Origin of the sequence: Flavobacterium sp. 1 (assembly GCF_002797935.1) — a bacterium.
Taxonomy (GTDB): Bacteria; Bacteroidota; Bacteroidia; order Flavobacteriales; family Flavobacteriaceae; genus Flavobacterium.
Window position 1 is genome coordinate 1730141 of record NZ_PGER01000001.1, and the last position, 57671, is coordinate 1787811.

Consider the following 57671-nt stretch of genomic DNA (forward strand, 5'->3'; position numbering starts at 1 on the left):
TGTTAACATCTGCTTCGTGAGGATGACTAGAAAGAGGATCTTTAAAGAACAAAACCATCTGTGTTTTACCTTCGGCAACTCTACCCGCAATTTGTGCATCACCTCCTAACGGACCTGAAAGCATTCTTGTGGTTTTAAAACCAGCTTCTTCGGCTCTGCCTCCGGTAGTTCCGGTTGCTATAAACTTTATCTTTTCCTGTTGCAGTACTTCACGGTTTTTAATCAAAAATTTTACAATATCTTCTTTTTTCCCGTCATGCGCAATAATTGCTATCTCCATATCTTAACTATTTGCTACGTGATAAGCTATTAAGCCATCAATTGGTCTTCTTAATACATTACCTAACTGCAGTTCATATTTTTCGAAAATTTCGGCTAATTCCTCTTTTAAATAAAAAGCAATAGAACCTACAAAATGTACTGGTACTTCTTTACAGTTTTCATACTGCTTAATATAATTTTTAATAAAAGATTTCATTGCTTTGAATATTATCTTACGGCAAAATTCATGCTGTTTATTCTGAATTAAGAATTTCGCAAAAGTGGCAAGATAAGCATTGGGGTTTGGTTCTTTGTATAATTTATTTTTGATATAATCAGGTTCCAAATTATACTCTTTTTCAAAGACTTCAGCCAATTCTTTTGGCATTTTATTAAAATAGTATTTTCTGATTAGCTCTTTTCCAAAAACATTTCCACTGCAATCGTCCATTACAATATAACCTAATGACTGTACTTTTTGCTCTAAAACAGTACCATTAAAGTAACTGCAGTTTGAACCTGTGCCAAGAATACCAACAATTGCGCTTTCACCTTTTGGAGTAGTAGCAAAAACAGCAGCATACGTATCTTCTTCAACAACCACTACAGCATTCGAAAAATATTCTCTGAAAATTTCAGAAAGCATTATTTTCATTCTGTCAGTTCCGCAGCCTGCACCATAGAAAAATAAGTGGGTAGCGGTTTTTTTATTCTGTAATATATCAAAACGGTCATTTAGGCGGTCTATAATCTCATCACCGTTAAGAATTTCTGGATTTAAACCTAATGTTTGTGTGGTAAACATAACTTTCCCATCGTCATCTATCGCAATCCAATCTGCTTTAGTAGAACCACTGTCAACTATTAATTTCATATTATTTGGTTTGTTTTATTGGTTTATGATTTTTTGCTTTCCATAACTGTAACTATATCTTTTAAAAATACATAAGAAAACAAAATAACAAAATCCCATTAATTTTGAATTAATGGGATTTCGCAAAATTATAATTTTTATTTTAATGAACTAATATGAACAGCCAAATCAATTAATTTGCTTGAATATCCATATTCATTATCATACCAAGATACCAATTTAAAGAAAGTTGAATTTAAGCCAATTCCTGCAGTAGCATCAATGATTGAAGTTCTTTTGTCAGAAATAAAATCTTGAGATACAACAGCATCTTCAGTATATCCCATAATTCCTTTCATTGTAGTTTCAGAAGCTTTTTTCAAAACAGCCATAATTTCTTCATAAGAAGTTTCTTTAGCAACTTTAACTGTTAAATCTACTGTAGAAACGTCAGCAGTAGGAACACGGAAAGCCATACCTGTTAATTTTCCATTCAATTCTGGAATAACTTTTCCAACCGCTTTTGCAGCTCCAGTTGATGAAGGAATAATATTTATTGATGCAGCACGACCACCTCTCCAGTCTTTTCTAGAAGGTCCGTCAGCAGTCATTTGAGTTGAAGTTGTAGCGTGAACAGTTGTCATCAAAGCTTCAACAATTCCAAAATTATCGTGAATAACTTTAGCCAAAGGAGCTAAACAGTTTGTAGTACAAGATGCGTTAGAAACAACTACATCAGATGCTTTTGCAGTTTCGTGGTTAACTCCCATTACAAACATTGGAGCATCTGCAGATGGAGCAGAGATAATTACTTTTTTAGCACCGCCTTTAATGTGCTCATTTGCAGTTTCGATAGTTGTAAAGATACCTGTACACTCAGCTACTACATCAACATCAACTTCATTCCATTTCAAGTCAGCTGGATTTCTTTCGGCTGTGATACGAATATTTCTTCCGTTTACATAAAGTTTTCCTTCTTTAACTTCTACAGTTCCATCAAAACGACCGTGAACTGAATCATATTTTAACAAGTATGCTAAATGATCAACATCTAATAAATCGTTGATCGCTACAACTTCTATATTATCTCTGTTGAAAGATTCTCTGAAAACAATTCTTCCAATTCTACCAAATCCGTTTATTCCTAATTTTACTTTTGACATTGTATTAAATTTAAATTATTTATTTTATTTTACTTTCTTAATTTTTAATTTTAAATCGACATAATATCTGATACGCGGAGTAATTCCTGATCAATTTCAGTATGTCCTTTAATTGCTTGTTCTAAAGGTGTAAGCGCTATTTTATCAGCCAATAAACCAACCATATAGTTTGATTTCCCTTCTAATAAACATTCTACTGCTTTTACTCCCAAACGGCTGGCCAAAACTCTGTCAAAACATGACGGTGCTCCACCACGCTGCATGTGGCCTAATACAGATACACGCACATCATATTCTGGAAAATTAGACTCAACATAATCCTTTAGTTCAAAAACCGTTTTACCAATTTTATCACCTTCTGCAATTACAACTATACTTGATGATTTGCCTGCTGCCTTGCTTTTTCTCAAAGAATCTAACAAACGATCTAATCCTAAATCCTCTTCTGGAATAAGAATTTCTTCAGCACCAGCACCAATACCGGCATTCAATGCTATATGACCTGCATCACGTCCCATAACTTCAATAAGAAACAATCTGTTATGTGAACTTGCAGTATCACGAATTTTATCAATTACTTCAACAACTGTATTTAAAGCAGTATCATAACCCAAAGTATGGCTTGTGCCAAATATATCATTGTCAATAGTTCCAGGAATTCCCATTACTGGAAAATCATATTCTGAATTAAATAACAAAGCTCCTGTAAAAGAACCGTCACCTCCGATTACTACTAAAGCATCAATACCGGCTTTCACAAGGTTTTTATGAGCTTTTTCACGTCCTTCTGGGGTTTTAAAATCCATTGACCGAGCAGATTTTAAAATAGTCCCTCCTTTATTTACAATGTTATTTACACTTCGGGGTCCCATTTCTTTAAAATCCCCTTCAATCATTCCTTGATAGCCTCTATAAATACCAACACATCCTATGTTATGAAAAGCACATGTTCGCACAACAGAACGAATAGCGGCATTCATTCCTGGAGAGTCTCCTCCAGAGGTAAGTACACCTATCTTTTTTATTGTTTTTGACATTTTTTTAAGTATTAAAGTGTAAATTTAGCAAATATCAAAGATATTTTAGGGGTGCTTTCTAAGATTTTAATAAAATAACTGAAATTCAAACGTTTTCGTTGATAAGTTTTCTTTATTAGAAAAAAGCTTCTAAATATTTCTTTTTTAAACCAAACTATTGGCTGTAGGATTAACTTTCTTATAAATTCATTTTACTAAAAAAACGACAGATTTGCTGTTTTCGAATACCTTTTTAATATGTAAAAATGAAATAAATAATAAAACTAAAAATGACCTAAAAACAATCAATAAGTTTCTAAAAAAAGAAACTTATAAAACTAATCTTCCTCGGGAAGGACAGCGTCCTGATTAACTTTTGGCTTGTCTGTATTTGGGGTTGCGGGTTTTGTAAATTTTATAAAATCAGGATTTAAATTAGAATCAGAATCAGCTTCTTTTACGCTCTCTTTTTTCTGCTTTTTATTTAATTTATTGTTATTAAACATTTTGTCTACTAATTCTTTAAAAGTGTCAAAATCGACTTCATAGGAAATACCGACACCTTGAGTATATCCAATATCCTGTCCTATATAATTGATATCATTTTCTTTATTAAAGAAATGCAGATTAAAAGATCCATCCTCATTCATTCTATATTTAATATCAATATCTCCAACAACCGATGATTCATGAACTCCTCCAAATGGAACACCAATTTTTCCATTTATAGTAATTCTTTCATTGACTTTTGAAGAAACAATTGCTTCAAATCTGCCATCGGTTTGTGAACTTGGTCTATTATCAGGAGAAACAACATTAAAATTCATTTCAAACTTCTCGTCTGTTGAATGCACAATACTACCCAACATACCCGAAGCTGTTTCATACAAACTCGAAGATACAGCTTGACTAGATCCATCCTTACTTAGAAAGCTCCCTGTGGACAATAAATACAAAGCTTGTGTCTGTCTAACATCTTTATCAGACAACTCGGATTCTAATTCTGATTTCATAACACTTTTAATCGTTGGAAAATCAATCATGAAATCTGGTTCTGGATGTGACAAGTCGCCATGAATTCCGATAACTACTTCTACATCAATTTTTTTATTAACACTTGAATTTTCAAGTAACAAAGCTGGATTTGCAGATGTTTTATAGACAGCCTCAAGATTCAATTGCGCCCTCATAGGATTACCTTCCCAAACGATTGACCCTCCTTTTTTGACATTGAATTTTTTATCTATCAATCCGCCGTATTTAAAATTATAAGTTCCGTCATAAGGCAAGAAATCTCCCCACATTCTAAAATCACCCAAAGTATTTATTTTAAACAATAGGTTTCCATTCCCCCTGCCTTTCATACCGTGTCCAGAATTTCTATCCAAAATTACTTCGACCTCTGCGTTTGGAGTGATTTCTAAATCAAATTCTAATTCAAGTCCATTATAATTTCTGGTCTTTTCAACTATACCTTTTTGCAAATTGAATTTTTCCTTAGGAGTAATGAAATGGATAAAGCTATTTTCACTTACACTTTCGGCATTATTTATTGGTATTTTAAGTACTGTTCCTTTTTCAGATTTAGCATCTACCTTGATAACCAATCCGTTTGCAGGGCCTTTAATTGTAGCATTTCCATTAATAAAAGCGGTACCAAAATAAGCTGCATCTTCGCTATCTTGAGTATCTAAAACAAGAAGCCTTTTAGAATTTATGGCCAAATCCAACTTCCAATCAGAAAAATTCTTATGTTCCACTACTCCGTTCAAAGTTCCTATTGTCTTGAATTTTGTATCCGTCAGCGTATTATTTCTAAAAAGAAATTTTTCATCAGTCAAATCAATAATAGTTCTGTCTTTTAAAGCATAATCAACATTTAAATAAGGTACGCTTAAGCCACCATTATTCACATAAAGGCGTCCGTTGATATCTGGTTTTTTTACCGATCCCCCAATGGTTGCATTACCAGACACCAGCCCTCTAATATTAGAAATAACATCACCTCCTAAAGAATTTAAGGTAGCCAAGTTGAATCGGTCAAATTTAAAATTCAGGTCAAATAATGTCTCTTTATTTACAATTTCAAAATTCCCATCTGCACTAAAAGATTCGAAATCTTTATTCTCAATAGTTGAATACAAAGTAAATTTCTTAAAATCCTCATCTCCTTTTATATCAAATTTTAAAACACCAAGATCATAATTATTGACTTTCAAATTATCAATGACTAATGAGGCTGTTGGCTTATAAACGAGTTTATTTTGATAATAATTAATTTTACCATTCAAATTTCCATTAATAGCAAAACTTTCCTGAGCCGATGTTAACGCATTAATATCAAAATTCTTAAACTCAAGATTAACATCCTTATATGAATTGCCTTTGAATTCGCCGTTAAGCTTTATTTCTTGATCTTTATTAGAAAGTATAAAATCATCAAGCTTAAACTCGCTTAATTTTTTATCAAAAACTAAGCGGTTATTAGATGAATTTTGTTCATTCAAAAACCACAAACTGTTTTTTAATTTAATCTCCGATTTACTAAAACCAATTATATTTTTATTATCCTTATCAATAGTATGATATAAATCTAAATTAAAATAATCATCCCCTTTTGAACCTCCTTTAAATTCAGTTCGGAAAAACAAAGTATCTTTTGAAGTAACATTGATTAAACTAAAATCCCTGATTTTATACATTTTAGTTTTAATGCTGTCCAATTCAATATAGGCGTTATACAACGGATTCTTATTATCAATTGAAACCCGAATATTATCAAAAGAATTATCCGAAGCTGTTATAGTTGGTGAATTAAAATTAAACTTAAATTCATTGTTATCGGAATTAATAATCCCTTTTACTATCGTATTTTCACTTATTTTTATTTCAGGAAAAAACATCTCAACAATTTTACTATAAACTTCAAAATTAAACTTTAAAAACTGTCCTTTTCTAACTTTTACTGGTCTATAATTTGTATAAAGACTTCCCAAAGAATTTGAAATTAAACCTTTTAATTCTGCAAATTTAAATTTACCCACAATAGTTCCATTAGTAATATCTGGTGCTGTAATTTTTATGGTTCGGATTCTTTTTTCGTCAAAACTTGAATTTAAATTAAAATCATTAAACTGGTATGTTTTTTTAGGATTAACATAAGTAGCATTATTTATATAAATATTACCATGAAGATCCTCAATAGAATTTCCCTGCACATCAACGATAGCATCTCCCTTAAACTGAGATATTGTATCACTGACAAAATTCAATTTGTGCAATTCAGCATTATCAATTTTTATCTGAAAATCATATTGGCTTTCTTTTTTACTTAAATTAACCAAACCGTCAAAGTTCATTTTCAAATTAGGGTCATTTACAATAATTGATCCTTTATACAATGGCAGTTTAAAATTGCCATTTATTTTTATGTTTTTATAATTATACCCATTATAGGCAATTTTAGACACATCTCCTTTTAATGAAGTATCCAAATACTTTTCCGAAAATCCTTTTCCATCAACATCTAAATTCAGACTTACTAAAGACAAATTTTTATTATCTAAAAGATTACCAATATTAAAATCATTCAAAACAACATATCCCTTATAGGCTGCTTTGTCGCTTTGATCCATATCTATAATCGTAAATTTAGCAGTCACCCCACCCAAATCAGTTTTTGAAGTAAGATTTGCATGAATAGAAGTTGTAGTAACTTGTGTATTACCAACGAATGAAACATTTCCCAATTTCTTTATAATAACAGGCAGTTTTTTTCCTAAAACATTCGGCAGGATGCCAACTAAATCAGTATAATTCGAATTTAAATGATCAAACTTCCCGTTCATGTAGAATTTTTGATCCTTGTTCCCTAAAAGATTTTTAAAGTTAATAAAACCAATTACCCTTGTACCTTTATTATCATTTAGGCTTAAGTCCAAAAGCTTTAAATTATTCAGCGGTCCGGTAATACGACTTCTAAGCTTAAAAATCCTGTTCCTTCCTAATTCGTTATAAAAACATCGAATATCATTCGAAGCTATTTTTGCCGATTTTAGTTTAAAATCAAACTCTACTTTATTTTCAAAATCTGAAAAATCTTCAATTTCATAATTCAGCGCGGCATAACCTTTAATAGTAGATTCTTCGGTTTTTAATTCCATTTTATCCAGTATCATGTGCTGCTGTGTGAAACTGTAATTCCCTTTTAAGTTTTTTATATACACTCCTCTATGATCCAAAAAAGACATTTTTTGAATATTCGCATATACTTCGGGACCATAGACTTTGAAATTGGTAACTGAGATTTTCAATCGGGTAAAATCAACAGATTTTGGTGTCTGATGATTCTCATTTATCAAAACAAATCTGCCGTTTGACAAATCAACACTCGTAGCAGTCAATAAAAAAGGTTTCTTGGAAGGTGTCTTGCTTGTACCAAAAGCATCTATAAAATAATCCAGATTTGTCTTTTTTTCCTTTTTATAGGTTTTTAAATTAAAAAGAACGCCATCCAGAGCTATATCACTGAAAATCAAATCACCATCCAGCATTTTTTTGAACCCTAGAATTGTTGTATTAATTCTTTTGGTGTAAATTAAAGTATCTTTATGATGATCAATAATTAAAACTTTTTTAATCTTAACACCGCCAAAAAGAGTTAGCTGTACTTCATCAACATTCATTTGGATACCAAAGTCTTCATTGATGCTTTTCATGAAATACTGTGCCAGATTTGTCTGGACAAAAGGCGTAGTAATTGCTATAAAAAGTACTAACAAAAGTAATATTAGTCCAACGAAAGTACGGAATACTATTTTTTTAATCTTTTTGATACGTGTTCGTTTTTGTTTTTTTGGTACAAATAAATAATTTGCCTTTAGAAATGGCAATATCTTAACTAAAAATCTTTAATTTTGGCCAGCTGTAAAAATACTCTTTTTATGGCAATACATCAAATATACTTCAAAAATCATCTGTTTATATGCAAATTCCTGAGGTTTTTATACTTGCCATAGAAAGTTCATGCGATGATACTGCTGCTGCTGTATTGTGTAACGACAAAGTACTGTCTAATGTTGTTGCCAACCAGTTAATTCATACTCAATACGGAGGTGTCGTTCCTGAATTAGCTTCTCGTGCGCATCAGCAAAATATTGTACCTGTCATCGAAGCAGCATTAAAAAAAGCAAATATCAAAAAAGAACAATTGTCAGCAATAGCTTTTACACAAGGCCCTGGACTTATGGGGTCGCTTTTAGTAGGGAGCTCATTTGCAAAATCAATGGCTTTGGCATTAAGAATACCTCTTATAGCGGTAAATCACATGCATGCTCACATTTTGGCTCATTTTATAGATGAAGACGATTTTGATAAACCTGAGTTTCCTTTTTTGGCATTAACCATTAGTGGCGGACACACACAAATTGTCAGGGTTGATGATTTTTTTGATTTAACAATCATCGGAGAAACCACAGATGATGCAGTTGGAGAAGCGTTTGACAAAAGTGCCAAAATATTAGGACTTCCCTATCCCGGCGGACCTTTGGTCGATAAATATGCTCAATTAGGAAATCCAAAAGCTTTTCCTTTTACTAAACCCAAAGTTCCCGGATTAGATTTCAGTTTCTCTGGATTGAAAACTGCAATTTTATATTTTATTCAAAAGAAAAAAATTGAAAATCCTGCCTTTATAGAAGAAAATCTAAATGACATCTGCGCATCTATTCAGTATACTATTATTGAAATTTTAATGGATAAATTAAAAATGGCCGTAAAGGAAACAGGTATTAAGCAGATTGCAATCGGAGGCGGTGTTTCGGCCAATTCCGGGATTCGAAATACTTTAAAAGCAACAGAAAATAAATACGGATGGAAAACATTTATTCCAAAGTTTGAATACACAACCGATAATGCTGCAATGATTGGAATTGTAGGTTACCAAAAGTTTTTATCTAAAAAATTTGAAACGGCAGATGTTGTTTCTAAAGCAAGAATACAATTTTAATTATGCAATTATTTTATAATCCAACAATAAACGAAACTACCGAAACTTTTTCCTTTGATAAAGAAGAAAGCAAACATATAATTAAAGTATTACGTAAAAAAGACAGCGATATTCTTCATGTTACTAATGGATTAGGACTATTATTTAAAACAGAAATCACTTTAGCATCAGATAATAAATGCACTGTACAAATAGTATCTGTTGAAAAAACTGAAACTCCAAAATACAAATTGCATCTTGCTGTTGCACCCACAAAAATGAATGACCGATATGAATGGTTTCTTGAAAAAGCAACCGAAATTGGCATACATGAAATCACACCTATTATTTGTGACCGCTCTGAAAGAAAAGTGATTAATATAGAAAGATTTGAAAAAATCATTCTTTCTGCCATGAAACAATGCAATCAGCTGTACCTTCCAAAATTAAATCCTGCTGTCACTTTTAAGGAATTCTTAAAAGCTGAAAAAACTGGAACAGTATTAATTGCTCATTGCGAAGAAACCAATAAAAAATCATTAAAATCTGTTGTTGCACCCAACACTGATTATACAATACTAATTGGGCCAGAAGGTGATTTTTCAAACAAAGAAATTGAATTGGCGCTTGGAAACAGCTATATTCCTGTATCTTTGGGAGAAACAAGATTAAGAACAGAAACTGCTGCTATCGTAGCTTGTCATAGTGTAGTCTTTACTAATGAAGATTAGATTTATATGAAAAAAGTATTGTTTGTATTATTATTCATTTCCTTTCCTTGTTTCTCACAAGAAATCGCTTTGTTAAAATACAATGGCGGTGGAGACTGGTATGCAAATCCAACCTCTTTGCCTAATCTGATAAAATTTTGCAATACTAATATACATACACAAATAAAATCGAAGCCCAGAACTGTTGAACCAAGCAGTCCTGATTTGCTTTCGTATCCGTTTGTACACATGACAGGGCATGGAAATGTTGTTTTTAGCGATGCCGATGTAACCAATCTTAGAAAATATTTATTGGCTGGCGGATTTCTTCATATTGATGATAACTACGGAATGGATCAATACATACACAAAGAAATCAAAAAAATATTCCCTAATGAAAGCTTAATCGAAATTCCGGCAAATCATCCTATATTCCAAAAACCATTTGTTTTTGCAAATGGTCTGCCTAAAATTCATGAACATGATGGGAAAAGACCTCAAGCTTTTGGGATTTTCATAGAAAATAAACTTGTATTGCTTTATACATACGAATGTGATCTAGGTGATGGCTGGGAAGATGCTGAAGTACATAACGACCCTTTGGAGGTTCGCGAAAAAGCTTTAAAAATGGGAGCTAATATCATTAATTACATATTCACAAATTAATTTCCTCTAAAACTTTGCAAAATATTATTTCAACACATAGAAGAAGTACATTTTCTTTCCACAAGCAATTTTTAAAAGCGCAAATATCTGTTTTTTTTTAACATCCAAAAATCTATTTTTTTATGTTGAAAAAATTACTCCCGAGTTAGATTATCAATTCATTAAAAATAAAGTCATAGCATTTTTGTTTTTTAGAACAAAATTTAACAAGTATAAAATTACTTTTATTATTCGTTTTAATTTAATCAAAAGCCATAAAGTATATTTTTATTAAAAAAAAACCTACGTAATTACACCTAAATAACCATTTTTAAACCCAGTAAAAGCAATACTTTCTTAAAAAAAACCTAAATATATGCTGCTGAAATTTGTTATTCGTGCATTATTGTTATAAAATTGTAAAATAATTAACCAAATAAACATATTTATAACAAAAACCCAACACTTATGAAAAAATTAATTTTATCAGCAACGGCTGTACTTTTATTGTTTTCTTGTCAAAACGATCAAAATGAAACTGCAAATGAAACAAATGCTGTTACACAGCGAAAATGTGCCTCACAAGATGTTTTGGAAGCTCAATTAAAAGCAGACCCAACATTAGCCATTAGAATGAATCAAATTGAAGCTTTTACTCAGAATGCAATATTAACAAAACGTTTAGTAAACGGGAAAATTGAAATTCCAGTTGTTGTCAATGTTTTATACAGAACTGCTGCTGAAAATATTTCTGCTACACAAATTCAATCTCAAATTGATGTTTTGAATAAAGATTATAATGCTTTAAATTCTGACTACAACTCTGTACCAGCTTTATTTGCAGGAGTTAAAGCCAGTGTAGGGATTACATTTGTACTGGACCAAGTAGTGAGAAAATCAACTACAAAAACTTCATGGGGAACAAATGATGCAATGAAAAAAACAAGCACAGGCGGTCTTGCGCCAATCTCTCCAACTACAAAACTAAATATGTGGGTTTGTACTATTGGAAGTGATATTCTTGGATATGCACAATTTCCTGGAGGGGCTTCGGCTACTGATGGAGTTGCTATTGATTCTAGATTTTTTGGATTATCTGGATCGGCAAATGCGCCATTCAATCTAGGAAGAACTGCTACTCACGAGGTGGGACACTGGATGAATTTAAGACACATATGGGGGGACGCTACTTGCGGTAGTGATTTGGTATCAGACACGCCTACACACAACGATAAAAATTTTGGTTCACCAACTTATCCACACTACAGCACTTGTTCTGGTACTCCTGTAGAAATGACAATGAATTATATGGATTACACTGATGACAATGCAATGTATATGTTCTCAGCAGGTCAAAAAAGTAGAATATCTGCCATTTTCTTGTCTGGTGGTTCAAGAGCATCTTTCAGGCTTTAAATTAATTTGCTATTATTTATAAGAACTCGCTACTTGTTAGCGAGTTTTTTTATCTTTATAACCTGAGTAGTTCAAAAATTACGGATTTCATCAAAAAAACAACTATTTTGCTTCAAATGAAATCACACTCAGACATATAACTAAATAGAACTATATGATTACATCCAAAATTATTGCAAATGGTATCGTAAGAGCTGTTGCCGTTTTAATTTTAGCTGCATTAGTACTTTATTTTCTATATCAAATTCAGAATATATTAATTTATCTTTTGGTTTCATTGATACTGACTCTAATTGGCTCTCCAATTTTAAACTTTTTGAAAGAAAAGCTAAAATTCAAGCATACACTAGCTACAATAACGGTTTTATCTATTTACTTTTTAATGATATTTGGTTTTATAATGATGTTTATTCCTTTGATAATTTCGCAGGGGCAAAATTTATCTCTTTTAAACACAACTGAAATAGAAAGAAACAGCTTAGAACTTATTCAAAAAATAAACACTTTTCTTGAAGAGCATCATATCGATTCTGCAAAGGTATTTAATCCTAACAGCTTTAAATCTTTCATTAATTTTAATACTGTGCCTAATTTTTTAAATTCGGTTTTAGGAACAATCAGCGATTTTGGAATGGGATTTGGTTCAGTTTTATTCATTACGTTTTTCTTTCTCAAAGACAGATCAATTATTTTGGAAGGAGCAAAATTATTAATTCCCGATTCGCACGAAGAAAAAATATTAAACTCTGTCGAAAAAATAAACCTATTGCTTTCCCGCTATTTCATTGGATTATTGATACAGCTATTTATTGTTTTTATATTATATGCCATAGTTCTTTTTATTTTTGGAATACCAAATGCTTTGGTAATTGCTTTTTTGTGCGCTGTTTTAAATATCATCCCTTATTTAGGTCCGCTAATTGCTTCAGTATTTGCTGCGGTTTTGACAATGCTAAGTAATTTAGGTTCCGATTTTCAATCCGAAATTTTGCCTACAACAATTTATGTATTAATAGGCTTTTGGGTAGTGCAGTTAATTGACAATAATTTTTCGCAGCCTATTATTTTTTCTAAAAGCGTAAGTTCCCATCCGCTCGAAATATTTCTGGTTATATTGATTGCGGGTTTCTCATTTGGGATTTTAGGAATGATCATAGCAGTCCCGCTATACACCATTTTGAAAGTAATCTGCAAAGAATTTTTCCCTGACAATGAGTTTATACAAAACATAACAAAAAACATATAAATTGAACTTAGACCTTTTAAATCCTAAAATACAGGAATTTATAAATTTAAATATTGGAGTTTCTGTTTCAAAATTGGCACTCCAAAAAAATCCGTTCCCAACAGTCGAATGGATTTCAATTTTAAATCAAATCGCAGCAAAATCAAAAGCAAAAGACAAACTGCCAACTTGGTTTTCAACTCCAAATATTATTTATCCAAGTAAAATTTCGGTAGAGCAGACTTCTTCCGAAATGACAGCATTACACAAATCATCGATTGTTTCGGGCGAAAATTTAATTGATTTGACTGGAGGTTTTGGCATTGATGATTACTATTTTTCTAAAAGAATAAAAAACATAGTGCATTGCGAAATCAATACAGAACTGTCTAAAATTGTACGGCATAACTTCAATCAATTAAACAATAGCAATATCACTTGCTACGCTGGCGACAGTAATGAAACATTGTCAAAATTAGACACAAAATGGGATTGGATATACATTGACCCTTCAAGAAGAAATGACACTAAAGGCAAAGTGTTTATGCTGAAAGACTGCCTGCCGAATGTTCCCGAAAATCTGGATTTTTATTTTGAAAAAACTAATTCAATTTTAATAAAGACAGCACCAATACTTGACATTTCTGCAGGAATCAATGAATTAAACCATATTAAAACAATACATATAATTGCAGTTGACAACGAAGTAAAAGAGCTTCTTTGGGAATTAAAAAGAGATTATAATGGGGTTATTGCCATTAAAACAGTAAATCTGGCTAAAGAAAAAACCGAGAGTTTTGAATTTAACTTAGATGAAAATCAGTTACAGCCAAGCTTTAGCCTGCCAAAAAAATATTTATACGAGCCCAATAGTGCCATCATGAAATCCGGAGGTTTTGACGAAGTTGGACTGTTTTACAAATTAGATAAACTGCAAAAACACTCACATCTTTATACTTCCGATGAATTAATACCATTTCCCGGCAGAATTTTTGAAATAGAAAAATGCATTCCGTATAACAAAAATGAAATGAAAAACTATCTGGAGAACCAGAAAGCAAATATCACTACCCGAAATTTTACAGATTCGGTAGAAGCTATCCGAAAAAAATGGAAAATAAAAGAAGGCGGGAATTTATATTGTTTTTTTACAACTGACGAAAATAACAGTAAAATTGTTTTAATTTGCAACAAAATAAAATAAAAATGAAATACATACTGGTTCTGGCATTCTGCTTTTTAAGTCTTTCTATTTTCGCTCAAAGACCTTGTGAATACGCAACAAATATTACCGATTCTATTGGCACATACAAATCCACAAAAGAATATTTACTGCATGAAAAAGTCTTTGGAGGAAATTCTAATTACATTTTTGGATCATTTGCATTAACTGACGGATTACCTACATTCACACTGCAATTTATTCAAAAAAGTAAAGATTTTGTAGAAGCAAATTGTTTTGATAAAAATTCAAAAATCTACCTGCAATTGCAAAATGGCAAAATCGTAACACTTATACATATTGACCAACTAAGCTGTGGATCATTAATTCGTGACGACAAAGGTTTTGACAACAGGGTAAAATCAGGAACATTTCTGTTTACAAAAGACAACTACGAAGAACTGAAAAAATCTCCTGTAATTTTAATGCGGATAAAATACCTGACGGATACAGAAGATTATATATTCAAAAAAGAATTCACAGCTGAACTTGATGGAAAAACATATCAGCCCGAAACTTATTTCATGAATAACATCCGATGTATAGAATAAAAAACAAATGGTAAAATCATCAAATAAGCTTATTAGCTAACCATTCTTGATTTTACCATTTGTTTTGAAATTTTATTTAATCACAAAATCATCAATGGTGCAATTATACCAAAACTAAGCTGACCGGTTGTCCCATTCACTGCTCCAAAATTCTTTTGGGCGTAGTCTGAATAATTGTTCCTTTTGGCAATATAACCCGCATAAAACTTCATATTAAAGTCGGCAAAAGGCGAATACTCAACAGTAGGAATAATACCGTAGGAAGTCAATAAATGACAGCTTTTATTTGGATCTGGGTTACCATTCCAATAAGCGTTATCACTCATCAGCGTAAGCAAAAGATTCAATTTTGGGCGAATTTGATATTCCGCTCTAATCCAATTTTCTACATAAGAGACATTCTCTGCCGCATACGCATACTTGGTTTTGATGATATTTGAAACCACACATTTTTGATCCAAATCCTCTTTGCTGTACTGAAAATCATAATACACCGCCAGCTTATTGTTTTTATACTTGTTTCCCAGTGAAATCAAATTTCGGCTGGCATTTTCGGCATCCATAAAATAACCGTAGCTGTAGGTCGTTTCCATTTTTCCGCCAAAAAAACTGCCTTTCCAATTGCCAACGGCTGCCAAAGGCGTTTCTGCAGCGGTAATCCCCGGAGGGGCAGCAGTGCCAAATTGATCCTGAAACGTTTTGGTTCGAGAATTCAGCACCTGAAAATTAAACTTGTTCTTATGATCTGTTAATGCATACGAAAGTGAAGCTCCTGCCATAAAATTTTCGCCATAATTGTTTATGGTATTATACGATAAGATTTCAATAGGATTCGTCAAAAGTTCATAACCTCCCCAATCCCCTATCATTTTCCCAAAAGACAATTTCGTTTGCGGAGCCACATCAATTGTCAAATAAGCCATATCAACCGTACGGCTGGCATTGTCGATCGTGTTGGGATCGGCAATTTTGGTATATCGGTTTCGGAATCTAAAAAAAACTTTATCGTGAATTTTTCCTTTCACCTCAAATCGGAATTGATTTACCGAAAAAAGGGAATTCACATGTTCATTATCCACAAAGTAATTATCAAATGCCAAACGGGTATTAAAGATAACATCAACGTCTTTTAACAAAGAAGCTTTCGAAGTTGGAATCAAAGGAGTTGCCGTAACATTTTCTTTCGAGATTTCATTTTGCCCAAAAGAAAAAACAGGCATCAAAACAAGCATCCAGTAAATAAAATAATTTTTCATTATTAGCTATTGTATATTTTTAAAAGTTACTTTACCCGACTCAATATCATACAAAGCACCAATAATCGTAATTTTATTGTGGTCAAAACGCTCTTTCAAAATTGGTCCAGCTGTTTTCAAGAAAGCAACCCCATGAGCAATATTGGCGTCTATGGCTTTATCAACAGACAATTTATCGACACCCGACAGATTTTTTTCTTCGTTTTCACTTTCGATGTAATTCATTATATTTTTAATGTGGTCCTCGTGATCATAATGTCCTTTTGAATCAATAAATGCTTTTATGGCTCCACAGCTTTTGTGTCCCATTACAACAATTAATTTGCATTCCAGATGTTCAACAGCATATTCCAAACTCCCCAATTCGTAATCACCAATAACATTTCCGGCGGTTCTTATAGAAAAAATATCACCTAGGCCTTGGTCAAAAACAAGTTCGGCCGGCACTCTGGAATCCGAACAGCTCACAACAACGGCAAACGGATGCTGTCCTTTTTTGAGTTCCCGCAATCTTTCTAAAGTTTCATCGGGATGCATGGGTTTTCCCGAAGCAAATCGGCTGTTTCCTTCTTCGAGTTTTTGAAGCGGGGATAAATTGATGTTTTCAGTGTGGTTACAAGCAGAAAATGCGCTTATAAATAACAGATAAAGCAGTCCTTTTTTAATCATGATAGTTTCCTAAATTGCGACAAATCTAAGCTGTCAAAAAGTTTAGGCGAACTTGTCCTTGTCTATGAAGTAACAAATTTAAGGTCATGAAATCTCGCAAATATTGACATTTATCATATTTGGAGGATTAATTTTATCTAAAAATAGATGTTAAAAATTATCAAACGATATAGTTGATAAATAGTCTTGTAATTATTTTAATTTGGAAAAAGCAACTATCAAAGTGTTTATTAAAATTAATGATAGTTCGAAAATTAATCAATACATTTCCGGAGTTAATGTAACTATGAATAAATTTTCCTGATGCTGTCCATATAATGATAAATCACGGTAGAATCATTGTACGTGAAAGCCTCAAGACTTAGATTTGTTTTGGAAGCGGCCAATATTTCTTTTTCTACAGACATTTTCAAAGCAGCAACATCAATATTTCCTTTTAGTACACGTACCAAAGTAAAATCATAAGGATATATTTTAATTTCTGAAATCAATTTTTAGATTCTAGCAATTCGGAAATGGCTTTTTGAGCTTCATCTGTCAATTTTTCATTTCTTAATTTACTTTCCAAATTTTCTATCGATAATTCTGAACTGCTTTTTAAAAAACTCAACCCTACTGTCTTTTTGGTTTTCTATTTTTTCATTATTTTCAGCAAACCATTTCGTTTTTAAATTCAATAATTCATTTCTTCTTTTGTAGCATATTACAATAAATATCAAAAATGAAGGAATACTTATTACACCAAAATTTAATCCAAAAGCCAAGCTAAATTTGGCAATATTAAACACCGAAAATAGCAACAGGAAGAATAAAACAGACAAACTAATTTCATACTGTTTTTTATAAGTTACAGTCGAAACAGAAAGCCCAATGATAGCCAAAATAAAAAAGAAATCGAATTTATAATTAAAATATAAAGAAGTAATTATACTTAACCAAAGTATTGCAATAACTATAAGTTCAGTTTTAAGTGTTTTTATTTTTTATCTTTTTCAATTTATAACCTATAATTTAAACTAAAGAGATGTTTTTTATTTAGATATAATCATAACTAACATTATTGCTGGCATTACCATTAACAGGATATATATAAATTTTGTCTGGAAGAAATATTGTAATTTAACAATAATTGTGTTAAACTTAGTATTTGGATAATAATCTGGGTAATCAAGTCTAAATTTTTTATTATCAATACGTTCATGATTTTCATATTTTCTTAATACATTTTGATATTTAATCTGAAGTTGTGTACTAAATTCCATTCTTTCCTTTTCCGTTGCATTCACTTCATAAGATTTATAAGTTTGTATTTCATTATAAATATCTGCTAAATCTAATGCGCAATCGTGAAAACTTTTTGCTTTAACCAAATAATTCTGTGAGTTTTCAAATATTGAAAATATTAATAAAAAAATTGAAAGCGTTGTTATTGTAAATGCAATTAAGTTCGGATTATATACTTTTAAATTATATAGATTGTAAACCGACAAAAACCCAAATACTATTAAATATGCAGATAAAAAACTTAAACCTAAATTAGAATATTTGGAAATTGTTCTATTTCGAGAGTCAGCATTAAATCTTGCTCCCTTCGTTGACCAAACTTTATGTTTTAATTCATCTAAAAATGGTTTATCAAGATGCTCTTTCCCCTTATCTTTTATAAACTTTCCATTTTCTGTTTCAAGCATTTTTTTCATTTTTTTTTTAGCAGTTAGATAATTTGTTTCTTCTTATACACTTTCCCAAATATACCTAATATCCCTTACAAATTTCAAAAAGGACCTTTTATTTCTTAGACGTTTTTAGTCTAAAGAATCTCTTATTTTTCCTTAAACTGTGATGTATGACACGCCCAGATAATTTTGAAAAGCCAAATTTCAATCCACTTTCTTCCTTGCGAAAAAAGAAAAATTACAGCCTGCAAAACCGCTTTTTAAATTGTAATTTTCTTTTTTATTACAAAAATGGCTTGATTTGTTAAAAATTTGACTTTTACAAAAAATTTAGCATTTGGTTTAAAAAAAAGATGTAATTTTGCGCCAATGAAAAAAATAGAAACATATATAACATTTATCTCTCGGATAATTACACCTAGGACTTCTCCCGAAGTACGGATGCTATAACTATAGCTTCCATAGTGTAACCACATTATATTTATTCATTTCTTATTTTATCGTTTTGAAATTATTTCCATTTTTATTTGGATTAATACATCCTAAAAAAGTTACCAAACAAATTTTATCTATCTGTAATTCAATTATTTGGATTGTTATTTCTTGCTTTTGTTCTATATTTGACATCGCAAAAAATGAGCATTCCAAACTCTGTTACAGCACATTTTTTAACCTAAAACATAACTCTTGAAATGAACATTTCTATTGTAGTAACTCAGGAAGAACATTATAAGTATGCGCAGGAAATATGCGATACGATAGAATCGTCTGCCCTGTTGAGAGGTACTGGAATTGCCAAAAGAACGCCAGAATACATCCAAAAAAAGATGGAAAAAGGCGATGCTGTAATTGCGCTTAACAACGGAATCTTTGCCGGTTTTTGCTATATCGAAAGTTGGCAGCACGGGCAGTTTGTTGCTCACTCTGGTTTAATTGTACATCCAGATTACAGAAATTTGGGACTTGCCAAACAAATAAAATCGTTTGTGTTTGACTATTCGTTAAAAAAATACCCAGATGCGAAAGTATTCGGAATCACCACAGGTCTTGCTGTAATGAAAATCAATTCGGATTTAGGCTACAAACCGGTTCCGTTTTCAGAACTTACAAACGATCCTAGTTTTTGGAAAGGATGCCAGACCTGCACCAACTTTGAAATCCTGAAAAGCAAAGATTATAAAATGTGTTTGTGTACGGGGATGCTTTATGATCCGGCCGAAAAACCAAAAGATCCACCCAAACACCCTTTCAATGTAAGGATTTGGAATCGCCTGAAAGAAATTAAACAAGCGCTTTTCTTAAAAAAGTAATCCCCTTCCCAACCCTCCCCGAAAGGGAGGGAGTTAAGAGGAAGAAAAAATAAATAATAAAATAAATAACATTTGCCACACAGTCTCCCCCTCCTTCGGAGGGGGCTGGGGGGAGGAAAAACCATAATAACATGAAAAAAGTAGTTTTAGCATATAGCGGAGGATTGGACACATCATACTGTCTTAAATATTTGAAAAATGAAAAAGGGTATGAAGTTCATACCGTATTGATCAACACAGGTGGTTTTGACGATGCCGAACTAAAAGCTATTGAAGACAGAGCTTACGAATTAGGAAGCGCAAAACACGCAAGCCTTACCATCCTAGATAAATATTATGATAAAGCGATTAAATATTTGATTTATGGAAATGTGTTAAAAAACAATACCTACCCATTATCAGTAAGTGCTGAACGTGTTTTTCAAGCTATTGAAGCCATAAAATATGCTAAATCTGTTGGTGCAACTGCTATCGCTCACGGAAGTACCGGTGCCGGAAACGACCAAATTCGTTTTGATTTAATTTTCCAAACCATTGCTCCCGAAATTGAAATCATTACTCCTATCAGAGACTTAAAACTTTCAAGACAAGAAGAAGTTGATTATTTAGCAAAAAACGGCGTTCACTATTCTTGGGAAAAAGCACAATATTCTATCAATAAAGGACTTTGGGGAACAAGCGTTGGAGGAAAAGAAACTTTGACTTCTAGCCAGCCACTGCCTAGCGAAGCGTATCCATCGCAATTGCAAAAAACTGGTGAAGAGAAAGTGACTTTGGAATTCAAAAAAGGAGAATTGGTTGCCGTAAATAGTGTAGCTGACAAACCTTCGAATAACATTGTAGTTTTAGAAAAATTAGCCAATGCTTACGCAATTGGTAGAGATATTCACGTTGGTGATACGATTATCGGAATTAAAGGAAGAGTTGGTTTTGAAGCTGCTGCTCCATTAATCATTATCAAAGCACACCATTTGCTGGAGAAACACACTCTTGGAAAATGGCAGCAATACTGGAAAGAACAGCTTGGAAACTGGTACGGAATGCTATTCCACGAAGGGCAGTTTTTGGATCCGGTAATGCGCAACATCGAAACTTTCCTTGAAGACACTCAAAAAACGGTAAACGGAACTGTAACCGTTTCTTTGAAACCATACCACTTTTCATTGGACGGAATTGAGTCCAAAAATGATTTGATGAATACTGGTTTTGGTCAATATGGAGAAATGAACAATGCTTGGACGTCTGACGATGCGAAAGGATTTATCAAAATTTTGGGTAATGCCCAAAACATATTTTCATCTGTAAACAACGAAACTTACGAATAATCTATTACCAACAAGTTTCTTCAAAAATTTTAAACTATTAAGAGATTAAGTAGCATTCAGCTTAATTTCTTAATGGTCCAAAACAAAAAAAATGTTTTAATAGATTCTTTTGTAAGACAAAAAATCTTAAAATTAAAAATTATGATTAATGTTGGAATAATAGGCGGTTCAGGTTATACTGCGGGAGAACTCATCAGAATATTGATGTTTCATCCTAATGCAAAATTAGATTTTGTGTATAGTACAACAAACGCCGGCAAACCTCTTTCGGTGGCTCATCACGATTTGTTGGGCGATATCGAAATGAATTTTACCGATACCGTAAATCCTAATGTAAATGTAATTTTCTTGTGTTTAGGACATGGAAAATCAAAAACCTTTTTGACCGAAAATCAATTTGCAAGCCATACCAAAATCATCGATTTAGGAAATGATTTCAGATTGCACAAAGACGAAGTTTTTGACGGAAAAAAATTCATTTACGGCTTACCTGAATTGAATAAAACTGCGATTAAAAATGCTCAATTCATTGCTAATCCTGGTTGTTTTGCTACTGCGATTCAATTGGCTTTATTGCCATTGGCGGAAGCCAAATTATTGAACAGCGATGTGCATATCAACGCCACAACCGGAAGTACCGGAGCTGGAGTTGGACTTTCAGAGACTTCACATTTCAGCTGGAGAAACAACAATATGTCACATTATAAAGCTTTTGAACATCAACATTTGGGAGAAATTTCAGAAAGTCTGCACCAATTGCAGGATGATTTTACAAATGAATTGCTTTTCATTCCGAACAGAGGGGATTTTCCAAGAGGTATTTTTGCAACATTATACACCACTTGCAACGAAAGCTTGGAGGATCTTGTAGCAAAATACGAAGCATTCTATAAAAACCAGCCTTTCGTAACCGTTACCACAACAGCTATCAATATGAAACAGGTGGTTCAGACAAATAAATGCATTATTAGTTTAATGAAAAAAGGAAACCGGATTTTGATTACTTCGGTAATCGATAATTTAGTCAAAGGTGCCTCGGGACAAGCCATCCAAAACATGAATTTAATGTTTGGATTGGAAGAAACTACAGGATTGCATTTGAAACCAAGCGGATTTTAACAATAAAGTTGATGGTTGATGGTTATTGGTTAAGTTGGTGTTTCCATCAACTTAACCAATAACCATCAACAATCAACCAAAAACTAAAAACAATGAACTTATTTGACGTTTACCCATTATACCCTATTACTCCTGTAAAAGCATTAGACTGCACAATTACAGATGATAAAGGAATTGAATATTTAGATTTATACTCTGGTCACGGAGTAATTTCAATAGGACATACGCATCCTGATTATGTTGCGAAAGTAAAAGCACAATTGGATAATTTGAATTTTTATTCGAATGCGATTCAGAATCCATTACAAGTAGAATTAGCGGAAAAACTAGGCAAAATGTCTGGTTTGACAGATTTCAACCTATTCCTTTGCAGTTCTGGTGCTGAAGCCAATGAAAATGCTTTGAAAGTAGCTTCTTTTCATACGAATAAATCAAGAGTAATTGCTTTTGATAATTCATTCCACGGAAGAACTTCTGCAGCTGTTGCCGTTACGGACAACAAAAAAATTGTTGCTCCAATCAATGCGCAACAAGTGGTTACATTTTTGCCTTTGAACCAAATTGATTTGGTAGAAGCAGAATTGAAAAAAGGGGATGTTTGCTCTGTAATTATTGAAGGAATTCAAGGAGTTGGTGGTTTAGATCAAGGAACAACAGAATTTTTCCAAGGATTGGAGAAACTTTGCAAACAATACGAAGCGGTTTTGATTTTGGACGAAGTGCAGTCAGGTTATGGAAGAAGCGGTAAGTTTTTCGCTTTTCAACACCACGGAATAAATGCCGACATTATAACTACGGCAAAAGGAATGGGGAACGGTTTCCCAATTGGCGGAGTTCTAATTTCTCCTAAATTCAAAGCTAGCCATGGTTTATTAGGAACTACTTTTGGCGGAAGTCATTTGGCTTGTGCGGCAGGAATCGCGGTTTTGGATGTAATCGAAAATCAAAAACTAATTGAGAATACAAATAAGGTATCAGAATACTTTTTTGAGGCAATCAAAGTTATTCCTGAAATCACGAAAGTGAAAGGAAAAGGATTGATGCTTGGCGTTGAATTTGATTTTGATGTTAGTGCTTTAAGAAAAAAACTGATTATTGAAAAATACATTTTTACAGGCGGAGCCAACAATAAAAACTTATTGAGAATTCTTCCTCCGTTAACGATTACTACTGCTGCAATTGATGCTTTTATCATTGCTCTAAAAGAATCGCTGGCTGAATTGAAATAGTATGGCTGCGTGAGGGGATAGCAGTGGAGCTCTTTTTTATTTTCAATTGCCACGGGTTTAAACCCGTGGCAATTGAAAATAAAAAAAGCGGGAACGAATAGCCCGACCTCGTTGTGATTTAATGTTCATGAAATAAAACAAACGTTATACAACGAGGACACGCCCAAAAACTAACTAACCAAAAATTATGAATACAATACTTCCAATCGAAAAAAGAAATGCTGTTTTGACCACAATGGCTGTTTTATTAGAGCAAGAAAGAGAGGCGTTAAAAAGTATCAATCAACAGGATTTAGCCAATTATTCAGGTGAAGATTTGGCAATGGAAAAACGTTTGCTTGTAGATAATACTAAAGTTGACGCAATGATTCTTTCGTTGCAGCAATTAGCCAGTCAGGAGGATCCTGTAGGTCAGGTTCGTTTTACTTTCACCCATGAAAATGGAATGAAAATCAGCAACAAAACTGCCGCTTTTGGAACTATTTTAATCATATACGAATCTCGTCCAGACGTAACTGTGGAAGCGGGAGGAATCGCTTTTAAATCGGGGAATAAAATCCTTTTGAAAGGCGGAAAAGAATCATTGCTTTCGAATCAAAAAATTGTGAGCCTTTGGCATCAAGCTTTAGAAAGTAATGATGTATCAACTGATTGGGTTGAATATTTGAATTATGATAGAGTTCAAACTCAGGAATTCCTTGAAAAACCAACACAAAAAGTCGATTTGATTGTACCGCGCGGTGGCGAAAAATTAATTGAGTTCACCAAAAAACATGCTACCTGCCCTGTTATAGTAAGCGGCCGCGGAAACAACTTTGTATACGTAAATGCCGATGCCGATTTAGAAAAAGCAATGGCGATTATCATTAACGGAAAAACATCCAATATTTCGGTTTGCAATGCTTTAGACAAAGTATTAATTGACACTAATCTGCCAAATTGGGAAGTATTTGCAAAACAATTGGTTACCGAATTAAAGAAATTTAAAGTTACGATTTTAGGAGATGATGCTTTCGCAAAAGCGACTGGAGTTAAAGCTATTGAAAATGATTTGATTTGGTACGAAGAATTTTTAGATTATAAAATCGTGATTGGAACCATCAATTCCAATCAGGAAGCGATTGCCAAAATCAATAAATATTGCGGCGGTCACTCCGCTTCTATTATTACTAAGAGCGAAGCTTTGGCACAAGAATTTATGGAAAATGTGGATGCTTCATCGGTATATCATAATGCTTCAACTCGTTTTACCGATGGAGGGCAATTTGGTCTTGGCGGAGAATTAGCCATCAGTACTGATAAATTACACCAACGCGGGCCAATTGGATTACAGCATTTGGTGACCAATAAATGGTATGTATATGGCGATGGACAGATTCGTTAAAAGATTTTTGATTAACGATTTTTGATTTTAGAGTACCGTAAAATGTTTTGCCAATATTAGTTAATAATGACAATAGAAGCCTTAAATAATAGTGATGTTAGTTTACTAGATGAGTTACAGCCTTCTGGTTGGGGCACTATTTTGCCTGCCCATGAATTTTATACAACAAATACTGATTTTTGTTCATCTATTCGAATTAATGATGACACTAAAATAGTTGGAATTGGAACTACTGTAATCCATAGCGATGTCGCTTGGCTAGCACACATCATTGTTCATTCAGAAAATAGAAATCAGGGAATTGGGCAGTTAATCACTCAATCTTTGGTAAAAGATTCACAAGCAAAAAAATGTGATACTATTTACCTGATTGCAACTGATCTTGGAGCTCCAGTTTACACAAAAGCGGGTTTTGAAACAGAAACAGAATATCTCTTTTTTAAAGATATAAAAGCAAAGGAATCTTGGAGAATTTCTGGCAACATTCTGCCATTTCACCCCGATCACAAAACAGCAATTGCTGCCATTGACAAATTGACAAGCGGAGAGGACAGAATGTTTCATCTAGAAAGACACCTTAAAGATGGTTTTGTTTATCAAAATAAAACAGTTATAGAAGGGTTTTATCTGCCTACTTTTGGAGAAGGTTTAATTCTGGCTACAAGTGAAGAAGCAGGAATTCAACTGATGAAAATGAGATTTAGGGATCATGATAATGCCTGTTTTCCAAAAGATAACATTCATGCAATTGATTTTCTTTATAAATACGGATATAAAGAGTTTAAGACTGCGAAAAGAATGAGATTAGGAAAACAAAGGAATTGGAATCCGTTAAACATATACAATAGAATTGGAGGCAATATAGGTTAACCATAATTTTAAAAGATTACATAATTTTGATTACTGGCTTTTGTTAGCTTTAAAAACAAAAAAATGAACAAATCAGGTAAAAAGAGAATATTACTAAAGTTAGGCAGCAACACCTTAACCAAAGAAACCAATCACATTTCGAGAGGAAAGATTGAAGATATTGGTATGCAGATAGCTGCCCTGCAGGATAAATATGAGTTCATCATTGTTAGCTCTGGAGCGATTGCTGCAGCCAAACAATTTGTAAAACTAGACAATAACGACAAAGATGTTTTTGTAAAACAAGCCTTGGCATCTATTGGACAGCCTCATTTGATGCGGATTTATCATGAAAATTTCAGTGATTTGGGATTGCATATTTCTCAATGCCTTCTATCCTACTCTGATTTTGAAAAACAACAATCCAAAGTCAACATTGTAAACACCATCAATGTATTGGTCAAAAACAATTATATTCCGATTATCAATGAAAATGACACAGTTGCCACAGATGAGATCAAATTTGGAGATAATGATAAATTAGCTGCATTAACCGCTGTTTTATTAAACGTTGATATTCTGATTATTGCGACCAATACCAACGGAATTTATACTAAATCGTCAATAAATGATGAAGTCCCAGAAACAATAGAACTGGTAACCGATTTATCGCTGTTGCAAAAGGAAATTGGTGATAAAAAATCGTCTCACGGCACAGGCGGTATGCAGTCTAAAATTGATTCGGCTGCCATTGCCAAAGAAGCAAACATCGAAACATGGATCGTAAACGGACTCGAAGATAATTTTATGGTGAAGGCTTTGAATAACGAAATTGCTTTTACAAAGATTGTTTAAAAATGTTTATCTGGTTAATCGTTAATTCGGTTAATCGATTAAACAAATTAACGAATAAACTAAAGAAAAATATCATGAACTACACTTCAATAAAGGAAATAGACTCAATCCAAAAATGGATAAAAGAAGCGTTGAAAATTAAAAAAAATCCGCTTAAGAATAAGAAATTAGGAAAAAACAAAACCTTGGTAATGTTATTTTTCAATTCCAGTTTAAGAACGCGTTTGAGTACCCAAAAAGCTGCCATAAATTTAGGAATGAATGTAATGGTAATGAACTTTGGAAGCGAAGGCTGGACTCTCGAATTCGAAGATGGAACCATCATGAACCAAGGCGCTTCTGAACACATCAAAGAAGCAGCCGAAGTAGTTTCGCAGTACTGCGATATTATTGCCATCAGAGCTTTTGCAGGTTTGGTTGACAAAGAAAAAGACAATGCCGAAACTGTAATGAACGGTTTCCTGAAATATGCAACTGTGCCAATTCTAAATATGGAAAGTGCAACAGGACATCCATTGCAATCTTTGGCTGATGCCATCACAATGGAAGAAAACAAAACCAAACACAGACCAAAAGTGGTTCTGTCGTGGGCACCGCACCCGAGAGCTTTACCCCAAGCAGTCCCGAATTCATTCGTAGAAATGATGCAATTACAAACCGAAATGGATTTTGTGATTACCCATCCGGAAGGCTACGAATTAAATCCTGAAATTACGAAAGATTCTAAAATCGAATACGATCAGGACAAAGCTTTTGAAAACGCCGATTTTATCTATGCCAAAAACTGGAGCAATTATAAAGAATACGGTAAAATCACAAATTCTGATCCAAATTGGACAATTACAGCCGATAAAATGAAACTGACCAACAATGCCAAATTCATGCATTGCCTGCCGGTAAGACGTAACGTAATAGTAACAGACGAAGTGATTGACAGCGAAAATTCGATTGTAATTCAGCAGGCGAATAACAGAACTTATTCAGCTCAATTAGTTTTGCAGAAAATTTTGAAAAAATCAGACAAATAGATAATAGAATAAAGAGTATAGACTTTTAAAATTGTAAAATGACAAAATTATCTATCATAAAAATTGGCGGTAACATCATCGACAATCCAACAGAATTAAAACAGTTCCTTACTGATTTTTCAAAAATTGAAGGCTATAAAGTACTCATTCACGGTGGCGGAAAATCGGCGACCAAAATGGCGCAAAGTATTGGATTGGTTCCTCAAATGATTGACGGACGACGCATCACCGATGCCCCGATGCTTGATGTGGTAGTGATGATTTATGCGGGTGAAATCAACAAAAATGTTGTAGCTCAGTTGCAGGCTCATAATACCAATGCAATTGGATTTTCAGGTGCCGACGGTAATTTGATTCTGTCATCAAAAAGAAATCATCCAACGATTGATTATGGTTTTGTGGGAGATGTTCAAAAAGTAAATACGCCTTTACTGGAAACATTATTGAAAAGCGGAATAACACCCGTTTTTTGTGCTATCACACATGATGGCCAAGGGCAATTATTGAATACTAACGCCGATACGATTGCCAGCGAATTGGCCATCGCATTATCCGAAGTATTTGAAGTTACCCTGACCTATTGCTTCGAAAAACCAGGTGTTTTGTATGATGCGGAGGATGACAGTTCAGTAATCGAACAAATAAATCATGAATTATACACCAAATTAAAAGCCGAAAAAGCAATACATTCCGGGATGATTCCTAAATTAGACAACTGTTTCAACAGCTTGTCCAAAGGCGTTCAGAAAATAAAAATTGGACACCACAGAATGTTGCAAAACACTGGAGTTGTTCATACTAGCATAGAATTATAAAAAGACACTAACAAACCTAACTGGTTTTAAAAACCTGTTAGGTCTCTGGAAAATATATGAAAAACATAGAATCCCTAACACAAGAAGCCATATCGTTATTAAAATCGCTGATACAGACTCCTTCCTTTTCAAGTGAAGAAGGTCAGACGGCTCTTTTAATCGAAAATTGGTTTACTCAAAATAACATTCCTTTCGAAAGGGAAAATAATAACATTTGGGCTTTCAATAAACATTTTGACAAATCCAAACCTACTTTATTACTCAACTCCCATCACGATACCGTAAAACCTAATCAAGGCTATACCAACGATCCGTTTGAAGCAATTGTAAAAGACGGAAAACTATTTGGTCTTGGAAGCAATGATGCTGGCGGTTGCTTGGTTTCGTTAATCGCAACGTTCACAAATTTTTATGCAAATGAAAATCTGCCATACAATATCGTAATCGTAGCTTCCGCAGAAGAAGAAAGCAGCGGAAAAAATGGATTAAACAGTGTTTTAAAACATTTGCCGGAATTAGAATGCGCTATCGTTGGCGAACCTACATTAATGCAATTGGCGGTAGCCGAAAAAGGGTTATTAGTATTGGATGTTGTTGTAAAAGGGACTGCCAGTCACGCCGCACACAACAATCCTGACAATCCTATTTATAATGCAATGCCTGTGATTGATTGGTTCAAAACCTTTCAATTTGAAAAAATATCTGAGGTTTTAGGCCCTGTAAAAATGACTGTGACCCAAGTAACAGCTGGAAAACAACACAACGTAGTTCCGGCCGAATGTCATTTGGTTGTCGATATTCGAGTGACCGATTGTTACAACAATACCGAAATTTTAGAAACTGTAAGAGCCAATGTAAAAGCCGAAGTTACTCCTCGCTCGATGCACCTGAATGCCTCATCAATTCCCGTTACACATGGATTGGTACAAGCGGGTATCGCTCTTGGACGCACCACTTATGGTTCTCCTACCCTTTCGGATCAATCGGTTCTGAACTGTCAATCCTTGAAACTGGGGCCAGGAGAATCCCTGCGGTCACACTCGGCTGACGAATTTATATATGTAAACGAAATAGAAGAAGGAATCCAATTGTACATTAAAATATTGACTGACTTTTTCAAAATTAATTAGTACAGACAAGTCGCGACTTGTTCCTACGACAATACGATACACAAAAAATACGCTTATGAAACTTTGGGAAAAAGGAATACCAACAGATAAACAAATAGAACATTTCACCGTTGGAAACGACAGAGAACTTGATTTGGTTTTAGCCAAATACGATGCTTTAGGCTCTATCGCACACGCCAAAATGTTAGGGCAGATTGGACTATTGACCAATGATGAAACCGAATCTCTAGTTTTGACTTTGAACGAAATCATAAAAGACATTGCAAACGGGAATTTCGAAATCGAAGACAGTTTTGAAGACGTACATTCCAAAATTGAATATTTACTGACGGTAAAACTTGGTGATGCCGGAAAAAAAATCCACACCGCCCGTTCCCGTAACGATCAAGTTTTGGTCGATGTAAATTTATACCTTAAAGATGCTGTCAAAGAATTAAAAGAGCAGGTAAAAACGCTTTTTGATTTAATGATGGAATCGGCAGAGAAACATCAAAACGTATTATTGCCAGGCTACACGCATTTGCAGATTGCAATGCCGTCTTCTTTCGGAATGTGGTTTTCTGCCTATGCCGAAACTCTGATTGACGACATCACCATGCTTAACGCAGCTTTGAAAATTGTCGATCAAAATCCATTAGGATCGGCAGCGGGTTACGGAAGCTCCTTCCCTATCAACAGAACTTTTACTACCAAAGAACTAGGTTTTGAAACGTTGAAATACAATTCGGTTGCGGCACAAATGAGCCGTGGAAAGTCGGAAAAAACAATGGCTTTTGCAATGAGCAGCGTTGCTGCAACTTTGGCAAAATTCTCAATGGACGTTTGTTTGTATATGAGCCAAAATTTTGATTTTATCGGTTTGCCTTCACATTTAACGACTGGTTCGAGCATTATGCCACACAAGAAAAACCCAGATGTTTTTGAGTTAATCCGCGGAAAATGCAACAAAATTCAAGCCTTGCCTTATGAAATTACTTTAATTACCAATAATTTGCCAAGCGGTTACCACAGGGATTTTCAGTTATTAAAAGAAGGTTTGTTCCCTGCAATTCAAAACTTGAAAGCGTGTTTGGATATTGCTATTTTTTCTATTAAAGACATTAAGGTAAAAGATAATATTCTTACAGATAAAAAATATGATTACCTTTTTACGGTTGATACTTTAAACGAAATGGTTGTTGCAGGAATGCCGTTTAGAGATGCGTATAAAGCTGTTGCTGAACAATTGGAAGCAGGTGTTTATCAATCTCCAAAAGAAACCAAACATACACATGAAGGAAGTATAAACAACCTTTGTTTAGAAGAAATAAAGGCTAAAATGAAAAACGCTTATTAAGCCAAATCATAAAAATGCTTAATTAAAAAGACATTAGTATTCGAATCCTAATGTCTTTTTCTTTTTAGATAATGGTCTGAACTCAATTATTTTAATCTCCAACAGTTGAAACCGTTGGTTATAGTTAAATCTTGCTTTTTTGAATGATGGCAAAAAAGCAAAATATTTCCTTTTAGCCCTGACAGAAGTGGAAATCCTTGTGGGTCGGGGTTAGACCCATAAGATTAAAACGGATGGCAGGAATCATCTAACCAAAAATGCCTAATCTTTCTGCTTCTAAAAAAGGATATTACTTAATTTTTAATAAATACTACGTTCCAATTAGTAATAAAAATTCTATATATTTGAGAAATATCTTAACTGTAAAATATGGCGAATTTAGAAGAACAGGCTGCACAAACTCTTTTTGAACAAAATCACATTACTGAGGAACAATTGGAAGCCATTCAAGCGTATCGTGGCTTGAATTTATTTTCGGTTCATAACGAATTAAAGTTCTTATTATACCTGTCAATGCTGTTGTTTACTTCGGGTATTGGAATTCTGATTTATCAAAATATAGATACTATTGGACATTCGGTTCTGCTTGGATTATTGTTGTTAGTTACATTAATCAGTTTTTATTTTTGTTTTAAAAATCATGATGGTTTTAAAAAGGAAGAAGCTCCATTTCCCAATCCATTATATGATTATTTGGTGCTTACCGCCGTTATATTGAGCTGTACGTTTGTGGGATATCTGCAGTTTCAATACCAGACTTTTGGAACACATTATGGATTAGCTACTTTGGTTCCTACCATTATCAGTCTTTTTTGTGCCTATTATTTTGATAATAAAAGCGTGCTGTCGATTGGAATCACAGGAATGGCAGCTTATTTGGGACTTTCGGTAGATCCAAAACATTATTTTGAGAACGAAATGTTTAATAACAGAACCTTAAGCTATATTGGATTGGCTTTTGGGCTTACTTTGTTACTTTGGGCTTTATATGCCAGCAAAATTAATTTAAAAAAACATTTCAATCTGGTCTACCTTACTTTTTCACTGCATCTGGTCGGCATTGCCTGCATGGTTAATTTATGTGATGATTACTGGTTTCCATTTGGTTTGGTATTAGGAATTGCAACTTATTATTTTTATAATTTAAGTTTCCAAATCAGGTCTATTTCTCTATTTATTTTCACGGTTCTATATGGTTTTATTGGAATGAATATCTTTTTTGTAAGGATCTTAGATTCTATTCATTTTGATGATTTTTTCTCCATCTTTATTTTTACAACACCGTTTTATTTCATTGGTATCATAATTGGATTTATAAAACTGATTAAACATTTCAACAAAAAAACTTCCGATGACAGCATACGATAAAACACTTTTAGACAACGTTTATACAGACGAAGAAGCGAATCGCTTGAAAGAATCTGGATTCATTAGTCCAGAACAATACAAAGGGCTGAGTTCTCAATTACCGAGACTAAAAAGTCAAAATAATCTCTTTATCCGGATTGGTTTCTTTATTTTGGGCTGTATGCTGTATTCCTCAATTTGTGGTTTTATATCACTTATAGGAATTGGCGGTATGGACAATGGATACCTATTTTTTATCTATCTCTTTGCCATAATAGGTTTTGGGTTCAAAGAGTATATGTCCCGAGAAATGAAATATTTTGGTTTTGGATTGGACGATGCTTTTATTTTAGGAGGAATTTTATCTTTACTAATTGCCGTTGGACTTACGTTTGAACAAAACTATGATCCTAACTATTTGGCGGTTATTATTGTAATGGCAGCTGTATCAAGTATTGCTTATCTGCGCTATCTCAATCTCTCTTTGGCACTGCTTGCGTGTATAGGAATAACTGGAACTGTAGCATATCTTATATTTGATTATCTCATAATCGGGAAAACCATCTTGCCTTTTGTAATGCTGCTGTTTTCTGGAGCTGGTTATTTTATTTCTAAAAAAAAGATCCAAAATCTAACTTCTCCCTATTATTATAATGGACTGAAATTAGCCAAAGGCTTCTGCTTAATTGTATTCTATCTTGCGGGAAATTATTATGTGGTGAGAGAACTAAATTTCAATCTATCCGAAGATTATTTCTACAGTGGCGTAAGTCCCGAAATTCCTTTTGCACTGTTCTTTTGGGTTTTTACATTTATAATTCCTGTAGTTTATCTGGTTTTTTCTTTGAAAAACAAAGACCGAATTATGCTGTGGATTGGATTTCTAGCCCTTTGCTTCAGTTTTTTTACTTTCAGAATGTATCATCATGTCTTGCCGCCGGAAGTGGCTTTGACTATTGGCGGATTGGTTCTGTTTGCTTTTACCTATTTTGCCATAAAAAAAACAAAACACAACGAAACCGGAATCACTTTCAAAGCCGATCGTTTTACAGATCCAAATGCTTTTGCTAATCTTCAAGTTCTTGTGACCGCTTCACAATTTGGTATTAAACCCGAAGTAAAAGTTGAGGAATCTCCAATGGAATTTGGCGGTGGCGGATTTAGCGGTGGCGGTTCGAATGGGGAATTTTAAAAACAAGACCATTGAACATAAATATTTTCACCGCAGATTACTTCGTCTATTCGCTATCGCTCGGGTCGCAGATTTAAATTAAACTTATGGAAGATTTTTTATACAAAGAGGAAACCTATAAAATTATTGGTATTCTTTTTGAAGTTCATAAAAATTTAGGAAAAGGATTTTCAGAAATTGTCTATAAAGATGCTATCGAATTTGAATTTCAACAAGAAAACATCTATTTTGAAAGAGAAAAAGAGTTTTTGGTAAATTATAAAACTACAACACTAAAACATAAATTTTATGCAGATTTTGTAGTGTTTGGCAAAATAATTTTAGAAATAAAAACTGTCGATTGTTTTAACAATAATCATTATAATCAATGTTTAAATTATTTAAAAGTATCAAAAAATGAATTAGCTCTTCTAGTTAATTTCAATTCTCTTTCTTTAGAATACAAACGAATAGCAATGTCAAAAAAATAAAAAATCTGCGAATCTGCGGTATTATTTTTACAATCTCTCCGCTAAATCCTTCGCATCAATATCACTGTGCGAAACATCATAAACTGATTTCCCGTTTTTAATCAATAACAATTGCGGGGATTGGTGCATAACCTGAAAACGGCTGGCAATTTCATTAGAAATATCTCGGTATTCCAATAAATCCAAGAAATAAGCATCAACATTATCGTTCGATTCATACTCATTTTCAAATTGTTTCAGCGCAAATCTGCTTATGCTGCAGCGTGTACTGTGCTTAAAAATCACCGCCGGCTTTTGATCCGATAAAGCTGCTATTTCATCCAGCTGCCCTATAAATTGAAGCGGAATCCAATTGATTTTGCCTGCAGTTTCTTTCTTTTCTTCTGAATTTCCGAATAGGGAATTAAATATACTCATTTTGTCTTATTTTATGTCTTTTTGTCTTAATAAAACTATGAAAATCATAGATTAGACGTCAAATTGTCCGTAAATTTATAGTGGAATATAATTTGATATTTAGTTTGCAAAGTTAGTCATTAATTTGGTGACTAGTAAATAGTAATTAGTGATTAGCTAAAAGTGAATACTTTTACGATTACTACAATTTTAAGTATATAAATTACATAAAATCAGTCAAAGATTATTTTTTTAGAAAAAGATTCTTCTTTATTGCACTACTAAAAAAGCTAATTACTATTTACTAGTCACTAATCACTGTTAAACATATAAAACCTTTAATCATGAACATTAATAAATTTACCATTAAATCGCAGGAAGCCATTCAGCTTTCACAGCAATTGGTTCAGAGTTTGGGTCAGCAGCAAATAGAAAACGAGCACATTTTTAAAGCTATTTTTGAAGTAGATGAAAATGTAGCTCCTTTTATCTTGAAAAAACTCAACGTCAATGTGCCTTTGTTTCTTCAAATTTTAGACGCAACGATTCAGAGTTTTCCAAAAGTATCAGGAGGCGAAATACAGCTTTCGAGAACCGCTAATACTGCTTTGAACGAAGCCGAAATTATTGCCAAAAAAATGAATGACGAGTACGTTTCGATTGAACATTTGATTCTCGCCATATTCGATTCTAAAAGCAAAGTATCCCAAATTCTAAAAGATCAAGGCGCAACTGGAAAAGGCTTGAAAGCTGCTATTGAAGAATTGCGCAAAGGCGAAAGAGTAACCTCAGCATCGGCCGAAGACACATACAATTCATTGAATAAATACGCAAAAAACCTCAACGAATTGGCTCGAACAGGAAAACTTGATCCTGTAATTGGCCGTGATGAGGAAATCCGGCGCGTACTGCAAATCCTGACCAGAAGAACCAAAAATAATCCGATGCTGGTTGGTGAGCCTGGAGTAGGTAAAACAGCCATTGCCGAAGGATTGGCACACCGTATTGTAGATGGCGATGTCCCTGATAATTTGAAAGATAAAATCGTATTCTCCCTAGATATGGGAGCATTAATTGCTGGAGCAAAATACAAGGGAGAATTTGAAGAACGATTGAAATCAGTAGTGAAAGAAGTTACCGCTGCCGAAGGAGATATTGTACTTTTCATAGACGAAATTCACACGCTTGTAGGCGCTGGCGGCGGCGAAGGTGCTATGGATGCCGCAAACATCTTGAAACCAGCTTTGGCTCGTGGTGAACTGCGTGCTATAGGTGCAACCACTTTGGACGAATATCAAAAATATTTTGAAAAAGATAAAGCATTAGAACGCCGATTCCAAAAAATCATCATCGAAGAACCAGATACCGAAAGTGCGATCTCTATCCTAAGAGGAATCAAGGAAAAATATGAAACACATCATAAAGTTCAGATAAAAGACGATGCTATTATTGCAGCCGTAACTCTTTCGCAGCGCTACATCACTAATCGTTTTCTTCCGGACAAAGCCATCGATTTAATGGACGAAGCCGCTTCCAAACTGCGCATGGAAATTAACTCCAAACCCGAGGAATTAGACGTTTTGGATAGAAAAATAATGCAGCTGGAAATCGAAATTGCAGCAATTAAACGCGAAAAAGACGAAAGCAAACTAAAAGCATTAGGTTTGGATTTGGCTAACCTTAAAGAAGAGAGAAACGAAATTTTCGCCAAATGGAAATCTGAAAAAGAAGTAGTTGATAACATCCAAATAGTAAAAACCGAAATTGAGGATTTCAAATATGAAGCCGAACGTGCCGAACGTGATGGAGATTATGGCAAAGTAGCCGAAATCCGTTACGGAAAAATCAAAGAAGCACAAGAACGTCTTGCCGTTTTTACCAAACAATTACAGGAAAACCAATCGGGAACTTCGCTGATAAAAGAAGAAGTAACCCGCGAAGATATTGCCGAAGTGGTAGCAAAATGGACTGGAATACCTGTGATGAAAATGCTGCAGGGCGAGCGCGAAAAACTATTGCACCTTGAAGAAGAATTACGCAAACGAATTGTTGGTCAAGCGGAAGCTATTGAAGCTGTGAGCGATGCCGTACGCCGCAGCCGTGCGGGATTGCAGGACATGAAAAAACCTGTTGGAACTTTCCTTTTTCTGGGAACTACAGGAGTTGGTAAAACCGAATTGGCAAAAGCTTTGGCTGAATACTTGTTTGATGATGAAAACGCCATGACCCGAATCGATATGAGCGAGTACCAAGAACGCCACAGTGTGAGTCGATTGGTGGGTGCACCTCCGGGATACGTGGGCTATGACGAGGGCGGACAATTGACCGAAGCCGTGCGCCGTAAACCGTACTCCGTGATTCTGCTGGACGAAATCGAAAAAGCACATCCTGATACCTTCAATATTTTGCTGCAGGTACTCGACGAAGGCCGTTTGACGGACAACAAAGGACGCTTGGCCGATTTCAAAAACACCATTATCATTATGACTTCGAATATGGGAAGCCAGATAATTCAAGAGAAATTTGAAAATCTAAAAGGAAGCGTTGAAGCTGCCACTGAACTCGCCAAAGTAGAAGTCCTTGGTTTATTAAAACAAACCGTGCGCCCCGAGTTCATCAACCGTATTGACGAAATCGTGATGTTCACGCCATTGACCAATGCTAATATTACTCAAATCGTTGGATTGCAATTGAAAAACGTCACCAATATGCTTGCCCAGCAAGGCATCACGATGGATGCCACACCTGAAGCTATTGCGTACTTATCCGAAAAAGGATATGACCCGCAATTTGGCGCCCGACCTGTAAAGCGTGTGATACAAAGAGAAGTTTTGAATAAATTGTCCAGAGAAATCCTCGCAGGCAAAGTTCATCCAGACAGCATCATACTGCTCGATGCCTTCGACAACGAACTTGTGTTTAGAAATCAAACCGAGCTGGTTCACGAATAAATAAACAAAATCATTTTTTTAAAACTGCATTGTGGCAACACTCTGCAGTTTTTTTGTTTTTAGGAGCAGAAGTTTTCGGTTTTTCATCAGCTTCACTCCCGCTGTCCGCAATATCTTTTATACCGAACCCCGGCATAAAAGGATATTTGCTTCCATCGGGGCTAGGAGAGATATTTTTGTTTTTCAGCAAATATGATTTTATCTGTTGCTAACTGTCCCTAAATAAATATCGCTATTAATAAAAGAACCTGAGACAAAATACAAATCATGCTAACCTTAGAACGGGCAAATATTCAGAAATTTGATCAAAATTTAAATGATGAATTAAGTTTTTAATCCAAGTTTTATTTATTTTTGACTGAATATTAATAAGAATATTTCACAACAACTTATATCCCATTGTAAGTAAACAAAATAAATTCAAAAAATCTTAAACAAAGCTTCCTAAAAATGACACTATTATTTCCCCAAAAAAAATAACATCTAGATTTTTATTGATAGCTTTTCTTCTTATTAATATCTCAAACATCTATTCTCAAAGTACTTGGGAACTATTAAATCCCAAGCCTTCATATAAAAATGGAAAAGAAATCCGTTTTACAACAGCTACCACTGGTTATATCATAAATGACAATGAGTTATTAGAAACAACAAATTCAGGTGACACTTGGCAAAAAAAGCAAAATATTACAAGTGGTAATGATTTAAAATTTAATCAAAACATCGGGTATATTGTCGGTAATAATGGGTATGTACTAAAATCTATTGACAGTGGCTCAACTTGGTCACAAATAGCAACTGGATTTAATGCCAATTTTAATACCGTAAACATTCTAAATGAGACAGAAATCATCATCTCAAGTTCAAACAGCATTATTAAAACTTCAGATGGAGGTATCACTTGGACTAGCAAAAGCATTCCAAATGCAACAGTTAACAAAACGTTTTTTGTAACCGCATTAATTGGTCATGCTGCATGTAAATCAGGGAAAATGCTAAAAACGATTGATGGAGGAGTAAATTGGTATGTTACTCAAAGTTCAAATTTAACCCCTTCTGATTTGTTTACCGTTTATTTCATAAACCAAAATATTGGTTTTTACACAAAAGAACATGGCGATATGTATAAAACCATTGATGGTGGAGAAACTTGGTCTAAGATAATTGGAATTTCTGATGCTATTTATGGTTTTTCCTTTCTAAATGAAAATATTGGATATGTTTCCGGTGAATATGGGGTAATTTTTAAAACTTCAGATGGTGGAAACACATGGAGTTGGGTTAGCAATCAAAATGGTAGATACTACAATACTACTCTATGGGGAATTCATTTTATTGATAACAATATTGGATATGCAACTGGTGCCCGCGGTAGAATACTCAAAACCAACAATGGAGGAAATACATGGACACAAAACTCACCAACATATGATGATATTAGTCAATTACAATTTATTGATAAAAATATTGCATATGCAAGGGTTGGTGATAATTTCTTTAAAACGAGTGATACCGGTAATAATTGGTCAAAAGTTGGTTCTTTAAATCTTGATCAATCCGTTTTTGGAAGTAAATTTAAATTTATAAATGAAAATTTAGGTTATTGTACAACCGGCGGATCTTATGGAGGTCATGTATACAAAACCATAAATGGAGGAGTTACTTGGGTTATTCAAAATAACGGTTATCAGGTTATAGACGAAGGAATTACTTCTATTTCATTTCTTGATGAAAATACAGGTTTTATTTCTGGTGGTTTTAATCGACCAAGGGTATTAAAAACTATTGATGGCGGTATAACATGGAAAGAGGTATTAAATCAAAAATTTGGAAAAATACAATTTCTTAATGATCAAGTTGGTTATGCTCATCGTATTGGCTATTCAGGTGGCCGAATGTACAAAACCACAGATGGAGGGAATACTTGGAATATAAATATTGATGTAAACGAAGAAATCAATTGTTTTGATTTTTTAGACGAGAACAATGGTTATTTTGTTGGAGATAGTGGTTTAATGTATAAAACTAAAAATGGAGGAATTACATGGGAAAAATTAAAAATCCCATATGCTTACTATACAGAAGTGAAATTTTATTCAAAAAATGTAGGCTACATTTTTGATGATTATGGACTATTATACAAAACAATAGATGGAGGTGCAAGTTGGAAAAATTTAACCACAATAAACTCTTATGGTTCACCATCAAATAATATTTCTATAGTTGAAAAAAACATATATGTAGGAGGAAGTTATGGGAAAATTTTAAAAAGTACCGTTTCGTTTGATCCAATTTCAATTCTTGCAAACCCAGCTCTAAATATATCGAACAAGAGCGTAAATCTGACAGGCAATGTAGCTTCAAATGAAGGGCTTATTCAAAATATACGATTTAAATACAGTACAAATTACGCTTTTAATAACGTCAACAATACAACTCCCGATTCTGTAACTTTTGATTCTTCACAAGATGTTTCCATAACTTTACAAAATCTTACTCCAAATACAACTTATTATTATAAATTAATGGCTACTTATAACAACATTGATTATTCAAGTCAGATATTGAGTTTTACAACTCTACCTGATTTTGTGGTAACAATGAATGATATTTATAGCTATACTTCTAATACTGCAGGAATTTCAGCAAATATCATATCTAATGAAAATGATATTTCCAATATTGAATTTCAATATGGGACAAAGGCAGATTTTTCAGAATTTAGCATTTTATCCAATAGTACTTTAGTAGCAGGGAATACGAATCAAAATATAACTAGTACCATATCAAACTTGACTCCAGAAACTACTTATTATGTAAGAATTAAAGCAGTGCATAACGGAATAAATATATTTAGTTCTATAAAATCATTCAAAACAAGACCTGAATATGCAATTAACTTATATAGTCCTAGTATCAGTGATAATAATGCTACTCTAAGTGCCTATATTAATGCTTATAGTGAAAATATAACTAATATCGTTTTTGAATATGGCTCAAAAAATTATGAAAACAGTGTGGCAACTAGTCCCAATATAATTCCATTCAATACATCTTCTTATGTAACTGCTACTCTTCAAAATTTAAATCCCAATACAACTTATTATTATAGACTAAAAGCGCTAAATGGCACTAAGATTATTTATAGCAAAGAAGGAGTCTTAAATACTTCCGGAGAAATAATTTTAACTTCAGGAATAGTAAAAAACAATAATACTTCTGCAAGTCTTACAGGATTAATTAATTCGAATGGAAAATACTTAACAAATATTCAATTTGAATATGGAATTACAGAAAATTATGGATCTACAATTAATGCTTCACCTAACTATATCTATAGCTATGGAACAAATAGCACAACGGCAACTATAGATAACCTTTTACCTAATCAAATTTATTACTATAGACTAAAAGCAATATATAACGATACTACACTATACTCAAATAAATTTGAATTTAATACGGGTATTTTGAATACAATTGAGTCAAGCATAAATGATTCAAAAATCTTTTTACACCCAAATCCAGCTGAAAGCGAAGTGACAGTTGACTTATCAAACGAATCTGAAAAAGCAAGTAGAATAACGATAATTGACATTACAGGAAAAGTTATATATTCTCAAAATAATCCTGACCTAAAAAACAACTTCAAAATCAATCTTTCCAATCAATCAAAAGGGATTTATTTTGTTAAAATTATTTTTGAAGACAGAAAGGTTGTAAATAAAAAATTAATTCTAAATTAAAAATTTAACTAAAGCCTCGAAATGAAACAATAACCTTGCTTAGGAGAAGTCGGGAGACTTCGCCACACACACTGAGCAACCAGTACAAATATCGGCAATCAAAGTCTTTAATGGGAACAAAGAAACCGAAAAATGCGAACAGAGCGAAAGCTAATCTCTCTTTCAAAAGCTGTCCCAGCAAATCATTGGAACGGATACAGTTTTTCAATAACTTTACAAGTGTATTATCTCAATTACATAAAGTAAAACCAAACAGATGGAACTCTCAAAATCAGACAAAAAAATAGCTAAAATTCTAATGGATAAAGGAATTTTAAAAGAAAAAGAAATCTGCAATGCTTCTATACTAGAAATTTTAACGGACTGGAAAAACGATAAGAAAGAAACACGAGAAACTTACGGTAAAGTTTATGAAACTGTTAAAAAAAACGACAAATACATTGCTTCAAATTATGATGCAATTTCAGGAGCTGATTATTTTATAACTATCTTAAATATGTATCGCAAAGACCTAATTACGGAGTCCGAAATAAATTCATTTTCTGAAACTGTAAAGGAGCGTTTGAAAGCACTAAAAAAGAATCTACTATAAATCTCTTTTTAACTCCAGCTCCTCGAAGTGTTCCTTAAAAGTTGAAATGCTGTGCTGAGGCACTTGACTTCATACCCACAACTTTACGCAACTTATTTTTGACATGTGTTTGTTGACTATTGGAATAACTACGAAATCGTGAAACTTCGCAAAACACAAAGAAAAAAAATTATTAACTTAAAAAATCGATATGGATGAATTAGTTAGGTCAAAGAAATTACAATTTGAAAAAAGTAATTATTTTATTCAGATTTACAAACAAAAAACTGGAATTGAATACATTAAAATTATTCAAAATATTGGAAGTGATGTAAAAAGTTCCATTTTGATTAATCCAAATAATTTAGATGGAATAATTGACACGTTGATCAGTTTTAAAGAAGAAATAGCTTTAAATCAAAAGATTGATGATAATTATTTCATTAAAGAAGAAGACAAAAAAGCAATAATCAATACTTTCCTAAAAGGTATAACCATCAAAGATTTGAACCTACAATTTGGATACAAAGAAGATACAATCAGAGAATTATTAGTTAAAAACGAAATTGAAATTATTGAAGGAATTAATATTAAACCAAATTTTTACCAAAAAAGAAAAATTTACAAACGGAAGTAAAATCGAGTTCTGCAAAGTCTCCCGACTTCGCCACACACGCTGAGCAAACAATACAATTCCGCAATCAAAGTCCTTGCGAGGCACGAAGCAATCTCACTATCATGAGCAAGCCCAACAAATCATTGAAAAGGATATAGCAAATGTAGTGGCTTCGCTCCTCGCAATGACCAAAACAAACCCAATAGCAGATTTGCAATCCGTGTCCAGCCAAAACAACCTATAAGCTAATTTCATTTCAAAAAAAGCTAAAAGCAATTTTAATTTGGTAAATTTAAAACGTAAATACAACTATTAATTGTCTAAATACAACTGAAAGTAGCGCAAAAGCAACTAATAGTAGTGGCCATTATTTGCGTAGCGACAATGGAACCAAATAACTTTGTGGCATCACAAAAAACAAAATAAAATGATGCTAAATTCAAAAACAATTGGCAATAAAATTGCCCAAGCAAGAAAGGAAATTAATCTTTCACAAGCAGAACTTGCTCAGCAAGTTTCAATCAGTCCGCAAGCAGTGGGTAAATGGGAACGTGGCGAATCTTTGCCAGACATATCCACATTAAACCGGCTTGCAGAAATTCTTGGAGTTGACCTTAACTACTTCTCTGATAATTTTCAGAACAAAGAAGTTGTAACGACATTTATGGAAAAAAATGACCCGCAAACAGTAGAAATTCAAACTAATCCAAGAAGAAAAAATGACTGGGATTGGGATATGTCTCAAGGTAACTGGAGTGATGCTGATTTTTCAGGTTTAAAAAACGTAAAGGAAAAGTTTAGTTCTTCAAATATAAAGAACTGCAAATTTATGAACTCTGATTTATCAGGTCTAATTCTTGGAAAAAACAATATTGAGCTTTGTGATTTTTCAGGTTCGGACATTAGAAACAGTAAAATCCAATCCTCAAACCTTTTAAATAACCAGTTCAATAAATGTTCATTTATTGATGCTGAACTTTTTAAAAGTAATATCGAAAAATGCAACTTCTCTGAAGCGAACTTTGCGGGTGCGGAGATTCTGGAATCAAATTTTGAGAGTAGTACTGTAAATGATGTTGTCTGGAGATTTACCAAATTTAAAAAAGCAAACATTAGTAACATTACTTTCACAGGGACTTTTGAGGATTGTCATTTTGAACACTGCTCTTTTTACAAGGTTAAATTTGAAAATGCAACCATTTTAAATACCTTTTTCAAGTATAATGACAGATTCAAAAAAGTAGAATTTATAAACTGTACAGTGGATAGTATAACGTATGCATTTTTGAAAAATAATCAGGCGAATTTGAAAAGTGTTAATTTATTGGAATGAATAAATGAAAATAATATACCTCGCTTTGCGAAGTCTCCGACTTCGCCACACACGCTAAGCAAATAATACAATTCCGCAATCAAAGTCCTTGCGAGGAACAAAGCAATCTCACTATTATTAGCAAGCCCAGAAAATCATTGGAATGGATATAGCAAATGTGATTGCTTCGTACCCTGCTCTGCGAAGTCTCCCGACTTCGTCTGCGCTATAGAATGTTTTAGAATCTTGAATAATAAAAACCACTTTTTAACCGCTTCATTTTAAATATTTTTTTAACTTTATAAGACTTTTAAATACAGCGCCTTAGGCTTATATATTTATATTTTTCTCCCCCATTTCTACAAACCATTTGCCCAACTAATCTTGATTGGTTTTACTTTTTTGATTTCGCATAATTTATCAGCAAACAGAATAAATACTGGGTATTACTAAACAAACCGAAGACTATATTTCATTCTTTTTGAATTCTTTAGTCAACATATTATTTGAAAGTAACTTAATAATAGCTATAATTTTAAAACCTAATCAAAATGGAAAATAATGCAAACGAAAAAAGTCTTTACGAACGTCTAGGCGGTACAGAGGGAATTAGTACCATTGTTCACGAGGTTATAGAAGCCCACATGGTGAACCCTGGCATTAAAGCAAGATTTCTTCCTCTAAAAGATGACGCTGAACATTTAGCTGAAGTTAAAAAGCATGTGATAGAGTTTTTTGTCATGGGTAGTGGAGGCTCTCAACAGTACTCTGGCAAAGATATGCACTCAGCCCATGTTGGAATGAATATCAATCAAGGAGAATACATGTGTGTGATAGACGATATCATGTCAGCTCTTAACAAAAATAACGTTGATGAGCAATCCAAAAAAGATGTTCTGGCTATCCTTTATTCATTAAAAGACCAAATGATTGGAGTATAACAACGGGATATTTAAAATAGTAAAGTACATAATGTGGTTCCAATAATTTTAGGGTTCCAAATTGCCATTTCACAGCTGTACAATTCTGAAAGCTTTCGGAATCCACTCTGCGAAATCTCCCGACCTCGTCACACACGCTAAACAACCAATACAAATCAGCAATCAAAGTCCTTGCAAATTCCAGATAATTTATCAGAACAAAACATAAAAACCACAAACAGCTGCTTGTGGTTTTTTTGTACTTATAATTTGAATTAATTACAATGCTGCTACTTTTAAAGCGGAAGTGACAAGAGAGGAATTTCGCTTCTAGAAGCCATCATTCTTGTTTTGCTGATATGCACCAATGAGTCCCAAAAGCCATATTTATAAGGAACCATAATCAGTAAATCGGCATTTATTTGGGTTATTTCATCCTGAATGGCTTTAATTATTGCATTAGATGCTACAGTTTTATAATAATAATTTGTTCCATTTAATTCATCTGCAAAATGTTCTATTACTTTCGCTTCTTTTTGCTCGTTCTCCAACTCATTAAGCTTGTTGCTCACATGAAACATTTCTATAGCTGCACCTAATCGGACAGCAATATTTTTCACCTTCTGTAATATAGTTTCATGTACTCCACGGGTAATATCGCACGCAAAAAGTATTGTTTTCAACCCTTTATATGTGGCGTTAAGAGGAACTGCCAGCACTGGAAATTTAAGTCTTTGCAAAACTGCTGTAGTGGTATTGCCTAACAAATCCTGCTCTATCGAATCTTTTAACATCCCCATAACAGCAATATCAGCTTGAGTAGCATCGATTGTCTTTTGAAGTTGATTCTCAAAATCTCCCATTTTCAAAATCGGCGTTACTTCAATTTTATAATCCTCAGAGAGTTTCTTTGCTACATCAGAGAGTTTCTTTACGCTGGCTGCCTTTAATTCATCTATTGAAGAAGATTGCACGCGAGCATTAAGCGCATGTATAGAAACATGATATAGGTGGAATAAAATAATTTTAGCTCCTGTATCAGCAGCAAAATGAGAAGCATAAGCTGTAGCATTGCTAGCTTCTGGTGAAAAATCTGTAGCAACAAGTATTGTTTTCATAAATCTATTTTGTTTTTGTATAATTGATAAAAATAATCTGAAAGCGAAATTTTTCTTTATAACAAAAACGCCTTCACTCTTACAAAGATACCAAACGTTTGGTATCTTTACAATTTTAAACTTTTAAAATTGTAAAATTTAGAATATTTTATGATAAAAGGTGAAAAGAACCTAATTTTATAAAGAAAATATAGCTCTAAGATTATAATAAAAAAGTAGTCTGCATTAAATAATAAAAAATGTCATGAATAATTATAAGAAAAAAAAAGATCCAGTTGAAAACCGAAAACTAATTTTAGAAACCGCAATTGAATTGGCAAATACGTACGAACTAAGCCAGATATCATTTGATGCTCTTTCAAAAAAGTGCGGTCTCAGTAAAGGCGGTATTATTCATCATTTTCCAACGAAAGAATCTATTTTTGATACTCTCTTCAAAGAAAATTTCGAAGAATACAAAAACTGGGTTCAAGAAGAATTAAAGTCGGAAGATCTGCCCAATCCGGCTATTGCACTTCTTAGAATTACTCTAAGAAAATGTAATGACGAAAGCTATCGTAAACTGATGAAAGTAATCTATAAATGTTTAGTGAACAACGAACAATATTGCCAACTATGGAACGAATGGTTTTCAGAATACATAATTAAAAATTTGGACGAAGACAGCGAAATTAAAACATTATTAGGTTCTCTTGTTGCTATTGGAATATGGAACATGAATACATTAGGATTATACAAAATAGAAACACAAAAAATGAATAAAATACTGAATGTATTACCAAAATAATTCTTTGCTTGAATCTCCAACGCCCTGCGAAGTATCGCAACTCTTTCGCACACGTTAAGCAACCAATGCAATTCTGTAATCAAAGTCTTTGCAAATTCCAGATAATTTATCAGAACAAAACATAAAAAAACCACAAACAGCAGCTTGTGGTTTTTTGTATTTGTAATTTGAATTAATAACAACTGATTCTATTCAGTTATATTCCTTTTAGGCGCAATCTGTATTCTTTCATGAATTCATCAGCATGTGCCTGCTTGATTTGTTTGGTGTTTAACCCTTGGAGACTTTTTACATATCCTTTAAAAATATGGCTAATAAAGAGCGGTGAAAGATTAGAACCAGTACTAGTACTATTATACGTATTATGACAGGAGAAGCAATTAACAAGATTGTCAACTGTAGTTCCATGTATAGAAGTCGGTGCAAATCCTACCTGAACATAGGTTTCCATAGTAATATTGTAGGCAGCAACGGAACCTCTTGTCAATTTTCCAGGTTGAGAATTTGAAAGTTTATAACTTAACGAATCCAATAAGGCTGCTTGTGCCTTTGGATCTACATATCCTGCAGTATTTATCCATATTGAACCATTGTAGAAATAATTATTCCAAACACCTTTCAGCTGTGACTCAACACTTTGATTGATAGTACGAATATTGCCCAAGTTCTCTGAACCATTTTGGCTTGTTTTCATATAAAGCTGCACATTAGCAGATCCTTTCATTGCCTTTTCAACAGGAACACCATATTTGTAAACCGAAAAAACGTCTGTGTAAATACCATTTTTTGAAGTTATATTCTTAACCGTAGCAGTGGAACTTTTATTGAAAAAAGGATAATCAACCGTGCTGGTCACTGGTGCATCACTTGTAGGCGTAGCCTTAGACCAATCATAGGCAGGTGCAAGATTTTCATGTTCAAAAGTAGCCCATACAAATTCGGGATGATTCTCCACAACTCCAACCACGTGCATTCCCAAAAGAGCCACTCTCGTTTTTACTCCATTGATTTCTCCTTTTGTAATAAAATAGGAAGTAGTGTCTTTAAGAACGCTTGCCTTTATCCAAGAAGTTTTAAGTTCTAATGAGCCTACAGGAAAAGTTACGTCTTTCAATTTGGTAGGATCGCTTTTTGCTATTGGTCCATATTTTAGCATTGCTGCATAAAGAAGCTTATCCATAAATATTGAATAATAAACCGTAGTCGAAGGTGGAATCCCCGATGGATAATTTGGCGTTTTCAAAATATCAGTAGTAGGAGAACTTGCCTGACCAGTATCTGTCAAAACAATTCCTTTACTTTGATCTAGTCTTTTACCAGCCGAATTCACCTGAATCAAAGTTGTGATAAATGATGGCTGCCCATTTACCTCATTGGTTAGCCAAAGAAACTTTTGCCAAGACCATTGATGAAAGTTACAATTAGTTACTGTGGCATTGTTTGCAAATACGCTTGTTGGTCCTTCATTTGGCGCAGGAGTTTTTCTGGTATTGTTTACAATTGCAAACCAACTAGCCGGAGCTAAACATTCCGATACACTGGCACTTGTACTTTTACTTGCGCTTGTATAATTTGCATTTTCACCTTTTGAATCTTTTTTGCAGGCACAAAATAAGATTAGAATAATTAAAAGTAATAGTTTTTTTGTCGTTTTCATATTAGACTTCTTTAGTTAGATTTAATCTTATGTGTATTAAAAAACATGAAAGTATGTAATTTAACTAACCGCTTTTAAAAAAAATGCCTTAAGGTTTATATATTTAGGCATGAAGACAAGAAAAATGCGTACAAGTAAATACTGACTTAATAAAGTGCGTATATACTGCGTAACCAATATGCAAATACTATCCGCTAAGGCTATGTCTCCTAAACTGCAAAACATCTCAAAGCATTCACTGCAAAATGTTATAAACACCTAGCTCAATCAAATTGTATAAACCTATTTATTGGCTTAACTTTGCTTCTTTAATCTATCCGATAAAACATTAAAAAAATGCAATCATGAATATTTTAGAATTAATAGCAAAAAGATATAATACAAAGAAATATAATACTGATAAAGCTATACCTCAAGAAAAGATTGAAGATTTAAAAGAAATATTACGCCTCACTCCTTCTTCTATAAACATACAGCCCTGGAAATTTACCTTTGTTCAAAATCCGGAAATTAAAACCAAATTAGCTTCGGTTTCGATGCACAATACAGAAAAAATCAATCAGGCTCCACTATTGGTTGTATTTAGTGTAGCCGATGATCTGGATGCTTTTCAAAAAGTGGTCGACAACGAATTACCGCAAGCCAGAAGAGATTGGTACAATCAAATAAAAGCAAGTATGCCAGAAGCCGATTTGAAAGTATGGCTGTCCCAGCAAGTGTATATCGCCTTGGGTGTTGGTTTGACAGCCAGTATTGCATTAGGTCTGGATTCAACAGCGATGGAAGGTATTGAATCTGATAAATATATGGATATTCTTAATCTGTCAGCATACAAACCACTATTTGCAATGGCTGTAGGTTATGCTTCAGAGGATGATTTCAACCGAATTGAAGCGACTCCAAAATCTAGAAGACTGTTGGAAAATATAATTGAAGCAATTTAAACCCACTGTGCAAAACACAAATATAAAAACCTCATAATCAATAGATATAAACGAATTTTTATTAGACTGGCTGGAAATAAGCAACAGTTATAATACCGAAAAGTATTTGGCAAAATACCTAGAAGATGCAGTATTGGACGATCCTTCTGTAGGTAGAAAATTTGTTGGACATAAGGGAATTCGGGAGTATTTTACCAGTTATTTTATTGGTTATAAAACACAAACCAAACTGGTAAAATTAGCTATTCTGGATAATGCCGCTCATATGGAAGTGGAGTTTACGGGTGAATTCCCTGAGGGGAAAATTGGAGGAATCTTTGATTTCACTTTTAAGAATCAAAAAATAACAACAGTAACCGCAGATTTAAAATATTGACCGATGCCGGTTTAACAGGCAGCAATATCATGTCACAACAGCAACGTTGACCTTAAGCCTAAAAACTTGTTATTTTAAGTTTTAAGTTTTATCTTATAATTTATCTTTACATTTGAAAGAGTTAAAAAGCAATCAACATGAAAAAACTAATACTAATCACCTTTTTATTAGCATCAATTTTAACGAATGCACAAAGCAGTAACGATGACTACGCAAAAAGCTCGGTGCTAAAAATTGGTGATTCTTTTCCAATTTTTAACTATTTAGACAAAGATGGCAAAAGCCACGAAAGTTCTGAATTTAAAGGCAAAGTAATTTTGATAAATTTCTTTGCAACTTGGTGTGGACCATGTATGATAGAAATGCCTCTTTTAGAAAAAGAAATTTGGGAACCATACAAATCAAATAACAATTTTAAGTTAATCAGCTTTGGCAGAGACCACAGCTTAAACGAAATAAATAATTTCATAAAATTAAAAAACTTCAACTTCGAAATTTGTCCTGACAAAGGAAAATTAATTTATAACCAATTTGCTACGCAATACATCCCTCGAAATTATTTAGTTGATAAAAACGGGAAAATCATTTACATTTCAGTTGGTTATAGTGATGAAGATTTTAAAATTTTAAAAGGAAAAATCAAATCATTGCTGTAATTTATCCACTACACAACTCAAAAAAACTAGTTCTCCAATTCCATAAAGCTTTCAGAATCCCTCTTTCGTCACGCACACTGTACAAGCTCCGACTTCCCTGCTCAAGTTGAACACACAATTCAATTGCATAAAAAGTCTTTGAGGAAAGATTATATCAAAACATTGAAAATGAAACACTAAGAAAAAAAAACAACTTTTTTTTAGCAGTTTTTTGTTATTTTTAAAAAGAAAGTTTTTTCTTGATTCTAAATAAAATAAATGTCTTTTGTCGATATTTTAACAAAGTTTGACTAATTTTACACCATCTTTTAACAGTCAAAACCAAACTAAAAACTGGCAATATTCTGGCTGTCAAATCAGTTAAAACAAAAGAAACACCTAGCTCTTTTCATTATCAAAAGGAATAAAATATAACTGCTATTATGAACTTTGTATCGAAAAATAAAAAAATATCATTCTTAAACATCTTAATCGGTTTTTTTGCATCTTTATATGATTTAGGTTATGATTTTATAAAACTGTTAGTTGACTTTTTTGCATCTCTATATGATATGGCTCATGATTTAATATTTTTTATATGGGAATATCTAAAATGGATTACTGACATACGCCCTATCATGCCTCAAAACATCACTACTCAAGCTGAAAAATCAATAACAAGTAAATCGTAAATTACAATCCCGATAATGTAGATTTGTAATCCATATAGATAGCGCGGATTTACATTATAAGTCAATTTAGACTCAAATATAATCTCTTTGATGTTCCAAACGCTTATGATTGTAAATCCGTGCTTGCGTTATTTATAGATTTGTGAGAAAGTTTTAACAACTCCGCTTTTAATTCCATTGAATTCTAGATGTATAAATGAAGCTGAAAGCAATTATTTTGTACTTTCACCACTACGAGTTATGGCGTTAATGTAGTACAGCTTACAGACTGTCCATGCAAACGAGAATTAATAATATGCAATACGAAAGCCAAGCTTTAAATCAATTTACGGATAAAAATATTTTAGATGGAAAATCAAGGTGCATCAGTTGTAATTAATCACCATATTTTAAATGGAAAACAAAAGCAATATGAAGATTGGCTCAATGAAATTGGTTCAATATGCAGAAGTTTTGCTGGCAATATCGACTGGCAGATAATTCGCCCTATTCCAAATTTAACCTTCATTTACACTGTAGTTATTAGATTTGACACCATCGAAAACCTAAAAAGCTGGATGGAGTCTCAGGAGAGAAAAAATCTCATCGAAAAAGCGAAACCTTTTTTAGCTAAAGACGATAAATATCTTATTAGGTCAGGTTTGGATTTCCTTTTTGAGGCTGAGAATGAAAAACAAAAAGTCCCTGTTCGATGGAAACAATATTTAGTCACTTGGTCAGCTATTTATCCTTTGTCCATGTTAATTCCTCTGATTGTACTTCCAATTTTAAAAACAGTAAACTTTCCTGATACTAAATTTATCAGCTCCTTATTTGTTTCCGGATGTATTGTTTTTATCATGGTTTATTGGCTGATGCCTAATTATACCAAATTAATAAAAAAATGGCTTTACAAATAAACCATTAAGTATTTTGAATTATTATGAAACTCTACATTAAAAATATGGTTTGTAACCGTTGCATTATGGCAGTGAAAAACGAATTAGAAAAATTTGGCCATCAGCCGTTGAATATTACTTTAGGCGAAGTGCTGCTAAACAATGAAATGACCGACAGCGAGAAAGAAATATTTGGCCAGCAGCTGAAAATCTTAGGATTTGAGATGATAGATGACAAGAAAAGCCGAATTATAGGGCAAATCAAATCTTCGATTATCGAAATCGTCCATCATCAGAACGGGGATTTAAAATCCAATCTCTCGGACTATTTAAGCAACAGACTTCATCATGACTACACTTATCTTTCCAATCTGTTTTCAGAGACAGAAGGCACTACTATTGAGAAGTATTTTATTGCTCAAAAAATAGAAAAGGTAAAGGAATTATTAGTATATGATGAGTTATCATTGAGCGAAATTGCAGCTAAAATGAACTATTCCAGTGTTGCCTATTTAAGCAATCAGTTTAAAAAAGTTACTGGTCTTACCCCAACTTATTTCAAAAATATCAAAGAGTCCAAACGCAGACCTTTAGACGAACTGTAAATGTTACAAATACTATCTATAATCAAGTAACATAAAAGGCAGACAATGCTGTGACCTTTGCTGTGTAATTAAAACAACATGGCAACAAAAACAAATACTACAGCAGTCTTTCTGCCTCTCGAAGGTGTAGAAAGCGAACATTGTACCCTCATTGTAGATAAGGGTCTGAGCAAACTGCAGGGACTGAACGCCCACAAAGTCGAACTGAACAACAAGCGGGCAGTCATTCAGGCGAATAATGCCGAAGCAGTTTCAGAAGCAGTACATCTTATCAGGGATTTAGGCTATAACGTAACAACTATCAAAAAAACATTTCCTGTACTCGAAATGAGCTGTGCCTCCTGTGCTGTCAATGCAGAAAGCATTTTAAAATCACAGCAAGGCGTTGTAAATGCAGCAATAAATTTTGCCACAGCAACCGCAGCCGTAGAATATATTCCGGGAGTAGTAAAACCCATAGATCTCAAAAAAGCAGTACAGTCAGGCGGTTATGATTTATTGGTTGAAGAAAATAAAGACGAAGCCAATACGATAGAAAACCTGCAGCAGGAAAAATTTGCTCTGCTCAAAAGGAGAACCTATTGGGCATTGGGATTTTCTGTACCATTGGTCGCTATCAGCATGTTTTTTATGAACATACTGTATGCCAATGAACTCATGTGGTTATTAAGCTCTCCTGTGGTTTTATGGCTGGGAAGGGATTTTTTTATAAATGCATGGAAACAAACCAAACACCGAACTGCCAATATGGACACATTGGTGGCTTTGAGTACAGGAGTTGCCTATACTTTTAGCATTTTCAATACCCTTTTTCCTGATTTTTGGCACAAAAGAGGATTACATGCCCATGTATATTTTGAAGCCGCAGCAGTAGTAATCACTTTTATTTTATTAGGCAAGCTGTTAGAAGAAAAAGCCAAAGGAAACACTTCGTCAGCAATCAAGAAATTGATGGGTTTACAGCCAAAATCTGTTATCATTATTAACGAAAGCGGTCATGAAACGGAAATTCCTATTGAGCAAGTGCAGATAGGAAACATTATTCTGGTGAAGCCAGGAGAAAAAATCGCGGTAGACGGAACACTCATCAGCGGTAATTCTTATGTGGACGAAAGCATGCTGAGCGGAGAACCTGTTCCGGTATTTAAAAATGAAAACGAAAAAGTTTTTTCGGGCACTATTAATCAAAAAGGAAGTTTTCAATTTAGAGCAGAAAAAATAGGAAGTGATACGATGCTGGCTCAAATCATCAAGATGGTGCAGGATGCTCAAGGAAGTAAAGCCCCTGTTCAAAAATTGGCAGATAAAATTGCAGGCGTTTTTGTACCAATAGTAATAATCATTGCCGTTGCATCACTTATTATCTGGACAATTTTTGGCGGAGATAATGGCTTCACACAAGGCTTAATGGCACTGGTTACGGTACTCGTTATTGCTTGTCCCTGTGCATTAGGATTGGCAACACCCACAGCAATTATGGTGGGAGTTGGCAAAGGAGCCGAAATGGGAATTTTAATAAAAGATGCCGAAAGTTTGGAACAGGCCAAAAAAATCAACGCAGTTGTTCTCGACAAGACTGGAACAATAACAGAAGGAAAACCATTGGTTACTAATGAATTTTGGTTAGCCGATGATAATCAGCTGAAGCAGATTTTATACAGCATAGAAAAGCAGTCAGAACATCCATTGGCCGAAGCTCTGGTAAAGCATTTAAATTCTCAAACAAAAATATCCGTTTCAAATTTTGAGAGTATTACAGGCAAAGGGGCAGAAGCTGTTTTTGAAAATGAGACGTATTTTGTTGGCAATAAGACCTTATTGAAAGAAAAAGAAATCCTTATTGAAAATACGCTGTTAAAAACGGCAGAACAATGGAGTGAAGAAGCCAAAACCGTTATTTGGTTTTCCAGCAGCAAAAAAGCATTAGCCATTTATGCCATTGCCGACCAAGTCAAGCCAAATTCTAAAGACGCTATTGCCGAACTGCAAAGAAATGGCATCGAAGTATATATGCTGACAGGCGATAATGAAGCCACGGCCAAAGCAATAGCAAAAAGCGTAGGCATCAGTCATTATAAAGCTGGAGTATTGCCAGAGCAAAAAGCAATATTCATAAAAGAACTCCAAGCCAATGGTAAAGTGGTTGCGATGGTTGGCGACGGTATTAACGACAGCACAGCATTAGCACAAGCAGATGTAAGCATTGCAATGGGAAAAGGCAGTGATATAGCAATAGATGTTGCAAAAATGACTATCATTTCATCAGATCTTAAAAAAATCCCTGAAGCCATCAGCTTATCAAAAGCAACTGTGGCTACCATAAAACAAAACCTTTTTTGGGCATTTATCTACAACCTGATCGGAATCCCAATTGCGGCGGGAATCCTCTACCCTATCAACGGTTTTTTATTAAATCCGATGCTTGCTGGTGCAGCTATGGCATTAAGCAGTGTGAGCGTGGTGAGCAATAGCTTGCGTCTAAAGTGGAAGAGATAATAAAACGCAATTTTTTCCAAAATATATTCTATCAAAATCTGCATTACTAATTTAAAAATAAAAATATGAAAACAGACAACATGAACTTACAATTTAAAACCAACATCAACTGCGATGGCTGTGTTGCCAAAGTAACACCTTTCCTTGATGAAGCTAAAGGCATTAGCCATTGGGAAGTGAATACAGTGAGCAAAGACAAAATTCTAACCGTGCAGACTGACGGCATTGCCAAAGAAGAAGTTATGCAAAAAGTGCAGGAAGCCGGATTTAAAATTGAATCGTTAAACCAATAAATCTAATAGAGAAGCTCACATTAACCCTTTTTTTGATTGTTCATTTTTTTCAGATGTTAGATAATCAACAGCTAAATTCCTGTAAAACCTTCTGCTGATATGTAAATTTTGTAACTTTTTTAAAAAGAAATATAAAACATTTTCAAGCAAAGTAATGCAACTTTACATTATTGAGAATAAGCAATAGACTTAAAGAAAGCTACCTCATAAAATAAAAAATTATGAACAATATATTTAAAGGGCTTGTAGCTGGTTATGGAGCAAAAAAAATAGGCGGTGGCTGTTTTGCACTATTTTAGTTTTTGCCATTATCTGGTTTCTTTTGGGACAATGCCGTTAAAAATTTAAATTCATATAAATAAAATTAATTCATTAACATTCAAAAATTAAATATCATGAGCACAGGTAAAGTAGTATTAGGAACAGTGGCAGGACTTGCCGTTGGTGGAATATTAGGAATCTTATTTGCACCAGAAAAAGGTTCAGTAACCCGTCAGCAGATCTTAGATAAAGGAAATGATTATGCAGATGATTTAAAATCAAAATATAACGGTATTGCAGAGACTTTGAAAGAAAAATTTCAGGCTGTGAAAAATGATGCTGAAAATATTGCCCAATCTGGGAAAGCAAAATTTGATGAAGTAAAAAATGAAATCAACAGACCCGCAGCAAACTATTAATTATAAATAAAATATATTATGATTGACGATACAACACCTATAGCCACTCTTTTTGAGCGCGCTGAAGATTACGCCAACACAACCCTGAAATTGGTAAAGCTAAACGCTGTCGATAAATCGGCCGAAATAGTTTCATCCCTCTTTTCATTGCTCGTTGTCAGTATGACTGTTGTGCTGTCAATCATAATTATTAGCATTGGTGTTGCTTTATGGATAGGAAAACAATTGGGTGATTCATTTTACGGTTTCTTTATAATCGGTTCTTTCTATTTACTGACAGCGATTCTTCTTCGCGTTTTCCGGGAACAATGGATCAAATATCCTATCAGCAATTCTATTATCAGACAAATGATGAAGCAAAAAAAACATAATTGAATATGTCCTTAAAACTAGGCAATTAATGGTCTTTATATAATGCAATAATTTATCTATTAAAAATAGTTCTTATGAAAAAAATGAACGAAACCGATGCATTAAATGAATTGATACTGATTAACGAACAGCTATATCATACTGATTTTCGGTTATTAAAAGATCAATTTCATATCGCTTATGAAAGTGTAAAACCCATTAACCTTATCAAGAATGTGGTTCACGAAATTACCGCTTCGCCTGAAATAAAAGAGGATGTAATTGGTAATGTCATGGGGCTGGCTACTGGATTCATTTCTAAAAAACTTATAGTCGATGAGAACAGCGGTACTTTAAAAAAAGTAATTGGAACAATTCTTCAATTTGCTATAACAAATATTGTTTCAAAACATTCAATTAATATTAAAGCAGTTGGAACTGCTGTTTTCAATAATTTCTTTAAAAGAAATAATCACTAAATGCAATTTTTAGGAATACATATAGTACGCTAGCCGAGATGCTGGTGTTTTTTTTTGATTAAAATTTTATAAAACAAAAAACACTTCCTTCCTCTCAAAAAACTGAATAAAATTTAATATTTCCAGGTAAATTCCAGATAATAATTCCAGTAAAAATTAGTAGATTCGCATCAATAAATAATCAAGGCTAAGGAGAAAAATTTTGGTAAAAACACCAAAATTAAACTCAGTTTCTAAAACAATTATAATGGCTTCAGGTTTTTTTGTACTATTAGATGATATCGCAGCAATTATGGATGATGTTGCAGTAATGAGTAAAATCGCTGCAAAAAAAACAGCTGGTATTTTGGGCGATGACTTAGCGGTTAATGCCGAAAAAGCTTCCGGATTTATTTCCTCTAGAGAACTTCCTGTACTGTGGGCCATTGGAAAAGGTTCGTTCATCAATAAATTAATCATTTTGCCAATTGCTTTTTTGCTTAGTGCTTTTTTTCCTTTGGCAGTTATAATCATTTTAGTGCTTGGCGGACTTTATTTAGCATACGAAGGTGCCGAAAAAATATTCGAATACCTATTTCATCGTGAGCATACGGCAACTGAAACCGTAATTAAAGAATACACCGAAGAGGAAATCCTAACTCTAGAAAAAAGCAAAATAAAGTCAGCAATAATAACCGATTTTATTTTATCGGCAGAAATTGTGATTATTGCATTAGGCACTGTATTAGAAAAACCATTGCTGTCACAGATTGTTGTAGTTTCCATAATTGCCATTCTAGCCACAGTAGGCGTTTATGGCATTGTTGCGATGATTGTAAGAATGGACGAACTCGGTTATAAACTCATCAAACATAGTACTAAAGAAAGTAGCTTATCCTATCGAATAGGAAATTTACTGGTACAAGCTTTACCAAAAGTAATTAAAAGCCTGGCCGTTATTGGCACAATAGCTTTACTTCTTGTGGCTGGCGGTATATTTGTACACAATATTGATTTTTTACATCATTTGTTTCCTCAATTGCCTTCTGTTGTAAAAGAATTTAGCTTCGGGCTTATAATCGGTTTTATTGTTTTAGCAATAGTAACTGTGTTCAAAAAGATAATTAGAAAGAAATAAAATAAAAAAAATG

The 57671-nt window shown here is 33.5% G+C and carries 54 protein-coding genes (2 of these 54 running past the window's edge); 41 read left to right on the plus strand and 13 right to left on the minus strand.

The features are described 5' to 3' along the window. The 5 genes from CLU83_RS06955 to CLU83_RS06975 form a co-directional block, all read right to left on the minus strand. Positions 1-280 carry the 5' portion of a methylglyoxal synthase gene (locus CLU83_RS06955; protein ID WP_100430935.1) on the minus strand. Its footprint begins 95 nt before the window's first position, so only the first 280 of its 375 coding nucleotides appear in the window; the start codon lies at positions 278-280; the stop codon falls past the left edge of the window. Positions 281-283: 3 nt separating this feature from the next. After that, positions 284-1135: an N-acetylglucosamine kinase gene (locus CLU83_RS06960; RefSeq protein ID WP_100430936.1), complete on the minus strand. Its 852-nt coding sequence runs from the start codon at positions 1133-1135 to the stop codon at positions 284-286. 137 nt (positions 1136-1272) lie between these two features. Continuing rightward, positions 1273-2277, minus strand: a complete 1005-nt coding sequence (gap, locus tag CLU83_RS06965; RefSeq protein WP_100430937.1) for a type I glyceraldehyde-3-phosphate dehydrogenase — start codon at positions 2275-2277, stop codon at positions 1273-1275. Positions 2278-2327: 50 nt separating this feature from the next. Further along, positions 2328-3314, minus strand: coding sequence for a 6-phosphofructokinase (pfkA, locus tag CLU83_RS06970; protein ID WP_100430938.1), 987 nt, complete (start codon positions 3312-3314; stop codon positions 2328-2330). Positions 3315-3631: 317 nt separating this feature from the next. After that, on the minus strand, positions 3632-8074 hold the full coding sequence (locus CLU83_RS06975; RefSeq protein ID WP_232727001.1) for a translocation/assembly module TamB domain-containing protein: 4443 nt from the start codon (positions 8072-8074) through the stop codon (positions 3632-3634). 203 nt (positions 8075-8277) lie between these two features. Here CLU83_RS06975 and tsaD point away from each other — a divergent pair, with 203 nt between their 5' ends. The 7 genes from tsaD to CLU83_RS07010 all read left to right on the plus strand — a co-directional run bounded on the left by tsaD (position 8278) and on the right by CLU83_RS07010 (position 15048). Then, complete coding sequence (tsaD, locus tag CLU83_RS06980; protein ID WP_100430939.1) at positions 8278-9300, plus strand: tRNA (adenosine(37)-N6)-threonylcarbamoyltransferase complex transferase subunit TsaD; 1023 nt, start codon at positions 8278-8280, stop codon at positions 9298-9300. Positions 9301-9302: 2 nt separating this feature from the next. Continuing rightward, entirely contained in the window at positions 9303-10010 is a 708-nt protein-coding gene (locus CLU83_RS06985) for a 16S rRNA (uracil(1498)-N(3))-methyltransferase (RefSeq protein ID WP_100430940.1), read from the plus strand. 6 nt (positions 10011-10016) lie between these two features. Further along, positions 10017-10655: a DUF4159 domain-containing protein gene (locus CLU83_RS06990; RefSeq protein WP_100430941.1), complete on the plus strand. Its 639-nt coding sequence runs from the start codon at positions 10017-10019 to the stop codon at positions 10653-10655. 447 nt (positions 10656-11102) lie between these two features. Next, positions 11103-12050: a zinc metalloprotease gene (locus CLU83_RS06995; RefSeq protein ID WP_100430942.1), complete on the plus strand. Its 948-nt coding sequence runs from the start codon at positions 11103-11105 to the stop codon at positions 12048-12050. Positions 12051-12204: 154 nt separating this feature from the next. After that, positions 12205-13296 carry an AI-2E family transporter gene (locus CLU83_RS07000; RefSeq protein WP_100430943.1) on the plus strand — a complete coding sequence of 364 codons (1092 nt, stop codon included), beginning with the start codon at positions 12205-12207 and terminating at the stop codon, positions 13294-13296. Position 13297: 1 nt separating this feature from the next. After that, entirely contained in the window at positions 13298-14479 is a 1182-nt protein-coding gene (locus CLU83_RS07005; protein WP_100430944.1) for an SAM-dependent methyltransferase, read from the plus strand. Positions 14480-14481: 2 nt separating this feature from the next. After that, a complete protein-coding gene (locus CLU83_RS07010) occupies positions 14482-15048 on the plus strand; it encodes a hypothetical protein (protein ID WP_100430945.1) in 567 nt (188 codons plus the stop codon). A gap of 80 nt (positions 15049-15128) precedes the next feature. Here CLU83_RS07010 and CLU83_RS07015 read toward each other — a convergent pair whose 3' ends face one another. From CLU83_RS07015 to CLU83_RS07035, 5 genes are all read right to left on the minus strand, one after another. Beyond that, complete coding sequence (locus CLU83_RS07015; protein WP_100430946.1) at positions 15129-16304, minus strand: porin; 1176 nt, start codon at positions 16302-16304, stop codon at positions 15129-15131. 6 nt (positions 16305-16310) lie between these two features. After that, positions 16311-16973 carry a carbonic anhydrase gene (locus tag CLU83_RS07020; protein WP_100430947.1) on the minus strand — a complete coding sequence of 221 codons (663 nt, stop codon included), beginning with the start codon at positions 16971-16973 and terminating at the stop codon, positions 16311-16313. A gap of 284 nt (positions 16974-17257) precedes the next feature. Further along, on the minus strand, positions 17258-17464 hold the full coding sequence (locus CLU83_RS07025; protein ID WP_100430948.1) for a hypothetical protein: 207 nt from the start codon (positions 17462-17464) through the stop codon (positions 17258-17260). Further along, positions 17461-17583 (minus strand): hypothetical protein, encoded by a 123-nt coding sequence (locus tag CLU83_RS22660; RefSeq protein WP_255410940.1) that lies wholly within the window; start codon positions 17581-17583, stop codon positions 17461-17463. Before CLU83_RS22660 ends, CLU83_RS07025 begins: the two co-directional genes overlap by 4 nt. Before the next feature lie 421 nt (positions 17584-18004). Then, a complete protein-coding gene (locus tag CLU83_RS07035) occupies positions 18005-18673 on the minus strand; it encodes an SLATT domain-containing protein (protein WP_100430950.1) in 669 nt (222 codons plus the stop codon). Positions 18674-19341: 668 nt separating this feature from the next. On the opposite strand from CLU83_RS07035, the gene CLU83_RS07045 reads away from it, so the two are divergent. The 14 genes from CLU83_RS07045 to CLU83_RS07110 all read left to right on the plus strand — a co-directional run bounded on the left by CLU83_RS07045 (position 19342) and on the right by CLU83_RS07110 (position 34038). After that, entirely contained in the window at positions 19342-19959 is a 618-nt protein-coding gene (locus CLU83_RS07045; RefSeq protein ID WP_100430952.1) for a GNAT family N-acetyltransferase, read from the plus strand. 131 nt (positions 19960-20090) lie between these two features. Continuing rightward, positions 20091-21284 carry an argininosuccinate synthase gene (locus tag CLU83_RS07050; protein ID WP_100430953.1) on the plus strand — a complete coding sequence of 398 codons (1194 nt, stop codon included), beginning with the start codon at positions 20091-20093 and terminating at the stop codon, positions 21282-21284. A gap of 141 nt (positions 21285-21425) precedes the next feature. Further along, on the plus strand, positions 21426-22403 hold the full coding sequence (gene argC / locus CLU83_RS07055; RefSeq protein ID WP_100433650.1) for an N-acetyl-gamma-glutamyl-phosphate reductase: 978 nt from the start codon (positions 21426-21428) through the stop codon (positions 22401-22403). 92 nt (positions 22404-22495) lie between these two features. Then, positions 22496-23632, plus strand: a complete 1137-nt coding sequence (locus CLU83_RS07060; RefSeq protein ID WP_100430954.1) for an aspartate aminotransferase family protein — start codon at positions 22496-22498, stop codon at positions 23630-23632. A gap of 187 nt (positions 23633-23819) precedes the next feature. Next, positions 23820-25016 carry a glutamate-5-semialdehyde dehydrogenase gene (locus tag CLU83_RS07065; protein ID WP_100430955.1) on the plus strand — a complete coding sequence of 399 codons (1197 nt, stop codon included), beginning with the start codon at positions 23820-23822 and terminating at the stop codon, positions 25014-25016. A gap of 66 nt (positions 25017-25082) precedes the next feature. Further along, positions 25083-25886, plus strand: a complete 804-nt coding sequence (locus tag CLU83_RS07070; protein WP_100430956.1) for a GNAT family N-acetyltransferase — start codon at positions 25083-25085, stop codon at positions 25884-25886. A gap of 63 nt (positions 25887-25949) precedes the next feature. Beyond that, positions 25950-26720 carry a glutamate 5-kinase gene (gene proB, locus CLU83_RS07075; protein WP_100430957.1) on the plus strand — a complete coding sequence of 257 codons (771 nt, stop codon included), beginning with the start codon at positions 25950-25952 and terminating at the stop codon, positions 26718-26720. A 74-nt stretch (positions 26721-26794) separates the two neighbouring features. Then, positions 26795-27748, plus strand: a complete 954-nt coding sequence (locus CLU83_RS07080) for an N-acetylornithine carbamoyltransferase (RefSeq protein ID WP_100433651.1) — start codon at positions 26795-26797, stop codon at positions 27746-27748. Between the two features lie 38 nt (positions 27749-27786). Continuing rightward, on the plus strand, positions 27787-28563 hold the full coding sequence (gene argB / locus CLU83_RS07085; RefSeq protein WP_100430958.1) for an acetylglutamate kinase: 777 nt from the start codon (positions 27787-27789) through the stop codon (positions 28561-28563). Between the two features lie 56 nt (positions 28564-28619). Next, the gene (locus CLU83_RS07090; RefSeq protein ID WP_100430959.1) at positions 28620-29693 is read left to right on the plus strand and encodes a M20 family metallo-hydrolase; all 1074 of its coding nucleotides are present in this window, start codon (positions 28620-28622) and stop codon (positions 29691-29693) included. A gap of 55 nt (positions 29694-29748) precedes the next feature. Continuing rightward, a complete protein-coding gene (gene argH, locus CLU83_RS07095) occupies positions 29749-31029 on the plus strand; it encodes an argininosuccinate lyase (RefSeq protein WP_100430960.1) in 1281 nt (426 codons plus the stop codon). A gap of 369 nt (positions 31030-31398) precedes the next feature. Further along, the gene (locus CLU83_RS07100) at positions 31399-32397 is read left to right on the plus strand and encodes a DUF2157 domain-containing protein (RefSeq protein ID WP_100430961.1); all 999 of its coding nucleotides are present in this window, start codon (positions 31399-31401) and stop codon (positions 32395-32397) included. After that, the gene (locus tag CLU83_RS07105) at positions 32381-33568 is read left to right on the plus strand and encodes a hypothetical protein (RefSeq protein ID WP_100430962.1); all 1188 of its coding nucleotides are present in this window, start codon (positions 32381-32383) and stop codon (positions 33566-33568) included. Before CLU83_RS07100 ends, CLU83_RS07105 begins: the two co-directional genes overlap by 17 nt. 86 nt (positions 33569-33654) lie before the next feature. Beyond that, on the plus strand, positions 33655-34038 hold the full coding sequence (locus CLU83_RS07110) for a GxxExxY protein (protein ID WP_100430963.1): 384 nt from the start codon (positions 33655-33657) through the stop codon (positions 34036-34038). A gap of 27 nt (positions 34039-34065) precedes the next feature. On the opposite strand, the gene ytxJ is transcribed toward CLU83_RS07110, so the two are convergent. Continuing rightward, positions 34066-34455 (minus strand): bacillithiol system redox-active protein YtxJ, encoded by a 390-nt coding sequence (ytxJ, locus tag CLU83_RS07115; protein ID WP_100430964.1) that lies wholly within the window; start codon positions 34453-34455, stop codon positions 34066-34068. A gap of 323 nt (positions 34456-34778) precedes the next feature. Here ytxJ and clpB point away from each other — a divergent pair, with 323 nt between their 5' ends. From clpB to CLU83_RS07155, 6 genes are all read left to right on the plus strand, one after another. Then, a complete protein-coding gene (gene clpB, locus CLU83_RS07120) occupies positions 34779-37385 on the plus strand; it encodes an ATP-dependent chaperone ClpB (protein ID WP_100430965.1) in 2607 nt (868 codons plus the stop codon). A 494-nt stretch (positions 37386-37879) separates the two neighbouring features. After that, complete coding sequence (locus CLU83_RS07130) at positions 37880-41131, plus strand: YCF48-related protein (protein ID WP_100430967.1); 3252 nt, start codon at positions 37880-37882, stop codon at positions 41129-41131. 256 nt (positions 41132-41387) lie between these two features. After that, positions 41388-41723, plus strand: a complete 336-nt coding sequence (locus CLU83_RS07135; RefSeq protein WP_100430968.1) for a hypothetical protein — start codon at positions 41388-41390, stop codon at positions 41721-41723. 190 nt (positions 41724-41913) lie between these two features. Continuing rightward, on the plus strand, positions 41914-42339 hold the full coding sequence (locus CLU83_RS07140) for a hypothetical protein (RefSeq protein WP_100430969.1): 426 nt from the start codon (positions 41914-41916) through the stop codon (positions 42337-42339). Positions 42340-42745: 406 nt separating this feature from the next. Continuing rightward, positions 42746-43651: a pentapeptide repeat-containing protein gene (locus tag CLU83_RS07150; protein WP_232727002.1), complete on the plus strand. Its 906-nt coding sequence runs from the start codon at positions 42746-42748 to the stop codon at positions 43649-43651. Positions 43652-44181: 530 nt separating this feature from the next. Further along, positions 44182-44571, plus strand: a complete 390-nt coding sequence (locus CLU83_RS07155; protein ID WP_100430971.1) for a group 1 truncated hemoglobin — start codon at positions 44182-44184, stop codon at positions 44569-44571. Positions 44572-44846: 275 nt separating this feature from the next. On the opposite strand, the gene CLU83_RS07160 is transcribed toward CLU83_RS07155, so the two are convergent. Beyond that, positions 44847-45668, minus strand: a complete 822-nt coding sequence (locus tag CLU83_RS07160) for a universal stress protein (protein ID WP_100430972.1) — start codon at positions 45666-45668, stop codon at positions 44847-44849. Positions 45669-45912: 244 nt separating this feature from the next. On the opposite strand from CLU83_RS07160, the gene CLU83_RS07165 reads away from it, so the two are divergent. After that, complete coding sequence (locus tag CLU83_RS07165; RefSeq protein ID WP_100430973.1) at positions 45913-46455, plus strand: TetR/AcrR family transcriptional regulator; 543 nt, start codon at positions 45913-45915, stop codon at positions 46453-46455. Between the two features lie 196 nt (positions 46456-46651). On the opposite strand, the gene CLU83_RS07170 is transcribed toward CLU83_RS07165, so the two are convergent. Beyond that, positions 46652-48112 carry a hypothetical protein gene (locus tag CLU83_RS07170; protein ID WP_100430974.1) on the minus strand — a complete coding sequence of 487 codons (1461 nt, stop codon included), beginning with the start codon at positions 48110-48112 and terminating at the stop codon, positions 46652-46654. A 344-nt stretch (positions 48113-48456) separates the two neighbouring features. On the opposite strand from CLU83_RS07170, the gene CLU83_RS07175 reads away from it, so the two are divergent. The 13 genes from CLU83_RS07175 to CLU83_RS07235 form a co-directional block, all read left to right on the plus strand. Next, the gene (locus CLU83_RS07175; RefSeq protein WP_100430975.1) at positions 48457-49056 is read left to right on the plus strand and encodes a nitroreductase family protein; all 600 of its coding nucleotides are present in this window, start codon (positions 48457-48459) and stop codon (positions 49054-49056) included. A 76-nt stretch (positions 49057-49132) separates the two neighbouring features. Continuing rightward, the gene (locus CLU83_RS07180) at positions 49133-49432 is read left to right on the plus strand and encodes a nuclear transport factor 2 family protein (RefSeq protein ID WP_369828797.1); all 300 of its coding nucleotides are present in this window, start codon (positions 49133-49135) and stop codon (positions 49430-49432) included. A gap of 137 nt (positions 49433-49569) precedes the next feature. Continuing rightward, positions 49570-50088, plus strand: a complete 519-nt coding sequence (locus tag CLU83_RS07185; RefSeq protein ID WP_100430977.1) for a TlpA disulfide reductase family protein — start codon at positions 49570-49572, stop codon at positions 50086-50088. 422 nt (positions 50089-50510) lie between these two features. After that, positions 50511-50759, plus strand: coding sequence for a hypothetical protein (locus tag CLU83_RS07190; RefSeq protein ID WP_100430978.1), 249 nt, complete (start codon positions 50511-50513; stop codon positions 50757-50759). A gap of 347 nt (positions 50760-51106) precedes the next feature. Then, positions 51107-51658 (plus strand): antibiotic biosynthesis monooxygenase, encoded by a 552-nt coding sequence (locus CLU83_RS07195; protein ID WP_100430979.1) that lies wholly within the window; start codon positions 51107-51109, stop codon positions 51656-51658. Positions 51659-51681: 23 nt separating this feature from the next. Beyond that, a complete protein-coding gene (locus tag CLU83_RS07200) occupies positions 51682-52242 on the plus strand; it encodes an AraC family transcriptional regulator (protein ID WP_198512267.1) in 561 nt (186 codons plus the stop codon). A 78-nt stretch (positions 52243-52320) separates the two neighbouring features. Next, positions 52321-54738 carry a heavy metal translocating P-type ATPase gene (locus tag CLU83_RS07205; RefSeq protein WP_100430981.1) on the plus strand — a complete coding sequence of 806 codons (2418 nt, stop codon included), beginning with the start codon at positions 52321-52323 and terminating at the stop codon, positions 54736-54738. Positions 54739-54803: 65 nt separating this feature from the next. Next, positions 54804-55031, plus strand: a complete 228-nt coding sequence (locus CLU83_RS07210; RefSeq protein ID WP_100430982.1) for a heavy-metal-associated domain-containing protein — start codon at positions 54804-54806, stop codon at positions 55029-55031. Between the two features lie 395 nt (positions 55032-55426). Next, positions 55427-55711, plus strand: a complete 285-nt coding sequence (locus tag CLU83_RS07215; protein ID WP_100430983.1) for a YtxH domain-containing protein — start codon at positions 55427-55429, stop codon at positions 55709-55711. Between the two features lie 18 nt (positions 55712-55729). Next, a complete protein-coding gene (locus CLU83_RS07220) occupies positions 55730-56086 on the plus strand; it encodes a hypothetical protein (protein WP_100430984.1) in 357 nt (118 codons plus the stop codon). Positions 56087-56157: 71 nt separating this feature from the next. Next, positions 56158-56541, plus strand: a complete 384-nt coding sequence (locus tag CLU83_RS07225; RefSeq protein ID WP_100430985.1) for a hypothetical protein — start codon at positions 56158-56160, stop codon at positions 56539-56541. Between the two features lie 247 nt (positions 56542-56788). Further along, positions 56789-57658, plus strand: coding sequence for a DUF808 domain-containing protein (locus CLU83_RS07230; RefSeq protein ID WP_100433653.1), 870 nt, complete (start codon positions 56789-56791; stop codon positions 57656-57658). A 10-nt stretch (positions 57659-57668) separates the two neighbouring features. Then, positions 57669-57671, plus strand: partial view of an HAD family hydrolase gene (locus CLU83_RS07235; RefSeq protein ID WP_100430986.1) — the beginning only. Its footprint extends 675 nt past the window's final position; only the first 3 of its 678 coding nucleotides appear in the window; it begins with the start codon at positions 57669-57671; its stop codon lies off the right edge, out of view.

Bases quoted from the DNA above. Each gene is read 5' to 3' on its own strand.
- CLU83_RS06960 (WP_100430936.1), bottom strand. From the start codon at position 1,135: ATGAAATTAATAGTTGACAGTGGTTCTACTAAAGCAGATTGGATTGCG.
- gap (WP_100430937.1), bottom strand. From the start codon at position 2,277: ATGTCAAAAGTAAAATTAGGAATAAACGGATTTGGTAGAATTGGAAGA.
- pfkA (WP_100430938.1), bottom strand. From the start codon at position 3,314: ATGTCAAAAACAATAAAAAAGATAGGTGTACTTACCTCTGGAGGAGAC.
- tsaD (WP_100430939.1), top strand. From the start codon at position 8,278: ATGCAAATTCCTGAGGTTTTTATACTTGCCATAGAAAGTTCATGCGAT.
- CLU83_RS06985 (WP_100430940.1), top strand. From the start codon at position 9,303: ATGCAATTATTTTATAATCCAACAATAAACGAAACTACCGAAACTTTT.
- CLU83_RS06990 (WP_100430941.1), top strand. From the start codon at position 10,017: ATGAAAAAAGTATTGTTTGTATTATTATTCATTTCCTTTCCTTGTTTC.
- CLU83_RS06995 (WP_100430942.1), top strand. From the start codon at position 11,103: ATGAAAAAATTAATTTTATCAGCAACGGCTGTACTTTTATTGTTTTCT.
- CLU83_RS07000 (WP_100430943.1), top strand. From the start codon at position 12,205: ATGATTACATCCAAAATTATTGCAAATGGTATCGTAAGAGCTGTTGCC.
- CLU83_RS07010 (WP_100430945.1), top strand. From the start codon at position 14,482: ATGAAATACATACTGGTTCTGGCATTCTGCTTTTTAAGTCTTTCTATT.
- CLU83_RS07015 (WP_100430946.1), bottom strand. From the start codon at position 16,304: ATGAAAAATTATTTTATTTACTGGATGCTTGTTTTGATGCCTGTTTTT.
- CLU83_RS07020 (WP_100430947.1), bottom strand. From the start codon at position 16,973: ATGATTAAAAAAGGACTGCTTTATCTGTTATTTATAAGCGCATTTTCT.
- CLU83_RS07035 (WP_100430950.1), bottom strand. From the start codon at position 18,673: ATGAAAAAAATGCTTGAAACAGAAAATGGAAAGTTTATAAAAGATAAG.
- CLU83_RS07045 (WP_100430952.1), top strand. From the start codon at position 19,342: ATGAACATTTCTATTGTAGTAACTCAGGAAGAACATTATAAGTATGCG.
- CLU83_RS07050 (WP_100430953.1), top strand. From the start codon at position 20,091: ATGAAAAAAGTAGTTTTAGCATATAGCGGAGGATTGGACACATCATAC.
- argC (WP_100433650.1), top strand. From the start codon at position 21,426: ATGATTAATGTTGGAATAATAGGCGGTTCAGGTTATACTGCGGGAGAA.
- CLU83_RS07060 (WP_100430954.1), top strand. From the start codon at position 22,496: ATGAACTTATTTGACGTTTACCCATTATACCCTATTACTCCTGTAAAA.
- CLU83_RS07065 (WP_100430955.1), top strand. From the start codon at position 23,820: ATGAATACAATACTTCCAATCGAAAAAAGAAATGCTGTTTTGACCACA.
- CLU83_RS07070 (WP_100430956.1), top strand. From the start codon at position 25,083: ATGACAATAGAAGCCTTAAATAATAGTGATGTTAGTTTACTAGATGAG.
- proB (WP_100430957.1), top strand. From the start codon at position 25,950: ATGAACAAATCAGGTAAAAAGAGAATATTACTAAAGTTAGGCAGCAAC.
- CLU83_RS07080 (WP_100433651.1), top strand. From the start codon at position 26,795: ATGAACTACACTTCAATAAAGGAAATAGACTCAATCCAAAAATGGATA.
- argB (WP_100430958.1), top strand. From the start codon at position 27,787: ATGACAAAATTATCTATCATAAAAATTGGCGGTAACATCATCGACAAT.
- CLU83_RS07090 (WP_100430959.1), top strand. From the start codon at position 28,620: ATGAAAAACATAGAATCCCTAACACAAGAAGCCATATCGTTATTAAAA.
- argH (WP_100430960.1), top strand. From the start codon at position 29,749: ATGAAACTTTGGGAAAAAGGAATACCAACAGATAAACAAATAGAACAT.
- CLU83_RS07100 (WP_100430961.1), top strand. From the start codon at position 31,399: ATGGCGAATTTAGAAGAACAGGCTGCACAAACTCTTTTTGAACAAAAT.
- CLU83_RS07105 (WP_100430962.1), top strand. From the start codon at position 32,381: ATGACAGCATACGATAAAACACTTTTAGACAACGTTTATACAGACGAA.
- CLU83_RS07110 (WP_100430963.1), top strand. From the start codon at position 33,655: ATGGAAGATTTTTTATACAAAGAGGAAACCTATAAAATTATTGGTATT.
- ytxJ (WP_100430964.1), bottom strand. From the start codon at position 34,455: ATGAGTATATTTAATTCCCTATTCGGAAATTCAGAAGAAAAGAAAGAA.
- clpB (WP_100430965.1), top strand. From the start codon at position 34,779: ATGAACATTAATAAATTTACCATTAAATCGCAGGAAGCCATTCAGCTT.
- CLU83_RS07135 (WP_100430968.1), top strand. From the start codon at position 41,388: ATGGAACTCTCAAAATCAGACAAAAAAATAGCTAAAATTCTAATGGAT.
- CLU83_RS07140 (WP_100430969.1), top strand. From the start codon at position 41,914: ATGGATGAATTAGTTAGGTCAAAGAAATTACAATTTGAAAAAAGTAAT.
- CLU83_RS07150 (WP_232727002.1), top strand. From the start codon at position 42,746: ATGATGCTAAATTCAAAAACAATTGGCAATAAAATTGCCCAAGCAAGA.
- CLU83_RS07155 (WP_100430971.1), top strand. From the start codon at position 44,182: ATGGAAAATAATGCAAACGAAAAAAGTCTTTACGAACGTCTAGGCGGT.
- CLU83_RS07160 (WP_100430972.1), bottom strand. From the start codon at position 45,668: ATGAAAACAATACTTGTTGCTACAGATTTTTCACCAGAAGCTAGCAAT.
- CLU83_RS07165 (WP_100430973.1), top strand. From the start codon at position 45,913: ATGAATAATTATAAGAAAAAAAAAGATCCAGTTGAAAACCGAAAACTA.
- CLU83_RS07170 (WP_100430974.1), bottom strand. From the start codon at position 48,112: ATGAAAACGACAAAAAAACTATTACTTTTAATTATTCTAATCTTATTT.
- CLU83_RS07175 (WP_100430975.1), top strand. From the start codon at position 48,457: ATGAATATTTTAGAATTAATAGCAAAAAGATATAATACAAAGAAATAT.
- CLU83_RS07185 (WP_100430977.1), top strand. From the start codon at position 49,570: ATGAAAAAACTAATACTAATCACCTTTTTATTAGCATCAATTTTAACG.
- CLU83_RS07190 (WP_100430978.1), top strand. From the start codon at position 50,511: ATGAACTTTGTATCGAAAAATAAAAAAATATCATTCTTAAACATCTTA.
- CLU83_RS07195 (WP_100430979.1), top strand. From the start codon at position 51,107: ATGGAAAATCAAGGTGCATCAGTTGTAATTAATCACCATATTTTAAAT.
- CLU83_RS07200 (WP_198512267.1), top strand. From the start codon at position 51,682: ATGAAACTCTACATTAAAAATATGGTTTGTAACCGTTGCATTATGGCA.
- CLU83_RS07205 (WP_100430981.1), top strand. From the start codon at position 52,321: ATGGCAACAAAAACAAATACTACAGCAGTCTTTCTGCCTCTCGAAGGT.
- CLU83_RS07210 (WP_100430982.1), top strand. From the start codon at position 54,804: ATGAAAACAGACAACATGAACTTACAATTTAAAACCAACATCAACTGC.
- CLU83_RS07215 (WP_100430983.1), top strand. From the start codon at position 55,427: ATGAGCACAGGTAAAGTAGTATTAGGAACAGTGGCAGGACTTGCCGTT.
- CLU83_RS07220 (WP_100430984.1), top strand. From the start codon at position 55,730: ATGATTGACGATACAACACCTATAGCCACTCTTTTTGAGCGCGCTGAA.
- CLU83_RS07225 (WP_100430985.1), top strand. From the start codon at position 56,158: ATGAAAAAAATGAACGAAACCGATGCATTAAATGAATTGATACTGATT.
- CLU83_RS07230 (WP_100433653.1), top strand. From the start codon at position 56,789: ATGGCTTCAGGTTTTTTTGTACTATTAGATGATATCGCAGCAATTATG.